The sequence below is a fragment of the Benzoatithermus flavus genome (genome assembly GCF_037908215.1).
In the GTDB taxonomy this organism is placed as follows: domain Bacteria; phylum Pseudomonadota; class Alphaproteobacteria; order Geminicoccales; family Geminicoccaceae; genus Benzoatithermus; species Benzoatithermus flavus.
In genome coordinates, this window is the sequence record NZ_JBBLZC010000003.1 from 1 (window position 1) to 56377 (window position 56377).

The 56377-nt window shown below is 69.4% G+C and carries 48 protein-coding genes, 2 tRNA genes, 3 pseudogenes and 1 riboswitch (1 of these 54 cut by a window edge); of the genes and pseudogenes, 25 read left to right on the forward strand and 28 right to left on the reverse strand.

What is annotated here, in order from left to right:
* Positions 1-74: 74 nt before the first annotated feature.
* The 3 genes and pseudogenes from U1T56_RS03925 to U1T56_RS03935 all read left to right on the forward strand — a co-directional run.
* Positions 75-1531: pseudogene (locus U1T56_RS03925) on the forward strand (thiamine pyrophosphate-dependent enzyme); the annotation flags it as partial.
* A 47-nt stretch (positions 1532-1578) separates the two neighbouring features.
* Entirely contained in the window at positions 1579-2484 is a 906-nt protein-coding gene (gene iolE, locus U1T56_RS03930; protein ID WP_418158141.1) for a myo-inosose-2 dehydratase, read from the forward strand.
* Positions 2481-3299 (forward strand): SDR family oxidoreductase, encoded by an 819-nt coding sequence (locus tag U1T56_RS03935; protein WP_418158142.1) that lies wholly within the window; start codon positions 2481-2483, stop codon positions 3297-3299. Before iolE ends, U1T56_RS03935 begins: the two co-directional genes overlap by 4 nt.
* Positions 3300-3657: 358 nt before the next feature.
* On the opposite strand, the pseudogene U1T56_RS03940 reads toward U1T56_RS03935, so the two are convergent.
* From U1T56_RS03940 to U1T56_RS03975, 8 genes and pseudogenes are all read right to left on the reverse strand, one after another.
* Positions 3658-4322, reverse strand: a pseudogene (locus U1T56_RS03940) (IS5 family transposase); the annotation flags it as partial.
* A 344-nt stretch (positions 4323-4666) separates the two neighbouring features.
* The gene (locus U1T56_RS03945) at positions 4667-4954 is read right to left on the reverse strand and encodes a hypothetical protein (RefSeq protein ID WP_418158143.1); all 288 of its coding nucleotides are present in this window, start codon (positions 4952-4954) and stop codon (positions 4667-4669) included.
* A gap of 107 nt (positions 4955-5061) precedes the next feature.
* A complete protein-coding gene (locus U1T56_RS03950) occupies positions 5062-6033 on the reverse strand; it encodes a DUF808 domain-containing protein (protein ID WP_418158144.1) in 972 nt (323 codons plus the stop codon).
* Positions 6030-6476, reverse strand: coding sequence for a DUF29 family protein (locus U1T56_RS03955; protein WP_418158145.1), 447 nt, complete (start codon positions 6474-6476; stop codon positions 6030-6032). Before U1T56_RS03955 ends, U1T56_RS03950 begins: the two co-directional genes overlap by 4 nt.
* 225 nt (positions 6477-6701) lie before the next feature.
* On the reverse strand, positions 6702-7703 hold the full coding sequence (locus tag U1T56_RS03960; RefSeq protein ID WP_418158146.1) for an ABC transporter permease: 1002 nt from the start codon (positions 7701-7703) through the stop codon (positions 6702-6704).
* A 10-nt stretch (positions 7704-7713) separates the two neighbouring features.
* On the reverse strand, positions 7714-8703 hold the full coding sequence (locus tag U1T56_RS03965) for an ABC transporter permease (RefSeq protein ID WP_418158147.1): 990 nt from the start codon (positions 8701-8703) through the stop codon (positions 7714-7716).
* Positions 8700-10214 carry a sugar ABC transporter ATP-binding protein gene (locus U1T56_RS03970; RefSeq protein WP_418158148.1) on the reverse strand — a complete coding sequence of 505 codons (1515 nt, stop codon included), beginning with the start codon at positions 10212-10214 and terminating at the stop codon, positions 8700-8702. The genes U1T56_RS03965 and U1T56_RS03970 overlap by 4 nt, the downstream gene beginning before the upstream one ends.
* Before the next feature lie 96 nt (positions 10215-10310).
* Positions 10311-11120, reverse strand: a complete 810-nt coding sequence (locus U1T56_RS03975; RefSeq protein WP_418158149.1) for a DeoR/GlpR family DNA-binding transcription regulator — start codon at positions 11118-11120, stop codon at positions 10311-10313.
* A gap of 186 nt (positions 11121-11306) precedes the next feature.
* Here U1T56_RS03975 and U1T56_RS03980 point away from each other — a divergent pair, with 186 nt between their 5' ends.
* From U1T56_RS03980 to U1T56_RS03990, 3 genes are all read left to right on the forward strand, one after another.
* Positions 11307-13382, forward strand: a complete 2076-nt coding sequence (locus tag U1T56_RS03980) for a bifunctional rhamnulose-1-phosphate aldolase/short-chain dehydrogenase (RefSeq protein ID WP_418158150.1) — start codon at positions 11307-11309, stop codon at positions 13380-13382.
* A 16-nt stretch (positions 13383-13398) separates the two neighbouring features.
* On the forward strand, positions 13399-14694 hold the full coding sequence (gene rhaI, locus U1T56_RS03985; protein ID WP_418158151.1) for an L-rhamnose catabolism isomerase: 1296 nt from the start codon (positions 13399-13401) through the stop codon (positions 14692-14694).
* An 86-nt stretch (positions 14695-14780) separates the two neighbouring features.
* Entirely contained in the window at positions 14781-15242 is a 462-nt protein-coding gene (locus U1T56_RS03990) for a hypothetical protein (protein ID WP_418158152.1), read from the forward strand.
* 225 nt (positions 15243-15467) lie between these two features.
* Here U1T56_RS03990 and U1T56_RS03995 read toward each other — a convergent pair whose 3' ends face one another.
* Both U1T56_RS03995 and U1T56_RS04000 read right to left on the reverse strand, forming a co-directional pair.
* A complete protein-coding gene (locus tag U1T56_RS03995; protein ID WP_418158153.1) occupies positions 15468-15734 on the reverse strand; it encodes a hypothetical protein in 267 nt (88 codons plus the stop codon).
* Positions 15735-15789: 55 nt separating this feature from the next.
* Positions 15790-15912, reverse strand: a complete 123-nt coding sequence (locus tag U1T56_RS04000) for a hypothetical protein (protein ID WP_418158154.1) — start codon at positions 15910-15912, stop codon at positions 15790-15792.
* A 120-nt stretch (positions 15913-16032) separates the two neighbouring features.
* Here U1T56_RS04000 and U1T56_RS04005 point away from each other — a divergent pair, with 120 nt between their 5' ends.
* Complete coding sequence (locus tag U1T56_RS04005; RefSeq protein ID WP_418158155.1) at positions 16033-16581, forward strand: hypothetical protein; 549 nt, start codon at positions 16033-16035, stop codon at positions 16579-16581.
* 97 nt (positions 16582-16678) lie between these two features.
* Here the strand turns inward: U1T56_RS04005 and U1T56_RS04010 are convergent, their stop codons facing one another.
* Positions 16679-18490: an ABC-F family ATP-binding cassette domain-containing protein gene (locus U1T56_RS04010; RefSeq protein WP_418158156.1), complete on the reverse strand. Its 1812-nt coding sequence runs from the start codon at positions 18488-18490 to the stop codon at positions 16679-16681.
* An 89-nt stretch (positions 18491-18579) separates the two neighbouring features.
* On the opposite strand from U1T56_RS04010, the gene U1T56_RS04015 reads away from it, so the two are divergent.
* The 5 genes from U1T56_RS04015 to U1T56_RS04035 all read left to right on the forward strand — a co-directional run bounded on the left by U1T56_RS04015 (position 18580) and on the right by U1T56_RS04035 (position 22616).
* Positions 18580-20067: an AMP nucleosidase gene (locus U1T56_RS04015; protein ID WP_418158157.1), complete on the forward strand. Its 1488-nt coding sequence runs from the start codon at positions 18580-18582 to the stop codon at positions 20065-20067.
* 124 nt (positions 20068-20191) lie between these two features.
* Positions 20192-20410: a translation initiation factor IF-1 gene (gene infA / locus U1T56_RS04020; RefSeq protein WP_418158158.1), complete on the forward strand. Its 219-nt coding sequence runs from the start codon at positions 20192-20194 to the stop codon at positions 20408-20410.
* 1 nt (position 20411) lies between these two features.
* On the forward strand, positions 20412-21002 hold the full coding sequence (locus U1T56_RS04025) for a Maf family protein (protein ID WP_418158159.1): 591 nt from the start codon (positions 20412-20414) through the stop codon (positions 21000-21002).
* Complete coding sequence (locus U1T56_RS04030; protein WP_418158160.1) at positions 20999-22414, forward strand: ribonuclease E/G; 1416 nt, start codon at positions 20999-21001, stop codon at positions 22412-22414. The genes U1T56_RS04025 and U1T56_RS04030 overlap by 4 nt, the downstream gene beginning before the upstream one ends.
* The gene (locus tag U1T56_RS04035) at positions 22404-22616 is read left to right on the forward strand and encodes a DNA gyrase inhibitor YacG (RefSeq protein WP_418158161.1); all 213 of its coding nucleotides are present in this window, start codon (positions 22404-22406) and stop codon (positions 22614-22616) included. The genes U1T56_RS04030 and U1T56_RS04035 overlap by 11 nt, the downstream gene beginning before the upstream one ends.
* Here the strand turns inward: U1T56_RS04035 and U1T56_RS04040 are convergent, their stop codons facing one another.
* The 9 genes from U1T56_RS04040 to U1T56_RS04080 all read right to left on the reverse strand — a co-directional run bounded on the left by U1T56_RS04040 (position 22617) and on the right by U1T56_RS04080 (position 31693).
* Complete coding sequence (locus U1T56_RS04040) at positions 22617-23249, reverse strand: hypothetical protein (RefSeq protein WP_418158162.1); 633 nt, start codon at positions 23247-23249, stop codon at positions 22617-22619.
* Positions 23219-23482 (reverse strand): hypothetical protein, encoded by a 264-nt coding sequence (locus U1T56_RS04045; protein WP_418158163.1) that lies wholly within the window; start codon positions 23480-23482, stop codon positions 23219-23221. The genes U1T56_RS04040 and U1T56_RS04045 overlap by 31 nt, the downstream gene beginning before the upstream one ends.
* 159 nt (positions 23483-23641) lie before the next feature.
* On the reverse strand, positions 23642-24136 hold the full coding sequence (locus U1T56_RS04050; RefSeq protein WP_418158164.1) for a hypothetical protein: 495 nt from the start codon (positions 24134-24136) through the stop codon (positions 23642-23644).
* Positions 24137-24218: 82 nt separating this feature from the next.
* The gene (locus U1T56_RS04055) at positions 24219-24656 is read right to left on the reverse strand and encodes an acyl-CoA thioesterase (RefSeq protein ID WP_418158165.1); all 438 of its coding nucleotides are present in this window, start codon (positions 24654-24656) and stop codon (positions 24219-24221) included.
* 32 nt (positions 24657-24688) lie between these two features.
* A complete protein-coding gene (locus U1T56_RS04060) occupies positions 24689-26071 on the reverse strand; it encodes a leucyl aminopeptidase family protein (RefSeq protein ID WP_418158166.1) in 1383 nt (460 codons plus the stop codon).
* 26 nt (positions 26072-26097) lie between these two features.
* Positions 26098-28749 (reverse strand): valine--tRNA ligase, encoded by a 2652-nt coding sequence (locus tag U1T56_RS04065; RefSeq protein ID WP_418158167.1) that lies wholly within the window; start codon positions 28747-28749, stop codon positions 26098-26100.
* Positions 28750-28939: 190 nt separating this feature from the next.
* On the reverse strand, positions 28940-29530 hold the full coding sequence (locus tag U1T56_RS04070) for a DUF2497 domain-containing protein (RefSeq protein ID WP_418158168.1): 591 nt from the start codon (positions 29528-29530) through the stop codon (positions 28940-28942).
* Between the two features lie 87 nt (positions 29531-29617).
* Entirely contained in the window at positions 29618-30967 is a 1350-nt protein-coding gene (locus U1T56_RS04075; protein WP_418158169.1) for a TolC family outer membrane protein, read from the reverse strand.
* A gap of 72 nt (positions 30968-31039) precedes the next feature.
* The gene (locus U1T56_RS04080) at positions 31040-31693 is read right to left on the reverse strand and encodes a protein-L-isoaspartate O-methyltransferase family protein (RefSeq protein ID WP_418158170.1); all 654 of its coding nucleotides are present in this window, start codon (positions 31691-31693) and stop codon (positions 31040-31042) included.
* A 155-nt stretch (positions 31694-31848) separates the two neighbouring features.
* Here U1T56_RS04080 and U1T56_RS04085 point away from each other — a divergent pair.
* Both U1T56_RS04085 and U1T56_RS04090 read left to right on the forward strand, forming a co-directional pair.
* Positions 31849-31922: transfer RNA gene (locus tag U1T56_RS04085), tRNA-Cys, on the forward strand.
* Between the two features lie 65 nt (positions 31923-31987).
* A tRNA-Asn gene (locus tag U1T56_RS04090) sits at positions 31988-32062 on the forward strand.
* A gap of 416 nt (positions 32063-32478) precedes the next feature.
* On the opposite strand, the gene U1T56_RS04095 is transcribed toward U1T56_RS04090, so the two are convergent.
* The gene (locus U1T56_RS04095; protein ID WP_418158171.1) at positions 32479-32736 is read right to left on the reverse strand and encodes a hypothetical protein; all 258 of its coding nucleotides are present in this window, start codon (positions 32734-32736) and stop codon (positions 32479-32481) included.
* A 675-nt stretch (positions 32737-33411) separates the two neighbouring features.
* On the opposite strand from U1T56_RS04095, the gene U1T56_RS04100 reads away from it, so the two are divergent.
* Complete coding sequence (locus tag U1T56_RS04100; RefSeq protein WP_418158172.1) at positions 33412-33639, forward strand: hypothetical protein; 228 nt, start codon at positions 33412-33414, stop codon at positions 33637-33639.
* 3 nt (positions 33640-33642) lie between these two features.
* Here the strand turns inward: U1T56_RS04100 and U1T56_RS04105 are convergent, their stop codons facing one another.
* The 7 genes from U1T56_RS04105 to metK form a co-directional block, all read right to left on the reverse strand.
* Positions 33643-36849, reverse strand: coding sequence for a DEAD/DEAH box helicase (locus tag U1T56_RS04105; protein WP_418158173.1), 3207 nt, complete (start codon positions 36847-36849; stop codon positions 33643-33645).
* A complete protein-coding gene (locus tag U1T56_RS04110; RefSeq protein ID WP_418158174.1) occupies positions 36846-39782 on the reverse strand; it encodes a DUF1156 domain-containing protein in 2937 nt (978 codons plus the stop codon). Before U1T56_RS04110 ends, U1T56_RS04105 begins: the two co-directional genes overlap by 4 nt.
* Before the next feature lie 11 nt (positions 39783-39793).
* A complete protein-coding gene (locus U1T56_RS04115) occupies positions 39794-40279 on the reverse strand; it encodes a DUF7680 family protein (protein WP_418158175.1) in 486 nt (161 codons plus the stop codon).
* Positions 40276-40617 carry a hypothetical protein gene (locus tag U1T56_RS04120; RefSeq protein ID WP_418158176.1) on the reverse strand — a complete coding sequence of 114 codons (342 nt, stop codon included), beginning with the start codon at positions 40615-40617 and terminating at the stop codon, positions 40276-40278. Before U1T56_RS04120 ends, U1T56_RS04115 begins: the two co-directional genes overlap by 4 nt.
* Positions 40553-42931: a DUF499 domain-containing protein gene (locus tag U1T56_RS04125; RefSeq protein WP_418158359.1), complete on the reverse strand. Its 2379-nt coding sequence runs from the start codon at positions 42929-42931 to the stop codon at positions 40553-40555. The genes U1T56_RS04120 and U1T56_RS04125 overlap by 65 nt, the downstream gene beginning before the upstream one ends.
* A 176-nt stretch (positions 42932-43107) precedes the next feature.
* Positions 43108-43707, reverse strand: coding sequence for a hypothetical protein (locus U1T56_RS04130; protein ID WP_418158177.1), 600 nt, complete (start codon positions 43705-43707; stop codon positions 43108-43110).
* A gap of 32 nt (positions 43708-43739) precedes the next feature.
* On the reverse strand, positions 43740-44891 hold the full coding sequence (gene metK / locus U1T56_RS04135; protein WP_418158178.1) for a methionine adenosyltransferase: 1152 nt from the start codon (positions 44889-44891) through the stop codon (positions 43740-43742).
* 47 nt (positions 44892-44938) lie between these two features.
* Positions 44939-45045, reverse strand: a riboswitch (SAM-I-IV-variant riboswitch).
* 1116 nt (positions 45046-46161) lie between these two features.
* Between metK and U1T56_RS04140 the strand changes: the two are divergent.
* From U1T56_RS04140 to U1T56_RS04185, 10 genes and pseudogenes are all read left to right on the forward strand, one after another.
* Positions 46162-46425, forward strand: a pseudogene (locus U1T56_RS04140) (transposase); the annotation flags it as partial.
* A gap of 200 nt (positions 46426-46625) precedes the next feature.
* Complete coding sequence (locus U1T56_RS04145) at positions 46626-46751, forward strand: hypothetical protein (protein ID WP_418158179.1); 126 nt, start codon at positions 46626-46628, stop codon at positions 46749-46751.
* A gap of 59 nt (positions 46752-46810) precedes the next feature.
* A complete protein-coding gene (locus tag U1T56_RS04150) occupies positions 46811-49099 on the forward strand; it encodes a helicase-related protein (RefSeq protein WP_418158180.1) in 2289 nt (762 codons plus the stop codon).
* Between the two features lie 312 nt (positions 49100-49411).
* Entirely contained in the window at positions 49412-50857 is a 1446-nt protein-coding gene (locus U1T56_RS04155) for a helix-turn-helix domain-containing protein (RefSeq protein WP_418158181.1), read from the forward strand.
* Between the two features lie 111 nt (positions 50858-50968).
* On the forward strand, positions 50969-52000 hold the full coding sequence (locus tag U1T56_RS04160) for an LLM class flavin-dependent oxidoreductase (protein ID WP_418158360.1): 1032 nt from the start codon (positions 50969-50971) through the stop codon (positions 51998-52000).
* The gene (locus U1T56_RS04165; RefSeq protein ID WP_418158182.1) at positions 51997-52725 is read left to right on the forward strand and encodes an NAD-dependent deacylase; all 729 of its coding nucleotides are present in this window, start codon (positions 51997-51999) and stop codon (positions 52723-52725) included. The genes U1T56_RS04160 and U1T56_RS04165 overlap by 4 nt, the downstream gene beginning before the upstream one ends.
* A gap of 77 nt (positions 52726-52802) precedes the next feature.
* Entirely contained in the window at positions 52803-53930 is a 1128-nt protein-coding gene (locus tag U1T56_RS04170) for a M20 family metallopeptidase (RefSeq protein WP_418158183.1), read from the forward strand.
* A 75-nt stretch (positions 53931-54005) separates the two neighbouring features.
* The gene (locus U1T56_RS04175) at positions 54006-54647 is read left to right on the forward strand and encodes a glutathione S-transferase family protein (RefSeq protein WP_418158184.1); all 642 of its coding nucleotides are present in this window, start codon (positions 54006-54008) and stop codon (positions 54645-54647) included.
* 237 nt (positions 54648-54884) lie between these two features.
* Positions 54885-55388: a hypothetical protein gene (locus tag U1T56_RS04180; RefSeq protein ID WP_418158185.1), complete on the forward strand. Its 504-nt coding sequence runs from the start codon at positions 54885-54887 to the stop codon at positions 55386-55388.
* Positions 55389-55805: 417 nt separating this feature from the next.
* A protein-coding gene (locus U1T56_RS04185; RefSeq protein WP_418158186.1) for a LuxR C-terminal-related transcriptional regulator crosses the window boundary here: on the forward strand, positions 55806-56377 show its 5' portion. It continues 178 nt past the right edge of the window; 572 of the gene's 750 nt are visible here — the first part of the coding sequence; the start codon lies at positions 55806-55808; its stop codon lies beyond the right edge, outside the window.

Sequence of the window (56377 nt, forward strand, 5' to 3'; positions counted from 1 at the left end):
GGTGGTGGCGAAGGCGTCGGGCTGCAGCCAGCTCATCACCAGGCAGATCGCGACGAGCGCCACCGTGACCCAGAAGGCAGGTCGAGCACTTCGGCGACCCGACCATCAACGTCAACGACGCCTTCAAGGCGGTGACGCGCTACTGGGATCGCATCGTCCATCCCGAGCAGATCTTGTCCTCCTTGCCCCAGGCCGTGGCCACCATGCTCGATCCGGGGGATTGTGGCCCGGCGTTCATCGCCCTGCCACAGGACGTGCAGGGAATGGCCTGGGACTATCCGGCAGCATTCTTCGAGCCGATGCTGCATGCCGTGCCGCGGCCGCGCGCCGATCGCGACCGACTCGATGGGGCGGTGAGGCTGCTCGAGGCGGCGCAGCGGCCGCTCATCGTCTCTGGTGGTGGGGTGCGCTATTCTCCGGTGCTGAGGATACCCTTGCCGCCTTCGCCGCCGAGCACGGCATCCCGGTGGCCGAGACGATCGCCGGCAAGGGTGCGATGACGCACGATCACCCGGCGCATGTCGGACCCATCGGCATTCTGGGATCCAGCTCCGCGAACGCGCTGGCGGCCGAGGCCGACGTCATCGTCGCCGTCGGCACCCGGCTCATGGACTTCGTGACCGGCTCGTGGACCTGCTTTGCCCCGGACGCGAAGTTCATCTCGATCAACGCCGCGCGCTGGGACGCGACCAAGCACAAGGCGCTGGCGATCGTCGGCGACGCCAGGGAGACGATCGACGAGCTGGCCGGCCGGCTCGCCGGCTGGCGGGCGCCGAGCGCCTGGATGGAGAGGGGGCGGGCCCTGTTCGCCGCGTGGAACGCGAAGCTCGACGAGCTGCAGCGCCCGACCAACGCGCCCGTGCCCACCTATGCCCAGGTGGTCGGTGTCGTGAACGCGAAGGCGGGCGAGCGCGACTACCTGATCACGGCGGCCGGGGGCCTTCCCGGCGAGCTGGTGAAGAACTGGCGCGTCAAGCAGCCCAACACCTTCGACTGCGAGTTCGGCTTCTCGTGCATGGGCTACGAGATCGCCGCCGGCTGGGGGAAGGCGATGGCCGACCCGAGCCGCACGCCGATCGTGATGGTCGGCGACGGCACCTACATGATGATGAATTCGGACATCTACTCGTCGGTCCTCGCCGGTCACAAGATGATCGTCATCGTCTGCGACAACGGTGGCTACGCGGTCATCAACCGGCTGCAGAACGCCAAGGGTACCCCTTCGTTCAACAACCTGATCCGGGACTGCCGGGTCAAGGAGCCGTTCGCGGTCGACTTCGCCAAGAACGCCGAATCCATGGGCGCGCTTACCCGCCATGTCGAAAGCCTGGCCGAGCTGGGCGAGGCGCTCGACTGGGCAAAGACGACGGACCGCACGACGGTGATCTCGATCGTCTCCGACGCCTTCACCTGGTCGCCGGGCGATGCGTGGTGGGACGTGGGCGTGCCGGAGGTCAGCGCGCGCGAGAGCGTCCGGGCAGCCTACGAGGCCCAGCGGCAGGGCCGCGCGAAGCAGCGGGTCGGGGTCTAAACGGCAGCCTTGCACCCATCGTGAGCGCGGATTTCTCGGAGAGAACGATGAAAGCGAAACTGGGCATAGCACCGATCGCGTGGTCCAACGACGACCTGCCGGAGCTGGGCGGCGAGACCACGCTCGAGACCTGTCTGAAGGAGGCCGCCGCGGCTGGCTTCTCCGGTGTCGAGACCGGCGGCAAGTTCCCCAAGACCGCAGTCGAGCTCGGGCCGATCCTAAAGGCGCACGGGCTCGAGCTCGCCTCGGGCTGGTACTCCGGCACCGTGCTCGATGCGCCCGACGACCTCGCCGCGGAGAAGGCCAAGGTCGCGGGCCAGCTCGCCCTGTTCCGTGAGCTGGGTGCCGCCTGCCTCGCCTACGGCGAGACCGCGGGCACCATCCAGAACCAGCGGAACGCGCCGCTCGCCACCCGCCGCCGGCTGTCGGAGGACGAGATCAAGGCTTACGGCCGCCGCCTGACCCGCTTCGCCGAGCACTGTGCGGAAGCCGGCGTGCCGCTCGCGTTCCACCACCACATGGCGACCGCGATCGAGACCGAGCAGGATCTCGACCTCCTCATGCAGCACACCGGCGCGGCCGTGGGCCTGCTCTACGATGCCGGCCATCTCCGCTTTGCCGGCGGCGACGTGCTGGGCGTGATCGAGAAGCACGGGCGACGCATCGTCCACGTCCACGCCAAGGACGTGCGCGGGGCTGTCATCGAGGGGCTCGACCGCAGCCGACAGTCCTTCCTCGACGCCGTGCTCTTGGGCGCCTTCACCGTCCCGGGCGACGGCTCGATCGACTTCATGGCCGTGGTGCAACGCCTGGCCGATGTCGGCTACGAGGGCTGGTTCGTGGTCGAGGCCGAGCAGGATCCGGCCAAGGCGCCCCCGGCCGAGTATGCGAGGATCGGCCACCGCGCCCTTACCGCTGCCCTCGCCAACGCCGGCTATCGCGTCGAAGGATGACCGTCATGGCGCAGCTCGAGGAGAAGATCGCCGTCGTCACCGGCGGCACGCAGGGGTTGGGGGCGACGATCGCCCGGCTGTTCGCCGAGCGCGGTGCCGCAGGCATCGTCATCTGTGGCCGCTCCCGCGAAAAAGGCGAAGCCAAGGCATGGGAGATCCAGAACGCGACCGGCGTCAAGGTGGTGTTCGTCCCGGCCGACCTCGGCAGAGTCGAGGACTGCCGTGCCGTCATCGCCAAGGCGGATGAAGTGTTCGGGCGCGTCGACGCCCTGGTCAACGCCGCCGCGATCACGGATCGCGGCACCATCCTCGACACCTCGCCCGAGCTGTTCGACGCGATGTTCGCCGTCAACGTGCGCGGCCCGTTCTTCCTGATGCAGGACGCGATCAAGCTCATGCGCCGGGACAAGGTCGAGGGGACCATCGTCAGCATCTGCTCGATGTCGAGCAAGGCGGGGCAGCCCTTCATCGCGGCCTACTGCGCCTCTAAGGCCGCTCTTGCGACGCTGACCCAGAACACCGCCTATGCCGTTCTGCGTAACCACATCCGGGTCAACGGCCTGAACATCGGCTGGATGGCGAGCGAGGGCGAGGATCGTATCCAGAGGGAGTATCACGGCGCCGACCCGAACTGGCTCGCCGAGGCGGCCGCCCGGCAGCCGTTCGGCCGTCTCGTCGACCCCCACGAGGTCGCGCGCGCCGTGGCCTTTCTGTCGAGCGACGAGTCGGGCCTGATGACCGGGTCCATGGTGAACTACGACCAGTCGATCTGGGGCGCCTACGACGTGCCACCCCAGCCGGCAGCGCCCCTTTGAGCCCCGGCGACCCGCCTGCCAAGCATCTTCGGCCGCAGATGGGCTGCCCCCTCAACCACGATCATGCTCTGTACCCAAGCTGGGAATCGGGTTCGATGTACGAGGATTCCGGCCCGTTCATCGATGGCAGCTGGCGCAGCCATGGCGGCCATGGCACGCCGGCTTATGCCGCCAAGGCGGTGGGCTGGGGGGGGGCGACCTCGTCACCATCTCCAACGACGTGCGCCTCCTCGCCGGGGCGGCGCAGGCGAGCATCGCGGCGGCGCGCAAGCTGATCCGCGAGCAGCCGGCGGCCCCCGCCCCGACCGCCACGGGAGGCTACTGAGATGCCGCACGTCCTAGGGCGTGTCTGCAAAGCTTATAGCCACAGCAGGATCATGCCGATGGTGAGCATGGCCAAGTCGTTGACCGCTCGCTTCTCGTAGCGGGTCGCACTACGTCGGAACTGCTTCAAACGGTCGATCAGCCGTTCGATCCGGTTGCGCTCGCGATAGGCTGCGGGTCGAACCGACGCTGCCGCTGCTGCTTGCGCTTGCTCGGGATCACCCGGCCGATGCCGCGGCGGCGCAGACGGTGCCGAGCGATGGGGCTGCTGTAACCCTTGTCGCCGGCCACCCGCCGCGGGCGCAGCCGCACCCGGCCCCGACCTGGACGGCGGATGGCGCCCTGGTCGAGCAGCGCGTCCAGCGCTATCTGCTCGTGGCGCTCGCCACCGGTCAGCACCGCGGTGATCGGCTTGCCGCCACCTTCGGCGCGCAGATGGATCTTGGTCGGGCAGCCGCCTTGCGAACGGCCCGGCACCTCACCCCCGATCGCGCCGGTCCGGCGGGCGCCGGCGGCGTGCCGATCGGCGCGGACGATGGTGGCATCCACAAAGTGCAGGCCCCAGTCGACCGCACCCCTCGCATCGGCCGCGGCCTGCAGCGCGGCCAGGATCCGCTCCCAGATCGCGGCCGCGCGCCAGCGATGGAACCGGCTCGACACGGTGCCGACCGGGCCAGAGCGCGCCGGCGGCCAAGGGGATGGGCTCGGGCCATCGGCCGCTCGCGCGGCGGCCTTTCCACCGCTGCACGTCGCGGTCGATGCGCTCGGCAACCCTTTGCGCCTTCGGCTGAGCCCCGGCCAACGGCATGAGATGAGGCCGAGGCCCTCGTCGACGGCTTCGCCGCGCGGTGGGTGATCGCCGGTACCGCCTTCGATGCCGACCGCTTCCGGACGGCGCTCGAAGACCAGGGCAGCACGGCGGTGATCCCCTGCCACCGGTCGCGGGCGCGCGCGATCCCCTACGATCCCGACCCGTACGAGGAGCACCATCTGGCCGAGTGCTTTTTCAACGGGATCGAGCAGTTCCGCCGCATCGCCACCCGCTACGAGAAGACCGCCGCCAACTTCCTCGCCACGGCCCACCTCGCCGCCGCTATGGTCTGGCTGCGGTAAATGTCCACAGAGCCTGGCAGGAGCAGGGCGCCGAGGATCACCAGCGCCAGGCCCGGCCAGTTCGCCGCGAGCCCGAAGCCCGCCGCCGGCTTCTCGGGCTCCAGCGTGGCACCCGCCGGTGTCCGCCTCTCGCTGAGCCGCCCGCGCCAGATCGGCTGGGCCGCCATGTAGAGCACCCCGCCCACGACCAGCAGCGCACCGAGCACGATCGCCAGCATGTCCGCGCTCCCTTCGCTTCTCGGCCATCCTCCCGCAGGACCGGAGACGCCACTGTGCTCCGGCAATCCCGCCAAGGCCAGAGCCGAAGAAGGCTCCGGGCGTCCAATCACCCGGCTGCTCGGCCCCGCACCTTCTGCCAGACCGGCTCGGCCACGCGCCGGACCAGCGGGATGAGGGCGGCGCCCAGCAGGAGGCCGAACAGCCCCGCGGCGGCCGCGCTCACCAGCCATGCGATGGCACCGGCGAGAGCCGGAAGCGCGTGGGCCGCGGCCGCGGTCGCGGCGTGGATGGCGTGGCCGAGTGCAGTGTGACCGAAGGCCTCGAGGCCGTGGACGATGATGCCGCCGCCCACCCACAGCATGGCGGCGGTGCCCAGGATCCCCAGGCCCTCAAGGAGGCCGGGCATGAGGCGTACGATCCGGCAGCCGAGCGTGCGGAGCGCGGGCCGGTGGCTGCGGCTGAGGGCGAGGCCGGCGTCGTCGGCCTTCACGATCAGCGCCACCACCCCGTAGACTCCGGCCGTGATGCCAATACCGACCACGGCCAGAACGAAGATCCGGGTCCAGAACGAGGCCTCCGTCACCTCGGCCAGGGCGAGCGCCATGATCTCGGCCGAGAGGATGAGATCGGTCCGGACGGCGCCCTTGACTTTCTGGTTCTCGAGCTCCTCGGCGCTCCGCGCCATCGGCGCGCCACCCGCCGCGTGCGTCTCGTTGTCATGTGGATGGATCGCTTCCCAGACCTTCTCCGCGCCCTCGTAGCAGAGATAGGCGCCGCCCAGCATGAGGAGCGGCGTGATCACCCAAGGTGCGATGAAGCTGAGGAGCAGGGCGCCGGGCAGGAGGATGACGAGCTTGTTCTTGAGCGAGCCCAGCGCGATCTTGCCGATGATGGGCAGCTCGCGCTCGGCGGCGAGGCCGACCACGTAGCGCGGGGTCACGGCGGTATCGTCGATGACGACGCCCGCGGCCTTGGCGCTGGCCCGCGTCGCCTGCGCCGTGGCGTCGTCGAGCGACGCCGCTGCGAGCTTGGCCAGCCCCACCACGTCGTCGAGCAGCGCGATCAGTCCCGTGCTCACCGGTGTCCCCTTGCTCGTTCCTGTGAACCCGACGGGCGGGAGACCCGCCGATCCCTGTTAACGATCGAGCGGCGGGTTCGTTCTGCCCACACCTGTGCCGACCCGACCGCTTGCGCCGCCCATGCCGGCTGCCCGGGCAAGCACGGCCCACCTAGCCTGAACGCCACGAAGAGAGTCGATTTCGCATGGATGCCCCCCGAAGTCCACGAACGGCCTGCTCGGTGGTCTCGATCCGGCAGGAACGCCCGATTCAGCGCCTGCTCCCGTGTCCAGGGACAGGCCTCGGGGAACGTGCCCGGCGGCAGGCCGGTCTCGTCGGCGGCATCCTCGCGGGTATCCGCCCAGGCTTCTGGCTGCATTCCCGGCAGGCGCGCGCGGCTTCGGCACCGGATTCCTGCGCAGGAGGCGTGGCATCTGCTTGCGCTGCTCGCGGGTGTCGGCATGGGCGGATTCTGGCCCGGCCGGCCTATCCTGTGCACGGGCTCGGGCCGCCGCGACCTTGCCGCCTCCGGCCGCTTGTGGCTCGGTATGTTCTAGGATAATATTCCAGATCAGCCGGCCGATAGCGTCAGGCGGGGATACGCGTGCGATGCAAACGAAATTGCACGAACGATTTCAGAAAGTCTTTGTAGAGCAAAGGTTAACACGAAACGTGTTGACGCCTTCCACTACCCCTCCACGCCCTTCCGGCGCTGCAGGAGGTTGGTGATCAGGATCGAGAGGATCAGGACCGTGCCGATCACGACGATGGTGGCGTCACCCTTCACGCCGGTGAGCGCCAGGCCGTTCTTGAGGAGCTGGATCAGGACGACGCCCAAGACCGTGCCCCAGATCGTGCCGACGCCGCCGAAGATCGAGGTGCCGCCCAAGACCACGGCCGCGATCACGTCGAGCTCGATGCCGCTGCCCATGTCCGAGCGCGTGGTGCTGACCCGGCTCACGAAGATGCAGGCGGCGAGTGCCGCGACGAAGCCGGAGAGCGCGTAGATGGCGAGCTTGATGCCATCCACCGGGATGCCCGAGAAGCGGGCCGCGGTCTCGTTGTGGCCGATGGCGTAGAGCGAGCGGCCGAAGCGCGTGCGGGCGAGGACGATGCCGAAGGCGAGGATGGCGAAGGCGAGGAGCCAGAGCTGGCTCGGCACGCCCAGAAGCTCGCCCTGACCCAGCGCGAGGAACCAGTCGGGATAGCCGCGGACCGAGCGCGCCTGGCTGATGCCCTCGGCGAGGCCGCGATAGAGGGCGAGCGTGGCGATGGTGGCGATCAGGGGTGGGACACCCATGCGCGTGACGACGAGCCCGTTGACGAAACCGGCCGCCGTGCCGACGAGAAGAGTGAGGAGGATCGCAAGCTCGAGCGGCAGGCCCAGGTTCTTCCAGCCATAGCCCAGGAGAATGGCGCACAGGCCCATGATCGAGCCCACCGAGAGGTCGATGCCGCCGGTGACGATGATGAAGGTCATCGGCAAGGCGATGAGTCCGACCTCGGTTAGGAGGCGGCCCTGGTTCAGCAGGTTCTCCACCGTGAAGAACCGCTCGCTCGTGAGCGCCAGCACGCCGATGACGACGGTGAGCGCCACGAGCAGGATCAGCTCCTGGCCGATCTCGAGCCTCGGACCTTCCCGCCTCGAGGCGGTCGTGCTGGCAGCGGCTGGCGTGGTCGTGGCGGCCATGGACGCTCCTTCAGCGCACGGCCCGGTGGCGGCGACGGCGCCACAGGTCGGCGAGCACGGTGACGAGGATGAGCACACCCTGGACCGCGCGGATCCAGTAGGGCGAGACGTTGATGAAGATGAGCGAGCTGCCGATGGCGGCGAGCAGGATGGCGGCCAAGGTCGAGCCCACGACCGTGCCGGTGCCGCCCAGGATGCTGACCCCGCCCACGACCGCGGCCGTGATGATGGTGAGCTCCAGGCCGGGCGGCACGGTCGACTGGATGACGCTGAGCTGGGTCGCGAACAGGACGGCGGCGATGCCGACGAAAAGCCCGTGAATCAGGAACACGAGCATGATGGTCCGCCGGCGCGGGATGCCCGAGAGGCGCGCCGCCTCGGGGTTGCCGCCGACGGCGTAGATCGAGCGGCCCAGCGCCGTGTAGCGCATCCAGAGCGCTGCGGCCGCGGTCAGGGCCAGCATGGCCCAGATGGGAACGGGCACGCCCAGAAGCTCCATCTGGGCGAGGCCGTAGCCCTCGGGCAGGTTGCTGATCCAGGCCCCGGCGGTGACGCTGATGAGCCCGCCCTTCAGGATCGAGAGCATGCCGAGCGTCACCACGATCGAGGGGATGTTGAGGTAGGCCGTGAGGAAACCCATGAACGAGGTCGCGGCCATGCCGGCGAGGATCGGGACGAGCCAGCTCGCCCAGACCGGCCAGCCCGCGACCGCGATCGAGCCCGAAAGCGTCGCGAGCACGCCGATGAGCGAGCCCACCGCCACGTCGATGTTGCCCGAGATGATGACGAGCGACATGCCGATGGCGGCGATCGCGATGTAGGCGTTACCGAGAAAGATGGTCTCGAGATTGCGCTCGGCCAGAAAGCGCGGGTTGATCGCGCCGACCACGGCGAAGAGGAGGACGAGGGCGAGGAGAAGAAGGGTCTCCTGGCTGCTCAGCCGGCGGAGGAGGCCCGAAAAGGCCGAGGGTCTGCTCCGGGCGAGGGTGGCGCTCGTCATGCGGCGGCTCCTTCGGGCTCTCGCTGCACCTGCATCATGGCATGGGCGATGGTCTCCTGGTCGGCTTGCCCGCGGACGAACTCGGCCACGATCCGGCCCTCACGCATGACGAGGATGCGATCGCTCATGCCGAGCACCTCGGGAAGCTCGCTCGAGATCATGAGGATGGCGAGCCCCTGTGCTGCGAGCTCGCTCATGAGCTTGTGGATCTCGGCCTTCGCACCGACGTCGATGCCGCGGGTGGGCTCGTCCATGATCAGGAGCTTCGGCCGCGTGGCGAGCCATTTGCCCAGGACGACCTTCTGCTGGTTGCCGCCCGAGAGCTTGCCCACGAGCTGCCGGATGCCCCAGGCCCGGATGTTGAAGCGGGCGATGGCGTCGCGGGCGAGCGCGGCTTCGGCCGCGCGGTCGACGAAGCCTTTGGGCGCTATCCGGTCGAGCACGGCCATGGAGACGTTCTGGTCGATTCGCATCGCCCGGACGATGCCCTGGCTGCCACGATCCTCCGGCACGTAGGCGATCCCGTGCCGCTTCGCCTCCCGTGCCGAGCCGATCCTGACGGGCCTGCCTTCGAGCCGGATCTCGCCCGAATCGGCCGGCGTGATGCCGAAGATCGCTTGCGCGAGCTCGCTGCGACCGGAGCCGATCAGGCCCGCGAGCCCCACGATCTCGCCTGTCCGCACGGTGAGGCTCACACCCTTGACCACGGGTGCGCGGACGAGATCCCGCACCTCGAGCACCGGCGGGCCGATCCTGGCCTCGAGCTTGGGGAAGAGCTGGTCGATGGTGCGGCCCACCATCATGGCGATGAGCTCGCCCTCGCTGGTCTCGGCCGCGGGCCTGGTGCCGACGTAGCGGCCGTCGCGCAGGACCGTCACCCGGTCGGCCAGCGCGAAGATCTCGGCCATGCGGTGGCTGATATAGACCACGCCCACGCCGCGGTCGCGCAGCTTGCGCACGATCCCGAACAGGCGCTCCACGTCGGCCTCGGTGAGCGCCGCCGTGGGCTCGTCCATGACGAGGACGCGGGCATGGAGCGAGAGCGCCTTCGCGATCTCGACCCTCTGCCGGTTCGCGACCGAGAGCGAGCTTACGGGCGCTGTCACGTCGAGATCGTGGATGTCGAGCGAGGCCAGGATCTCGGCTGCGCGCTCGCGCATCGCCTTCCAGCCGATGCCGCCCCAGGCGGTGCGCGGTGCGTGGCCGACGAACACGTTCTCCGCCACGGTGAGCTCGGGGAAGAGCTGCAGCTCCTGATGCACGGTGGCGATTCCGGCGCGCTGCGCGTCCAAGGGCCCCGTGAAGCGGACCTCGCGGCCGTCGACCCGCATGATGCCGGTATCGGGCTCGTAGACCCCCGACATGATCTTGATCAGGGTCGACTTGCCGGCCCCGTTCTCGCCCATGAGGGCGTGGACCTCGCCGGGGCGGACGTCGAAACGCACGCCCGCGAGCGCCTGCACGCCGGGAAAGGACTTGCTCACGTCCTGAAGATCGAGGATCGGCTGCATCTCGTGCTGCGCGGGATCTGCCCGTCGTTTCGGGCAGCGCCACGCCTCCCTGGGTTGTTCGTCGGTTTCGGCTCGCGCGCTTGCGTCGGCTCCTCGTCAGTCGGGCGGCGTGCCGCCATTGCCCGGCGGGACCTCGACCACCTCGACCGGCACGCCCGCGTCGCGCAGCATGGCGAGCGCTTCGGGCGGAGCGGAATCGTCGGTGATCACCCGGCCGATCCGTCGCAGCGGACACAGGATCAGGCTGCCGCGCGGGCCGAACTTGCTGCCGTCGGCGAGAACGATCAGTTCCTCCGCCCGATCGATCAGCTTCTGCTCGGCTTTGATCAGAATGGGATCGCCTTCGATCAGGCCCTGCGGCCGGATCGCAAGGGCACTCGTGAACATGCGTCTCGCGTAGAAATGGTCGATCATCGTGTCGCGCTCGTAGGGGCTGAGCACGATGCTCTGCGCGCGCTGGATCTCTCCACCCGGCAGGAGCACGCGGCAGTTGCCTTCGCTGGCGAGATAGCTGGCGAGCGCGAAGGAGTTGGTGAGCACGTGGAGCTCCCTGCCGGCGATGAACTCGCCCATGCAGTAGGTGGTGGTGCCGCCGTTGACGATGATCGATTCGCCCGGCGCGCAGAGTCGGGCCGCGTGCGCGGCGATGGCACGCTTGCGTGCATGATGGACGCGCCGGGCCTGCTCGAACGCCGGGGCCTCGAGCCCGCGCGGACGCGCCGCCGGCAGGGGCGCCGCTCCGCCGCGCACGCGGCGCAGTCGGCCGGCACGGGCGAGGGCCGTGATGTCGCGACGGATCGTGGCCGGAGACGCGGCGAGCTTTTCGGCCAGCTCCTCCACGGTGACGAGAGCCGTGCCGCCGCCGAGCGTCTCCTCGATCAGCCTGCGTCGCTGGTGCTGGTGCATTCCTGCCTCCCTCGAGCGTCAATAGGCGGTGACGCTGCGCGCGTCAATCATGCCCGCGAGCGATTCGTTTCTGTTGTGGCGCAATATTGATCGTCTGGTGATCGTTTCTGCTCGTTTGTGTTCTTTCCGTTTGACGGCCGTCGCCCGGAGAGCTAGGCATTCGGCCAAACGTCAGGGAGAGCCACCATGGCCGCATCGCGTGCGCCGCTCGAGAATCGCTGGGACGATGCCCGCGCCGCGGGCCTCGACGAGCCCGGCCTTCTGCTCTACCGCTCGAACCTCCTGGGCGCGGACAAGCGCATCACCAATTATGGTGGTGGCAACACCTCGGCCAAGGTGACGATGCCGGACCCGCTCACGGGCGAGCCCGTCGAGGTCTTGTGGGTCAAGGGCTCGGGCGGCGATCTCGGCTCGATGACGCTCGACGGCTTCGCCACGCTCTACATGAAGAAGCTCGCGGCTCTGAAGGGGCTCTATCGCGGGCTCGCGCACGAGGACGCGATGGTGGGGCTCCTGCCGCACTGCACCTTCGGCCTCAACCCGCGTGCCGCCAGCATCGACACGCCGCTGCACGCCTATCTGCCCTACCGCCACGTCGACCACATGCATCCCGACGCCGTGATCGCGATCGCAGCCGCGAAGCGCTCGCGCGAGCTCACCCGCGAGGTGTTCGGCGAGGAGATCGGCTGGCTGCCCTGGCAGCGGCCGGGCTTCGACCTCGGCCTCAAGCTCGAGCGGATCGCGCGCGAGAACCCGCATTACGTCGGCGTCGTGCTCGGCGGGCACGGGCTCTTCACCTGGGCCGACGACGCCAGAAGCTGCTACGAGACCACGCTGCGCATCATCCAGAAGGCGCAGGACTGGCTCGACGCTCGCAACACCGCCCCCGCCTTCGGCGGGCCTGCGGTCGCGACCCTGCCCGAGGCCGAGCGGCGCCGGGCGGTGCTCTCGCTCCTGCCGCGCATCCGCGGGCGGATCGGCAAGGCCGAGAGCAAGGTCGCGCACGTCGACTGGTCGGCGACGGTGCTGGAGTTCGTGAACGGCCGGCGGCTGGAGGAGCTCGCCCCGCTCGGCACCTCCTGCCCGGATCATTTCCTGCGCACCAAGATCCGGCCCCTGATCGTGCCGGCCGACGCCGACGACGCCACGCTCGATCGCCTGCTCGAAGCCTACCGGCAGGATTACGCCGGCTACTACGAGCGCTGCAGGCATCCCGACAGCCCGGCCATGCGCGACCCCAACCCGGTGATCTATCTCGTCCCCGGTGTGGGCATGCTCTCCTTCGCCAGGGACAAGGCGACGGCGCGGATCGCGGGCGAGTTCTACGTCAACGCCATCAACGTGATGCGCGGGGCGACGGGGGTCGACCAGTATGTCGGCCTGCCGGAGCAGGAGGCGTTCGACATCGAGTACTGGCTGCTCGAGGAGGCGAAGCTGCAGCGCCTGCCGAAGCCGAAGCCGCTCACGGGCAAGGTGGCGCTCGTCACGGGCGGGGCCGGTGGCATCGGCAGGACGACCGCGCGCCGGCTGCTCGGCGAGGGAGCATGCGTGGTCGTGACCGACCACGACGCGGAGGCTCTGGCCCAGGCGGAAGCAGGGCTGGTCCAGGCGTTCGGGCGCGACGTGGTGGCGGCCGTCACCGGCGACGTCACGCGCGAGGACGAGATGGCGGAGGTCGTCGCCGCCACGGTCGAGCGCTTCGGCGGCATCGACATCCTGGTCGCCAACGCCGGACTCGCGACGGCGGCCCCCTTCGCCGAGACCAGCCTCGCGGACTGGGAGCGCAACAGCGCCGTGCTCGCGAAGGGCGTGTTCCTCGTCGCGCGCGAGGCGTTCAAGGTGATGCTCACGCAAGGCCTCGGCGGTTCGATCGTCACCATCGGCAGCAAGAACGCGCTCGCGACCTCGGGCGGTGCATCGGCCTACTGCGCCGCCAAGGCGGCGGCACTCCACCTCACCCGCTGCATCGCGCTGGAGGGCGCCCCTTACGGTATTCGCGCCAACGTCGTGAACCCGGATGCGGTCTTACGCGGCTCCAGGATCTGGCAGGGCGAGTGGCGCCATGCGCGGGCGGCATCCTACGGGGTCGGCGACGAGGAGCTCGAGGAGGTCTACCGCCAGCGCTCGCTGCTGAAGCGCAGCGTCTACCCCGAGGACATCGCCGAAGCCGTGTTCTTCTTCGTGAACGAGGCGACCTCCGGCAAGTCGACCGGCAACATCCTGAACGTCGACGCCGGCAACCAGATCGCGTTCACGCGCTGAGCAGGGGGCAGGGAGAATGACCGGCTATCGCATCGACGACGGTCTCGTGGCCGAGCACAATGCGGTGCTCGAGGCCGAGCTCGCCGCCGACTACGAGCATCTCGGAGCGAAGCTCGCCCGCTCCGGGCGGGACATCGAGGCGATCACGGCCGAGGTGCAGCGGTTCAAGGTGGCGGTGCCGACCTGGGGTGTCGGCACGGGTGGCACGCGCTTCGGCCGCTTTCCGGGACCCGGCGAGCCGCGCAACGTGTTCGAGAAGCTCGAGGACTGCGCTACGATCCAACAGCTCGTGCGCTGCGCGCCCACCGTCTCGCCGCACTTTCCCTGGGACAGGGTCGAGGACGTAACGGAGCTCAAGGAGCGGGCGCAAGCGCTGGGTCTGGGCTTCGATGCCGTCAACTCCAACACCTTCCAGGACCAGCGCGGGCAGAAGCTCAGCTACAAGTTCGGTTCGCTCACCCACACCGATCCGGCCGTGCGCGCGCAGGCCGTGCAGCACAACATCGAATGCATCGAGATCGGCCGGAAGCTGGGCTCGAAGGCGCTCACGGTCTGGATCGCCGACGGCGCCAACTTCCCGGGTCAGCAGCACCTGACGAAGGCGTTCGAGCGCTATCTCGACAGCATGCGGCAGATCTATGCCGCCCTGCCCGAGGACTGGAGCGTGTTCCTCGAGCACAAGCTCTACGAGCCCGCCTTCTACACGACCGTGATCGCGGACTGGGGCAGCTCCTATCTCGCCGCCACGGCGCTCGGCCCCAAGGCCTTGTGCCTCGTGGACCTCGGCCACCACGCGCCCAACGTCAACATCGAGCAGATCGTCGCACGGCTGATCCAGTTCGAGAAGCTGGCCGGCTTCCACTTCAACGACAGCAAGTACGGCGACGACGACCTCGACAGCGGCTCGATCGACCCGTTCCGCCTGTTCCTCGTCTTCCACGAGCTGGTCAACGCCGTGGTCGAGCAGCGCCCGGGCTTCGCCCCCGCCTACATGATGGACCAGTCGCACAACGTGACGGACCCGATCGAGAGCCTGATGAGCAGCGCGATTGCCTTGCAGCGCGCCTACGCCAAGGCCCTCCTCGTCGATCGCGACGCGCTCAGCGCTTATCAGGAGTCCAACGACGCCATCATGGCGCTCGAGACCCTGAAGCGCGCCTTCGAGACCGACGTCGGCCCGATCCTCGCCACGGCACGGATGCGGGCAGGGGGCGCGATCGACCCGCTCGCGGTCTATCGGACCAGCGGCTACCGGGCGAGGAAGGACGCCGAGCGGCCGCAGACGCCGAACCTGGGCGGGGGGATCGTGTAGGAGGCTTTTGGCGCCTTGTGGTTTGCGTATTATTGTCTATGATGGTCTCTCGGCTCCATCAATCTCAAGCCGTGGCTGCTTAATCTATGAAAATGCATATCAGAGCTGATATTCTGTATCCGTTATATTTTGCAGAACTTTGCAAAATGCTTCCTAAACGGGCACCTTTTATCTTCAAATCTATTGCAAGAAAGAATCGAGATAACGATCTTGGATGGAAGTGCTTTGGAGAGCCGGCATTTAATCTTTATGCGGCTGCGACCTACAAGAAGCGAGCTATCATGGCAGGAATATTAGCCCCTGCACCGGCAGTGCAAAGATATCACATGATTAGATCTGCTTCACAGAACGATGTTGATCGCTTGCTGTTTGATAAAATTGGTGAGAAGCCATTCTGGGGTTTGCCTCCTGGAGGTAAAGTGGAAGAACAGGTAATTTTCTTGCGCTACCATGTAGATGTTGGTGACAAGTCTGACTGGCCGACTCAGCATGAGTGGCTAAGAGATCGATTGGTTGCACTCTATGATGTTTTTACTGGTTTTCTTTGAGAAAGATATAAACTATCGACATATATAGCTATCTAACATTAAGAGCGCCATGCGAACTCAGCTTTGCTGCCCCGCGCCAGTCCGCGGCCGGCGTGCCTTTGGAGGAGATCCTTCGCAACTACCCGACGCTGGCGCGCAAGGATGCGCTGGCGACCCTGCGCGCCGCCGGGCGGGCGCTCGCTGACCGGGCGGCATGAAGCGGCTCTACCTCGACTACCCGAACCCTCACACCCCCCGCCGCCGCGCTATCATCCGCTTGCGCATCGCCTTGTGGGCCGCGTCCGAGCCGTCGTGGAAGGTGCCGAACCACTTGTCGAGCGGGATGGCGCCGTCGGCGTAGTTGCACTCGAAGTATTTGTGGTGGAGGTAATGGGCGTGGCACGGGACGTCGACCGTGCGGCCATCGCCGAGGACGAGCTTGTCGAAGCCGGCGTGGCCGGGGATTCGGGGACACCATACGAAATCAACCTTTTGGGGATTCGGGGACACCATACGAAATCAACCTTTTCGTCCTGCACCCGCCGAGTCCCTGTCGGGGCGAGCAGCCTCATGCCACCGTGGTCTCGGCGAAGATGATCTCCTCGTCCTCCATCCAGTCGGCGGCGAAAGCGAGGGCAGCCGCGACGGCAGCACGGCCGGCCTCGGGAATGGCTATTCTCACAGACGCCATCAAGAGCTTCCCCCGATACTGCGTCCGCTCGCTCACCTCCGGGTATGACGGGAGAGCGCAGGCGAAAGCTCCGACCGGTGCTCCAGAGGCGAACGGCAGCCATCAACGGGGGAGTTCGTCATGCGATTACGTCGTCTCGCATTGTTCTGGCGGCACGCATTTCTCGGCGCTCTTGCGCTCCTCGCCGTTCTGGTCTCGCTGCCGGGCACATCCCAGGCGCTCTGCATCCTGCCGCAGGAGCAGGGCAACTGGATCAACGCCGACCCGCAGACCAACAGCATCACCCGCATCCAGCTCCGCTTCGTCTGCCAGGACGTGATCCTGAACGGCCAGCCCTGGCCGCCCGGACCGCCCTGGTACGTGCACGTCTACGGGCGGTGCCATCCCACCGACTGCGACTGGGGCGAGGTCGGGGCGCAGCGGCTGAACTCCGGCTTCATCTACGCCTTCTACGACCAGGGTTTCGCCAGACGCTACGTCTACGCGAAGATGTCGGCCTACAGGCCCGGACAGTTGTGGGTCTATATCTGGACCGACTTCGTCGATCCTTCCCGTCCGGACTACGCCTCGAACAATTGGTTCGTGAGAGCCGCCGAGGCGGCAAGCGGGCAACCGGGCACGTCTACCGTACCGAGAGGCGGCCTGCTGCTGGTCGAGCCGAGACGCTAGGAAGGCGAGTCGTGACCGGCCCCGAGGGTTGCGGTGCCGCAGTCCTCGAGGTCGACCGCGCGTCTCGTCTCCTGCGCCAGCGCGCGGGCGGTTCGTCTCAGGCCGGCGGTGCGGCGCTCGCCTCCCGCAGCATCTCCAGCTCGAGCCAGCGCTCCTCGAGCGCCGCGAGGTCGTGCCGCAGCCGCTCGAGCTCCTCGGTGGCACGGGCGAAGCCGGTGGGGTCGCGAGCGTAGAAGCCGGCATCGGCCAAGCGGTCCTCGACCACCGCGATCGCCGCCTCGACCCTGCTCATCCGCTCCGGCAGCCGGTCGAGTTCGCGCTGCAGCTTGGAATCGAAGCCGCGCGGCCGCGACGCCGCAGGTGGCTTCGGCTTCTCCACGGGCCGGGTCGGCCTGGCCGCGACGGCGCTCGCCGGCCGCTGCGCCAGCCAGTCGCTGTAGCCGCCGGCATACTCCACGACCCGACCACCACCCTCGAAGACGATGGTCGAGGTGACGAGGCGGTCGAGGAAGTCGCGGTCGTGGCTCACGAGGAGCAGGGTGCCCTGGTACTCGGCGAGCGTCTCCTCGAGGAGATCGAGCGTGTCCATGTCGAGGTCGTTGGTCGGCTCGTCGAGGATCATCAGGTTGCTGGGCTGGGCCAGGATCTTCGCGAGCAGAAGGCGGTTGCGCTCGCCGCCCGAAAGGGCGCGCACGGGCTGGCGCGCCTGCTCCTCGCGGAAGAGGAAGTCGCGTAAATATCCGACCACGTGCCGCGACTGACCCAGGACCTGCACCCGGTCGCCGCCGGCGGGGCATAAGACCTCCCAGGGGGTCCGGTCGGGGTCGAGCTGGGCGCGGTGCTGGTCGAAGCGGGCGATCTCGAGGTTGGTGCCGAGCCGGACCGTGCCGCTGTCGGGCGCGAGCTCGCTCGTGAGCAGCTTCAGGAGCGTCGACTTGCCGGCCCCGTTGGGGCCGATGATCCCGATCCGGTCGCCGCGCAAGATCCGCGTGCCGAAGTCCTTGACGAGGACGCGTCCGCCGAAGCTCTTCGTGATCCGTTCCGCCTCGATCACGAGTCGGCCGCTGACGCCGGCCGTGGCCGCCTGCAGCTTGACCGAGCCTTGCGGGCCGATCATCTGCCGGCGCTTCGCCCGCAGCTCCTGGAGCTGGCGCAGGCGGCCCATGTTGCGCCGGCGGCGTGCGGTGACGCCGCGATGGAGCCAGTGCGTCTCGGCCTCGAGCCGCTTGTCGAGGCGGGCGAGCTCGGCCTCCTCGGCCGCCAGGATCTGCTCGCTCCACGCCTCGAAGCCGGCATGGCCCGAATCGCTCGTGTGCAGCCGGCCGCGGTCGAGCCACCAGGTCTTGCTCGAGAGCCGGGTCAGGAAGCGGCGGTCGTGGCTGATGACGACGAAGGAGCCGGTGAAGGCCGAAAGCCGCTCCTCGAGCCACTCGATCGTCGGCAGGTCGAGATGGTTGGTGGGCTCGTCGAGCAGCAGCACGTCGGGCTCGCCCACGAGCGCCCGTGCCAGCGAGACGCGGCGGATCTCGCCGCCGGAGAGGCCCGAAGGTGCGCGGGCCGGGTCCATCGCGAGCTCCTGCAGCACGATCTCGGCGCGAAAGCGGGCATCCTCGCTGCGCTCCGTTGCCGGCAGGCCTTCGAGCACGATGTCGGCGAGGGTAGGGGCCGCGGGCAGGATCGGTTCCTGCGGCAGATAGGCGATGCTCGTGCGCGGCTGGACGAAGAGCTCGCCGGCATCGAGCTCGACCAAGCCTGCCAGCACGCGCAGCAGGGTCGACTTGCCGGAGCCGTTGCGGCCGACGAGGCAGATCCGGTCGCCCTTGGCCAGCACGGCGTCGAGGCCGGTAAAGAGCTGCTGCTGCCCGATGCGCAAACGGGCATCCCGCAGGGCGAGGAGCGGTGGGGCCATGGGCGCTCGCTGGTTCCGTGCTCGGTGGGCGTGTGCCGTGCCGCCGTTCGTGCTAGACAGCCGCCGAGGCAGGAAATGGGCCGGCTCGCATGCACGAGGACGACATCATCGAAGCCTTCGCCAGGCTCGGCGTGCGCGATGTAGAGGTAACCGACGACGTCGACAAGGCCGTAGCCCGGATCACGGCCCTCTACGATGCCGCCGTGGGCCGCTTGCGCGCCGCGTTCCAGCGCTTCACCGAGGACGGCACCGCACCGGGGCCTCTCGATGCGTGCTATCCCTTCGTCGGCATCAAGCTGCGGGCGAGCGATCTCAATCTCGACGGGCGGCTCGCCTACGGTGCCCTCCACGATCCCGGCGTCTACGGCACCACGCTGACCAACCCGCATCTCTTCGGCGACTATTACCGCACCCAGCTCGCCCTTCTCGTGCGCAACCACGCCGTGCCGATCGTGACGGGCATCAGCACCCGGCCGATCCCGCTGCCGTTCGTGCTCGAGGAGGTGGGCAGCGGCCTGCCGCAGCAGCGCCTGGTCGAGCTGCAATATCTCTTCCCGATGCCCGACCTCAGCCGCACGGACGACGCGATCGCGAACGGCACCTGGCGGGCGGCGGGACACGAGCCGGCACCTCTGGCGCTGTTCACGGCCGAGCGCGTCGACTACAGCCTGCAGCGGCTCTACCACTATACCGGCACGCATCCCGAGTTCTTCCAGCGCTTCGTGCTGCTCACCAACTACCAGCGCTACGTCGACCATTTCATCGCGTTCGCGCGCGAGCAGATCGCGAGCGGCGAGGAACACGACCGGTTCGTCGAGCCCGGCGACGTGGTGAGCTTCAACCGCCGCTTGCGGCCCGAGCCCGACCGCGGCAGCAACCCGCCGCACCTGCCGCAGATGCCGGCCTATCATCTGACCCGGCCGGACGGGCGCGGGGTCACCATGATCAATATCGGTGTCGGCCCCAGCAACGCGCGGACCATCACCGACCACGTCGCCGTGCTGCGGCCGCATTGCTGGCTGATGCTGGGCCACTGCGCGGGGCTCCGGCGCAGCCAGCAGCTCGGCGACTATGTCCTGGCGCACGGCTACGTGCGCGAGGACGGAGTGCTCGACCAGGAGGTACCGCCGTTCGTGCCGATCCCGCCGATCGCCGAGGTGCAGGTGGCGCTGCAGGAAGCGGTCGTGAACGTCACCGGGCTCAAGGGTCACGACGTGAAGACGCGCATGCGCACCGGCACGGTGATGACCACGGCGAACCGCAACTGGGAGCTGCGTTACGACGAGCTGTTCGCCCGGCTCAACCAGTCGCGCGCGATCGCGGTCGACATGGAGAGTGCCACCATCGCCACCAACGGCTTCCGCTTCCGCGTGCCCTATGGTACGCTCTTATGCGTGTCGGACAAGCCGCTCCACGGCGAGCTCAAGCTGCGGGGGATGGCGAACACGTTCTACCGCGAGCGCATCAACCAGCATCTCCAGATCGGGCTCGAGGCGATCCGCATTCTGCGCGAGCAGGGGGCCGACCGGCTGCATTCGCGGAAATTGCGCAGCTTCGACGAGCCGGCGTTCCGCTGAAGGGATGCAGCACCGGGGCAGGATTTCCGGCCGGAACCATGCTCCTGCCGCCTTGACCAACGGGGTTCGCGACACCATGAACTAGGCGGGCGGCGGCGGCCGCAGGCGCAGCGCAGGAGTGCGAATGGCGAAGGAAGACCTGATCGAGTTCAGCGGCACCGTGACCGAGGTGCTCCCCAACGCGATGTTTCGCGTCAAGCTCGAGAACGAACACGAGATCCTGGCCCATACCTCGGGCCGGATGCGCAAGAACCGGATCCGCGTCCTCGCCGGCGACAAGGTGACGGTGGAGATGACCCCCTACGACCTCACCCGGGGTCGGATCACCTATCGCTTCAAGTAAGTTGGCGACGCGACCGGCGCTCATTCTCGCCTCGACCTCGCCCCGACGCCTCGATCTGCTGCGGCAGGCCGGAATCGAGCCGGACCGGATCGAGGCGCCGGACGTGGACGAGACGGCGGGTCCGCGCGAGCTGCCGCGCGCCCATGCCGTCCGTCTCGCCGTCGACAAGGCCATGGCGGTGGCGGGAAGGATCGGGCGGGAAAGCGGCTTCATCGTCGCGGCCGACACCGTCGTCGCTTGCGGTCGCCGCATCCTGCCCAAGGCCGAGACCGTGGAGGAGGCCGAGGCCTGCTTCGACCTACTGTCGGGGCGGCGGCATCGTGTCCATGGCGGGGTCTGCGTGCTCGCACCCGATGGCCGGCGGAGCGTTCGGGTCGTCACGACCATGGTTCGGTTCAAGCGGCTGACCCGAGCCGAGCGCGAGCTTTATCTCGCGAGCGGCGAGTGGCGCGGCAAGGCCGGGGGCTATGCCATCCAGGGCCGGGCCGCCGCGTTCATCCCGGCCATCAACGGCTCCTACACCAACGTGGTCGGCCTGCCGCTGGTCGAGACGCTCGCCATGCTGGAAGGGTTGGGCTGGAGATGTCATTGACCACCCGGATCGTGCTCGAGGACACCGGCTTCGGTATTCGCGCCGCCGTCCTCGACGGCGACGATCGCCTGATCGAGATCCGCGACGTCGACCGCGACGATCCCAGGGTGACGGATGCGCTGTTCGCGGCCAGGGTGACGGCCGTGGACCCGAAGCTCAACGCCGCCTTTCTCGATTGCGGCCTGCCGCAGCCGGGGCTGATCGTGGCGAAGGACGCGCGGGCGGCCGCCGGCTCCGCCGAGCGGCGGCCGATCAAGGAGCTCCTGCGCGAGGGGCAGCGGCTGATCGTACAGGGTCTGCGCGAGGCGGTCGGGGACAAGGGCCCGCGCTTCACGAGCGACATCCGCCTCTTCGGCTACGCTCTCGTGCACACACCGCTGACGGCGACCGTCGAGGTCTCGCACCAGCTCGGGCGGCGGCAGGCCGACGAGCTGCGCGAGCGCGGCCGGACGCTGTTCCCGGAAGGTCGGTTCGTGCTCCGGCGCCATGCGGCGAGGGTGACGGACGAGGCGCTGATGGTCGAGGCGAAGCGGCTGGCCGACCGCTGGCGGCGGATCGAGGCCGCGGCCAAGACGGCGAAGCCGGGCCGGCTGCCCGAGATGGAGAGCCCGCTCGAGCGGCTCCTGCGCGGGCTGATCGAGCTCGAGCCCGAGGCGGTGGCGGTGGCCGACCGCAATCTCGCCCGCGAACTCGAGCGCCTGCTGGCGACACCCGGCCTGCCGCCGCTCGAGCTGGTCCGGCTCGACCCGGACGAGCCCGCCTTCGCGCAGGCCGGCGTCGATGCCGCGCTGGAGACGGCCCTTTCCACCCTGGTGCCGTTGCCGCGCGGCGGGCGGCTCCTGATCGAGGAGACCGCCGCCTGCGTCGCGATCGACGTGGATGGCGGCGGCCGATCACCGCTCGACGTCGATCTTGAGGCGGCGGGCGAGATCGCGCGGCAGGTGCGCCTGCGCAATCTCGGCGGCACCATCCTGATCGATTTCGTCGACCTGCCGAGCAAGCCCGAGCGGCAGCGGCTGGAGGAGGCTTTACGCAAGGCGTTCCGCCACGATCCGGCGCCGTTCGAGATCCACCCCGTGTCCTCGCTCGGTACCGTGCTCGTGAGCCGTGCCAGGCGCGGGCAGCCGCTCTCGGCACTGCTGCAGGCGGCCTGCACGTCCTGCGGCGGCTCGGGCCGCCGACCGTCGCCGCGGGTCGGCGCCGAACGGCTGCTCGGCGCGCTGGGCCGGCGCCGGCGACCGGCGCGGGTCGTGCGCGTCGCTCGCGATCTCGGCGATTTCCTGGCCGACGGGCAGGGCAGGGCCGCCTGGCGGCATCTCGCCCGGTGCATCGGCTACGAGCCTCCGCTCGTGATCGATCCGTCGCTGGCGCCCGCGAGCTTCGATCTCGATACGAGGAACGATGGCGACTGAGCCCGTCTCCGGCTCCGGCGAGAACCGCCGAGAGCCGCGCTGCCCGATCTGCGGCCGACCTCGCGACCAGCGTTTCCGGCCGTTCTGCTCCGCCCGCTGCCGCGACCAGGATCTCCTGAACTGGCTCGGCGGCCGCTACGCGATCCCGGCGCAGGAGAGCGAGGCCGACGAGGACGACGAGGTGGTCTCGCCGTCGCGCTGATCAGCGCGGCGGCGCGAACGTGTTGGCGATCGCCTCGAAGTGGCGCAGGCGCCGTTCGTTGGCGGCGCGCATGGTCATCGCCCAGCGCCGCTCCCCCTCGGCCACGAGTCGCAGATGCACGAGGAGGCCGAGCCCGGCCGGCGTGAAGCCGCAGCGCATATCCCAGCGGCCGGGCGCCGTCTCGCTCGGCTCGTCGCAGGCACCGAGCGCCAGCCGTCCGATCCCGGTGAGGGCGCTCTTGAGGCGCTCCAGCGCCTGCTCGGCGGCCGGACCGGCGAACGGGCTGTCCGGGTCCTTGGCGAGGCCGCCGAGCAGGTCGGCGTAGCGCGAGGTGTCGAGCGTCATCTGCTGCTGGAGCCAGGCGGCGGGATCGCTCCAGGCGAGCGGGTCCCCGCCACGGTCGAGCGGCCGGACGGTCATGCGGCTGAGCGCGGCGAAAGCGCCGTCCACCGGCTCGACGGCGACGGCCTCGGGTGCGGTATCGGGAGCGGCGACGCAGACGAGCCCGAGCGTGGCCGGGATGGTGAGGCGCGCGCACAGGTCGGCGGCGAAGGACGGCGCTGCCGGGAGCAGGCCCAGGAGGAGGCTGAGGAGCGCCGGCTTCAGGCAGCGGCGCGCCGCTTCTCGGACCACAGCACCTGCACCACGCTGACGATGCGCCCGAGCCGTTTCGCCACCTGCGCCGCCTCGGCCTGGTCCAAGCCCTCGAGCTGGGTGTCGATGACGAGATCCCGCCCGTCGGGGCCGCCGCGCTCGACGTGACAGCGGGCCGGAACATGGCCGTAGAGCGCGAATACCTCCATCACCCGCGGCAGGGCGGAAGGCTCGGCGTCGGTATGGACGGAGAAGCAGAAGGTAGCGGACATCACGGGTCGACCCTGGTCGGATGATCGGCGAATTGGCAGGCCCCGGCCTCACGCAGAGGCCGGGCCCGTAATTCGGATCGTCCGGTGCAGGGTCGTGGCATCCATACCGTCCTGCTTAACCTCGATGACGGCAGCGCGTCAACGGCGCCGTGCGAGCGCTCACTCCGGGATGATCGGGCCGAGGAGCTGGCGCAGATAGGCCCGCCCCGGCTGCGAGACGCGGTAGCGGCCCTTGCTGATCATGAAGACGCGCTTCGCCATCAGCGACTGCTTCACGCACTGCGAGGGATTGCCGAGCTTGATGCCCTGCTCGGTCAGGCGCTTGTTGGCGTCGGCGGTCCCGAACGCGTCGTCGGCGCTCTGCTGCTGGACGAAGTAGCCGGCAGCCAGCATCTTGTCGACGTCGGTGCTGTTCGACGGCAGGCGCATGATGTACTCGCCGAAGCTGCCGAGCGAGGACGCGACATCCGCCGCCCGGCCTTCGGCGGGCGCCGTAGTCGCGACGGCGGACAGGGGCGCCGCGCTCACGTTCTCGAACTCTTCGAGCAGTTCCTGGAAGCGCTCGGCGAAGCCCTGCACGAAGTCTTCGCTGCCCTCGACCTCGAACTCGCGCTGAGTGAGGTTGATCCGCAATCTCGCCCGCGGCTGATCCACCCGACAACCTCCCTATGGCTCGATGGCGGCACCATAGGGAGAGCCCGGACGCGGCGCAACCACGACGATTGATCCTTTCCGATCAGCCGATCATGAGCTGCTTGAGAGCAGCGCGCAGCCGGTCCGGGATCGGCACCGGGCGCTGCGAGGCGCGCTCCACGAACACGTGCACGAAGTGTCCGTCGGCGCAGGCGGCGTTCTCCTCGTTCTTGAAGATACCGATCTCGTACCGCACGCTGCTGTTGCCGAGATGGCCCACGCGCAGGCCGGCATGGACCCTGTCGGGGAAGGCGATCGAGCGGTGGAAGCGGCAGCCGGTCTCGACCGCCATGCCGACGACCGGGTCCGACCAAGGGTCGAGCCCGCCCTCGCGCAGGAGGTAGTGACCGATCAGCGTGTCGAAATAGCTGTAGTAGACCACGTTGTTGACGTGGCCGTAGATGTCGTTGTCCATCCAGCGGGTCTCGATGGCGCTGAAATAGACGTAATCGGCGCGCACCGGCGGGGCAGGGCGGGACATAGAGGCTCCGTTTGGGAGAAACGTGAAGGGGGTCAGCGCGGTCGGCCGAACCGCTCCTCAACCAGGCCCAGAAGGGCCCGAAGCGCCGTGGCTTCGCCGCCGCGCGGCCGGCCGGGCCGGCTGTCGTCGTTCCAGGCGAAGATGTCGAGATGCGCCCAAAGCTTCGTCCTCTTGACGAACTCCTTGAGAAACAGGGCCGCCGTGACGGCGCCGGCGAAGGTCTTGCTGCTGGCGTTGGCGATGTCCGCCACCTGGCTCTTCAAGTACGTAAGATAGGGTGCGTGCAGCGGCAGGCGCCACAAGGGCTCGAACGCGGCCTCGCCCTGGCGCAGGATGGCCTCGGCGAGCGCGTCGTCGGGGGTGAACAGGGCGGGAAGCTCGGGGCCCACGGCGACGCGCGCGGCACCGGTGAGCGTCGCGGCATCGAGCAGGAGCGAAGGCTCCTCGCCGTCGGCCTCGGCGATCGCATCGGCCAGGATCAGCCGGCCCTCGGCATCGGTATTGGTGATCTCGACCGTGGTGCCGCTGCGCATGGTGATGACGTCGCCGGGGCGGAACGCGGCGCCGCCGACGCTGTTCTCGACCGCCGGGATCAGGAGCCGCAGGCGCACTCGAAGCTCCAGCGCCATGACGCACTGGGCCAGCGCCAGCATCAGAGCGGCGCCGCCCATGTCCTTCTTCATGAGCAGCATGTTGCTCGACGGCTTGATGTCGAGCCCGCCCGTGTCGAAGCAGACACCCTTGCCGACGAGGGTGAGCTTCGGGGCCGTGGGATCGCCCCAGGTGAGATCGATAAGGCGCGGCGGCCGTGCGCTGGCACGCCCGACCGCATGGATAGCCGGATAGTTCGCATCCAGCAGCGCATCGCCGACGATCACCTTGCAGGCAGCGTCATGCCGGTGGGCCACGGCCTCGACCGCGGCGGCAAGTTCCGCGGGCCCGAGATCGCTCGCGGGCGTGTTGACGAGATCGCGTGCCTGCCAGGTCGCCTCGGCGAGCACCATGGCGCGCTCGACACCCGCGCCGGTCGGCAGGATCAGCTGCGGCCTTGCGTTTTCGTCGGCGCGATAGCGGGTGAAGCGGTAGGCGGCGAGTGCCCAGCCGAGGACGGCATGGTGCGGCGGCAGGGCATTCGCCCCGTCGGCGAGCGCCCACACGCCGGCAGGAAGAGCGGCCTGCAGGGCGGCGGCGTCCCAGGGCTCGGCGGGCTCGCTCGCGACGAGGAGTGCTCTTGCGACCTTGCCGTGCTCGTCGGGTAGGAGGGCGACGGCACCCCCCTTGGCCTTGAAGCCGGACTCCTCGAGCCAGGCGCGGGTGCGCGGGTCGGTGCTCTCGAGCCAGGTGCCATAGGCGCTGGCGGCGACCACGGTCACGGGCCGCGCGGCGGTACCGGCAGGAGCGAAGCAGGGCAGCATCCTTCGGGTCCTTCCCATCCCGGTCGTCAGTCGATGCGCTTCAGGGCCTGGAGGAGACGATCCAGCGTCGCCCGCAGCTCCTCCAGCCGCTCGCGGAGCTGCTCGACCACCTCGACCGGAGCGCGCGCGACGAAATCAGGGTTCTCGAGCTTCTGGATCCCCTTGTCGTGCTCGGCCCGAACCTTGCCGATCTCCTTCTCGAGCCGTCTCTTCTCGGCCGTGACGTCGATGACGTGGCCCACCGGCAGCGCGAAGCTCGCCTCGTCCACGACGACGACGAGCGACTGCGGCGGCACCGGCCGGTCCTCCATGACGATCGTCTCGAGCCGGGCGAGGCGCAGGATCGCCTCGCGATGCCGCTCGAGCCGGGCCAGCGTCTCGGCCGAAGCCCCGTGCTGGTAGAGCGTGAGCCTGGCACTCGGCGGCACGTTGAGCTCGGTACGGGCGGCGCGGATGGAGCCGATCGTGCGGACGAGCCAGCCGAGCTCGGCTTCGGCCTCGGCGTCGACCAGCTCGGCCCCGAGATGCGGCCAGTCGGCCACGATCAGCATCCCGCCCGGCTGCCCGAACAGCTTGTCCCAGAGCTCCTCGGTCACGAACGGGGCCATGGGATGGAGGAGGTGGAGCGTCTGAGCCAGCACCCAGGCGGCCGTGGCCCGGGTCTCGGCCCGCGCCTCCGCGTCCTCGCCGCCGAGAAGAGGCTTCGCGAGCTCGATGTACCAGTCGCAGTAGGTGTCCCAGACAAAGTGGTAGAGACCGAGTGCCGCGTCGTTGAAGCGGTAGCCCTCGATGGCGCCGGTGACGGCGAGCCCGGCCTTCGCGACCTCGCCCACGATCCAGCGGTTGAGCGGCTCCCTGCAGTGGGCCGGATCGAACGCGGGATCGAGCCGGGCCTCGTTCATCTGCAGGAAGCGGGACGCGTTCCAGAGCTTGGTGACGAAGTTGCGGTAGCTCTCGACGCGCGCGGGCCCGAACTTCACGTCGCGGCCCTGCGAGGTCGAGGCGAGAAGGGCGAGGCGCAGCGCATCCGCACCGTAGTCGTCGATGATCTGCAACGGATCGACGACGTTGCCCTTGGTCTTCGACATCTTGGCCCCGCGCTCGTCGCGCACGAGGCCGTGGATGTAGACGTCCCTGAACGGCACCTCGCCCATGAAGTAGAGGCCCAGCATCATCATCCGGGCGACCCAGAAGAAGATGATGTCGAAGCCCGTGACCAGCACGGTCGTGGGATAGAAGCGCTTCAGCTCCGGGGTCTCGTCGGGCCAGCCGAGCGTGGAGAACGGCCAGAGCCCCGAGGAGAACCAGGTGTCGAGCACGTCCTCGTCGCGCTCGAGGGGGACGTCGTGGCCGTAATGCGCCCTGGCCGCGGCTCGGGCCTCCGTTTCGCTCTCCTCGACGAACACCTGCCCGTCCGGCCCGTACCAGGCCGGGATCTGATGGCCCCACCAGAGCTGGCGCGAGATGCACCAGGGCTGGATGTTGCGCATCCACTCGAAATAGGTGTTCTCCCACTGGCGCGGGATGAAGCGGGTGCGCCCGTCCTCGACCGCGGCGATGGCCTCCTTGGCGAGGGTCTTCGCGTCGCAGTACCACTGGTCGGTGAGGAAGGGCTCGAGCGGCGTGCCGGACCGATCGCCGTGCGGCACCACGTGGCGATATTTCTCGATCCTCTCGACCAGCCCCAGAGCCTCGAGATCGGCCACGATCCGCTTCCTCGCCACGAAGCGGTCGAGACCGCGATAGGCCTCGGGCGCGTTCGCGTTGATCCGGCCGAGCTCGTCGAGCACCGAGATCGCCGCCAGCCCGTGCCGGCGGCCGACCTCGAAATCGTTGAAGTCGTGGGCGGGCGTGATCTTGACCGCACCCGTTCCCTTCTCGGGGTCGGAATATTCGTCGGCCACGATCGGGATGCGGCGGCCGACGAGCGGCAGGATCGCGAACCTGCCGTGGAGATGCCGGTAGCGCTCGTCGTCGGGATGCACGGCGATGCCGGTATCGCCCAGCATGGTCTCGGGCCGGGTGGTCGCGACCGTGATGAACTCACCGTCCGAGCCTTCGATCGGGTACTTCAGATGCCAGAGATGGCCGTCGACCTCGATCTGTTGCACCTCGAGATCGGAAACCGCGGTCTGGAGCTGCGTGTCCCAGTTGACCAGGCGCTTGTCCTTGTAGATCAGCCCGGCCTTGTAGAGGCTCACGAAGGCGCGGAGCACGGCGCGGGACAGGCCCTCGTCCATGGTGAAGCGCTCGCGGCTCCAGTCCGGCGAATCGCCGAGCCGCCGCATCTGGCGGACGATCGTGCCGCCCGACTGCGCCTTCCACTCCCACACCTTGGCGACGAACGCCGCGCGGCCCATCTCGCGCCGGCCGAGGTTCGAGCCCGAAGCCGCGAGCTGGCGCTCGACCACCATCTGGGTCGCGATGCCGGCATGGTCGGTGCCGGGCTGCCACAAGGTTTCACGACCACGCATGCGATGAAAGCGGATCAGCGTGTCCTGGATCGTGTGATCGAGCGCGTGACCCATGTGCAGGCTGCCCGTCACGTTGGGCGGCGGCAGCACGATGCAGTAGGGCGCTCCGCCCCGCTCGGCGCTGGGCGCGAACGCGCCGCTCGCTTCCCAGGCGGCATAGATGCGGGCTTCGACCTCGGCAGGCCGGTAGGTCTTGTCGAGCATGGGCCTCGGAATCCCCGGTCGTGACACGCGGCCCGCGAGAGGCCCTGGCGCCGCACGCGGGGTGGAGCGCTACTTAGGCGAAAGGAGCTGGGGCGGCAAGGCAAGGGCGGCAAAAGGCGCCTTCGACGAGAACGGGCCGGCCCGCGAGGGGTCGGCCCGCCTCATCCGAAGAAGGAGGCTCGAGAGCTGGTCACATCAGCTCGGCGCGGCGGGCGAGCTTCTTGACCTCCTGTTCGACGACGCGCTCGACGATCTCGGGCAGGTTCCTGTCGAGCCACTCGCGCAGCATCGGGGTGAGCAGATCGACCAGCATCTGTTCGACCGTGAGGCTGCCCAGTGGGGAGGCCGGCTTCTTCTCGTCGGTCGTGACGGCCTTGGCGAGGCGTGCCAGCGCCTGGGCGCTGGCGCTGGCGGCGACGGGGGAGATCAGGCTGTCGGCGGCATCGGCGGGCATGGTGGAGGTCTCCTTCGTGGGGGCAGGGGAGCGGAGCGAGGCGACGGTGGTCGATGGTGCCTGCGGCTGGACCGCGCTCACCGGGGGCGGTGCCGTCGGCCTTGCCGGGTCCGTGGCCTTCGTGGCCGGGCCGGACACGACCTGGGTCAGCTCGAGAATGTCGTCGTCCTCGGCCGGCGCCGTCACAGAAGACAGCGCCGCGGGGCCTTTCGCCTGCTGCGGGATCGGCCGCTGGTCGATTGCCGGATCGTCCTCGGCGATGATCCGGCGGATCGAGGAGAGGATCTCCTCCATCGAGGGCTCCTGCCCCGGCTTGCTCTCAGCCATGGTCTCGGTTCCTGCCGGCTGCGTCCGACCGCAATGCGAGAACTCGTTCAGCCGGTTCCTGCTCAGGGTTGCAATCGTTCGACACGCTTAATCGCCTCCTACGTCCTCGCCAAGTCCCCACCAGCGCGCACCCACCTCGCGATAATGGGCCTCAAGATCCTGAAAAGCCACGGGAAGCTTCAGATCGCGGGCGGTGAGGCGACCGATCGCCGCGCGCAGTCGGTAGCTTGCGAGCACGCGCGTCGCCTCGGCGCGCACGAGGTCGGTCTGGGCCTGGTACAGCTCCTGCTCGGCATCGAGCACATCGAGAACGGCGCGGGCACCCACCAGAGCCTCCTGCCTCACGCCTTCGAGGGCGAACTCGGCGGCATCGACCTGGGTCTGGAGCGAGCGGATCACGGCCAGGGCGGTCTGCAGCGCCTCCCAGGCCGCCGTGATGGTTGCCTCGGCAGCGCGCAGCGCGTCGTCGCGACCGTGACGGCGCTGGACCAGAAGCTCCTTGCTCTGTCGCACCCGGGCATGCTCGCCGCCGCCCTGGTAGAGCGGAACGGCCAGCGTGGCGCCGATCACGGCCCCGCTGCGCGGATCGCCGCCGGTGCCGGCATCCTCGGCGTAGCTCAGGGCACCCGTGAGGCTGAGCCGTGGCTTCAGGCCAGCCTCGGCCACGGCGACGTCGTCGTGCGCGGCCTCGACCTCGAACACCGCCGCCTGGTAGGCCCAGTTGTCCTGCGCCAGCGCCTGCGCCTCCTCCGCCGATGCCGGCAATCCTTCGACCGGCGGCGGCAGGGACAGCGAGGCCGGAGGTTCCTCGCCGACGATCCGACGGTAATCGGCCATGGCGGTCTTGAGATCGCCCTCGGCGGTGAGCCGGCCGGCGACGGCGCGGGCGAAGCGGGTCCGGGCCTGGGCGATGTCCGTCCTGGTCACGTCGCCGAAGCGCTCGCGGTCGCGCGTGGCGTCGAGCTGGAGCCGCAGCCGCTCCTCGTTGCCGCGGGCGAGATCGAGCAGAGCCTGCGCCTGCGCCACCGCCACGTAGGCGGCGACCGCATCCAGGAGCACCTCCTGCTCGAGGCCTTGGACGCGGGCGCGCTCGGCCCGCACGCTGTTCTCGGCGCGCGCGATCGCCGCCCGCGTCTCGCCGCCGCTGTAGAGGCTCTGGGTCAGGCTGAGCGACTGGCGCTGGCTCGCGAGCCCGGCGCCGTCGCTGCCGGCCAGCTCTCCCGCGAAGGACGAGGTCGCCGTGAGGAAGGGGCGACCGGCCGCCCGTGCACGCGCTACCGACTCGTCGACCGCGCGCAGGCCGGCGCGTCCGGCCTCGAGCCGCGGGCTGGTGAGATAGACGTGCGCCAGCACGTCCTCGAGTGCCTCGGCGCGAACGCTCGCCGCGCCGACCAGGCACACCGCGCCGACAAGGAAGCCGCCAGCAGCACGCATCATGCCGGCGGCATAGCACGAGATTAGCCTATTGGGCTAGATGAATAAGGATATTTCTATCTTTAGGCGATGGCTTCAGAACTGGAACCCGGCTTCGACCTTGAATCCGGGCAGACGGAAGATCCGGGCGTCGAACGGGGTGAGACGCCCCACGGCACCGTTGACCTTGCGCGCGACCGTCACCTTGCCGCTGCGGCCGTGCTCGACCACCGCGACGAGGCGACCGTTCTCGGCGAGCTGGTCGATGAGGGCGGACGGGATGGACGGCACCGAGCCCGCGAGGAGGATCAGATCGTAGGGTGCCTGGGCCGGATGGCCGGCCATGGCATCGCCCTGCCGCAGCACGACATTGTCGCAGCCGAGCTCGCTCAGGAGCGTTTCCACGGGCTCGGTCGCCACGGCGGGAGGGACCAGCAGGAACACGGTGGCGACGAGGCGCGAGAGGACGGCGGCGGCATAGCCCGTGACGTCGCCCACGACCAGCGCCACGTCCTCGCTGCGGGGCGATGCGGCCTGGATCAGCTTGGCGAGAGCCAGAGGTTCGATGAGGAAGCGGCCCTGGCCGAGATCGAGGTCCTCGTCGCTGTAGGCCACGCCGCGCAGCGCCTTCGGCACGAACAGCTCGCGGGGGATCTCGCCCATCGCGTCGAGCACGCGCGGATCGTCGATCTGGTTCGGCCGGAGCTGGTTCTCCACCATGTTGTGGCGGGCGACGGCGTAGTCGATCATGTCGGCTCCCGGAAGAGGCTCGCAAGCGCAACGGCCAAGGCGCGGCGGCCTCATAGCAGGCGGGCCGGACCGCGGCAACGGGACCTGCCGTCGCGTGCATCCTTGTTCTGGCCATTGACCGGGCCGTTCGGCGTTCTTATAGAAGGCGCGCCATCGGCCCGGTGGCAGAGTGGTCATGCAGAGGACTGCAAATCCTTGTACGTCGGTTCGATTCCGGCCCGGGCCTCCAAGGCGAAAAAGGGCTGGCGCGCCGAGCAGGCTTCTGCTAGTGACCGCCCGCCCGAAGGCGAGTGATCCGGCGTGGCGCAGCGGTAGCGCAGCGGACTGTTAATCCGTTGGTCGTTGGTTCGAATCCAACCGCCGGAGCCATCCTTCTCAATGAGTTAGCAGAAAAATACTCGGTACTGGTTGGCTTCGGGTAACCACCGCAGCGGATTTGGGCTGCTGAGGCTGTCCTTGCTGTGAAGTAGCGCTCTGGCCAGAGAAGCCCGATCTGCGCTTCAGAGCAGCAGGGTCTTCGCCTGCTGGCACCCCGAACCGCTCGGCTGCCAACACGCGCGAAGCGCGGGTGCGGCACTCCGCCTCACTCTCTGCAGTTTCTCGTAGGTCCGCCACCGCGTCCGCTTGGGCCTGGGTGGGTCCGCGTACGTGCTGCCGCCGAGCCGCTCGCGAATGTCCTGCGTCGACTCTTCAGGGGATCGTGTGGGACCTGGTACTGCGAGGCGTAGGGCAGACCGGCGCAGCGGCGGCAGCGGAAGCGGTGCAATGGGGCCAAAGAGCAGGGCCTAGCCCTCGCTCGGCCGCATCCCCGGGACGCACGTGATGAAGGCCGGCTGCGTGCCGTTGATCTCGGCCTTGCCGTCGCTCTGGAGCTTGTCGCCCCACGTCTCGCGCCGGCGGCCCTCGAGCAGGAACACGAGCAGGCTGTCGCTGCCGCTCTTCGCCCGCTCGACGGCGACATCCTCCAGGATGTCCGTGCCTGCCTCGACCGCCCGATCCCAATCGCGGGCGAACTGCTCGTCCTGCTTGCGCAGCAGGTACATCTACCTGCGCGACATGCCGATGGCTCGGGCGCGGCAGCCACGCAGCATCACGAAAGAGATCGAGGCTCTTGTCACGGAGAGGGCGAAAGCCCTCGGCCTGCTGCCGCAGGGCTGGCAGCCAGCAGCGGGGGCGGCGACCACGTCAGCGTGGGGAGGGGGAAAGAGGCCGTGATCGCAAAGACCTCGCCCCTGACCTGTCGCGCGGCAGACGCCCCCTGGCTGATCGAGGAAAGCGGCCAGGACATGTGGTGGTTCGCCCGCCCCCCGAGCGTCAGTTCCGCCTGCGCCCAATCCGGAAGTGCTGGCCGATAGACGCGCCGCATGCGACGCACGTCATCGTCGAGACCTTGGGGTCGTGGATGCCCGTGGTCTACTGGCCCGTCGTCTGGATCGGCCCCGACCCGGACAGCGACCACGTGCTGCGGGCCGTCGTCTGCGGCTCGACCTTCATCGCACGAGGCGGGAGCGCCTGATGACCGAGATCGAGCGGCTGCGAGCCGAGGTCGCCGAGCTACGCGACGAGCTTTCCCGGCTCACCGTGCACCCCGAGGTCACGCCGTCGAGGACGGACCTTGAGATGGCCGAACGGCTGCTGGCCTACATCGGCAAGGCCAGCCCCGAAAGGCCAGAGATGCCATCGCACGGGCGCTGGCCGGCGCACGCGGCACCGGCCACATGGCGGCGCAGCAGTGCTTGGAGGCCGAGATACGGGAAGGGTACGAGCGCGACAGGCGGGTGCGGGAGGTGCTGGAGTGGGGGCGCTCGGCAAAGCCGCCGATGCTCGCCGACAGCGACCGCGCGCACAGCGACGGCGCGTTCGGCTATCGCACGGTCCTGGAAGACGTCGCGATCGCCTTGGAGAGAGCCCTGGAGAGAGGGGGAGGCGAGGTGGTATCAATCTGACGGTCAGGTTTCGACCTGCAGCTTGCCGAGCAGAGTCGCCAGGCTCTGCTCCGTCACCGGCGGCTCCCCTTTCGGCAGATCATCCGCTACCGGAAACGCCGGGTTGCCCGGCGACCAAAGCTCGACCGTGTCCGCGTTCTGCTCGTAGTAGGCGGGATCGGTGGTCACCCGGATTGCACCCCTCAGGCCCGGCTGGCTGAACTTGTACGCGCGCGGGTCGAGCGGCTGCGCCTCGATGCCCGGCGGCAGCAGCGCGTGCGTGCGGATCACCCGGTCGAGGTCGTCCATGGTCACCGCGGGCTCCGGGCGCTTGGGTTCGACGAGATCGGCCTCGGTGACCGCGTCGAGGTCGAAGCCATGAGCCTGGACCTCGGCCGTCTCCGCCTCGATCTCCCGGACCGCATCTGCGCGGGCCTCGTAGGGCCGTGTCCGGCCCGCCAGCACGCGGCTCGTGATCAGGGTCGGCAGCCGGGCGAGGATCGGCTGGAGCTTGCCGACGACGCTCTCGAACAGGTTGATCCTGTCGCGCAGCGCCCGGTACACGTCCGTCTCGACCGTGTCGGCGTAGTGCAGGTTGAAGATGCGGATGACCTCGTGCTTCTGCCCGAGGCGGTCGATGCGCCCGATCCGCTGCTCGACCCGCATCGGGTTCCAGGGCATGTCGTAGTTGATCAGGGCTCCGCAGAACTGGAAATTGAGCCCCTCGGCGGCGGCATCGGTGCAGAGCAGCACGTCGGCCTGTCCCCCGCGGAACCGCCGCTTCACCTCGTCGCGCGAGATGGTGCGCCACGTCCCGTCCGGGTTCTGGACCTCGCCGCCGCGGCCCGAGAAGCACATGATCCGCAGCTCAGTGTCGCGGCCGATCTCGCGGCGCAGGAAGTCCATCGTGTCGGTGAACTGGGTGAAGACCATCGCCTGCGCGTAGCCGCGATGGCGCAGCTCGGCGATGGCCTCCTTCAGGCGCGCGAGCTTGGTATCGGGCGGCAGTCGCCGGATCATGCCGAGCAGGCGCTCGATGTCCGATCTCTCCTCCAGCGCCAGCGCCTGCCGTTCCAGCGCCGCCGCCTCGTCGAGGTCGGGATCGTCGTCCTCGCCCTCGCCCAAGGTCTCCTCCAGGAGGTCGAGCGGGCGCGACCCGGCCTCGTGCTGCCTGATCGCGTCCAGGTGCCCCTGCAGCGTCCGTTCGAGCGCGAAGAAGCTGCTGGCCAGCCGCCGACGGTAGATCGTCATGACGAAGCCGACGGCGTTCCGGTCCTTGGCCGTCGCCTGATTGTACGTCGTCGAGATGTAGTCCTCGACGGCCTCGTACACCGCCCGCTCGTCCGGGGAGAGATCGATGAACCGGTCCTCGACCCGCCGGTCGGCGATGCGCGTCGAGAGCTTGCCCGCCTTGTAGTATTTCCGCAGCAGCTCGCGCGTGTGGCGCGACACCAGCCGGTTGATCGGCGTGTGCAGGCGCATCAGGCGGAGCGCCGCCTTGCGCTCGGGCGTCTCTAGCTGGCGGCGGGGGATGCTGGCCTGGTCGCGCAGCGCGGCCAGGATTTTCTTGGCCTTGAGGTTGCTCGTGATGCCGACCTGCTGCAGCTCCGAGGCATCGACAGGCCCGTGGTAGCACTCCACGGCGCGGAACAGGGCCGCGAGCCGGTCGAACGCCTCGTGGCTCGGGCTGTCCTGCATGACCTCCTCGAAGAAGCGCAAGAACGCGTCCTGCGTCCACTCCGGCGGCAGCCCGAGCAGGCTCAAGAGGTCGTAAACCTCGACGGGATGGACCTGCATCGGCGTCGCCGTCAGCAGCACCAGCCCCTGCGTGCGGCTCTTCAACCCGCGCATGAGGGCGAGCAGGGCGTTCGGGCCGCCCTCGTTGGCGGTCCCGGCCCCCTTGCGCCGCGCATGGTGGGCCTCGTCGAGGACCACGAGGTCCCACGGCTCCGCTGCTTCCAGCAGCTCGGGCTGGCGGTCGGACCGCCGCACGAGGTGGCTGGAGACGATCACGACCGGCTCCTTGTGCCAATCCTCGCGGGCGACCACGCGCTCGCTACGGCCCTCCAGGGCAGGCGACGGGTACCACGTCAGCTTCTGGCCGTCGTAGATCGGCCAGTTGAGGTTGAACTTCTCGCGCAGCTCGATCTGCCACTGGCGACAGACGTTCTTGGGGGCGAGGATCAGGATGCGCTTGGCGTGGCCCGCGAGCCATGCCTGCCGGAGCAGCAGCCCTGCCTGGATGGTCTTGCCGAGCCCGACCTCGTCGGCGATCAGGAGCTTGGGCGGCTTCGGCGGAGTCAGCGTCCAGCCGTCGTAGAGCCGCTGGAAGGCGCGGACCTGATGCGGCCACGGCGTCACCGCCGAGGTCGCCTCGCCGACGCGGCTGCCACCGCCCGGCAGCCTCGCCGCCACGGCGATGAAGCCCCACACGGCCCGGCGCAGATCGAGCAGATCGATGACCGGCGCGGGTGGGGTGGCATCGTGGGCAGGCGGCTCGGGCTCCGGGGCGACGACGTCGAGCCGCCTGATCCGCGCCGGTCGGTCCTCGTGCGGCAGGAAGCGCAGCAGGTCCTCGCGGACGGCCGACGGCACGTCGACGGTGACGGCGTGCTTGGCCTGATTGGCCCACAGGCGCGCGAAGTTCTGGTCCTCCTCGTCGACCCGCTCGGGGTCGCGCCAGGAGGTGAAGACGTTCAGGCTCTCCCAGTTCTTCGTCCACCCGGCGGCGGTCTCGTTGAGCGAGCCGTTGAAGGCGATACGATCACCGGTCTTGTCCTCGACGACCCCGGCCTTCTCGTGGAACAGGCCATCGGCCGGAACGGGCCTGCGGTGCTCGTCGCAGGGCACGGCGATGCGGATGTCGAGCCGCCCCTGCTCCACGAGCCACGCCAGCAGCTCCAGCGCGTCGATGGCGTGCTGGTCCTGTGGCACGAGCGGGTTGGCCCGGATGTGCCGCTCGACCTGGGCCTTGAGCGCCTCGCCCTTCTCGATGGCCTCGATCTCCGGCAGGTCGAGGGTGCAGCCCACGATCAGCCGCATCCGGCCGCCGTTCGCCACCAGCCACTCGACCCCGCGTGCCGCGAGCGCCAGCGCCGAGGCGCTGAAGAAGCCGGTCAGCCGGTCGTAGCGAACGGCGCAGGTCAGGAGCGGGACATAGAGCAGCTTCACCAGATCGCCGTGATCCGGCGTGTACTTCAGCCTCCAGTCCCGATCCTGCAGACGCGTCATGCCGCCTTGGCCTCCCGCCAGAGGTCGAGCTGCTCGGGCTCGTCGAGCTTGTCGGCGAAAGCGAGCTTGCGCAGGTTCTCCAGGGCCTCGAAGTCGCTCCCGGCCGCCGCGAGGTCGCCATCGAGCTTCACGCCGCTGTAGGCTTGCGAGACCGGCAGGACCTCCAGCACCGCTTCCAGGGCCGACAGGAACGTCGGCTCGCCGTCGACGCCGGACTTGGCCAGCATCTCGCGGGCGACCTGCAGGTTGCGGGTCCGGCCGAGATGCGCCGCGTGGTGGATGGCGTCGAGCATCGAGCGCGAGCCGTCGGGCGAGCCCAGGGCGCCCTTGGCCGCACGCCGGGCGCTGTCCCAGAGCACGAGATCGCTGCCCTTCTTCTCGGCCAGGACGCCCACCACCTGCGTGTCGAGATCGACGCCGACGGCGCGGGCGAGCCGCAGGGCCTCGTCGTAGGGGAAGACCGGGGCGCGGAACGCGTCCCACGCCAGCACGAAGAACGAGGTCAGCGGATCCAGCTCCTCGTTGGGCTTGAGGTGGGTGAGCTGTTCGAGCCGCCAGCGCTTCACCTCGCGGCGGGCGGCGTCGAGCGCATCCTCGGGCGTCACGGCATAGGGGTCCCATTCCTCGGCGAGGATTTCGGCCTGCCGCTTGCGCTTGAGCGCCTCGGGCTTGGGCCGGGGCGTGCCGCGCTTCACCGGCCAATGGCGCGAGAACTCCTCCAGCGCCGGGCCGAAGCTCGCGAGGTAGAGGTCGACACCCGTGATTCCGCCCTTTTGGAACTCCTTCACGCGGGCGCGGACGGCGCGGGCGACCTCGGGCTCGATGTCCTCCCAATAGGCCGAGCCGCTTCCGGCCGCTGCCGGATCGCGCGGGCGGCAGACGAGGAAGATCGTGCTGTTGGCGGCCGACTTGTCCTTGATGTGCAGCGAGCCTTCGGCCTCGGTGTTGATCGGCCACGAGGCGGTAATAACAAAGCCCGCCTCGATGAGCCCCTTGGTCAGCGCATCCCAGGCTCCCGTGGCCTTGTGCGTGAACATCAGGGTCATGATGCCGTCGGGCTTCAGCACGCGGCGGCATTCCTCGAAGATGCGCCGCATCCGCTCCTGATAGTCGCGGCCCGCCAGCGCCTTGGCACCCTTCTGGCCCGCGAACTTCGCCGGGTTGGCGACGGCCTCGTTCTCCTTGTCGGTGAGCTGCCGGGTGAACAGGTCCGGCACGACGTAGCCCGCGGTCCGCTTCAGCCAGACGTAGAAGAAGTCGGACAGCTCGGCGTACATGACGTTGTCGTAGTAGGGCGGGTCCATGACGACGACGTCGACGGAGCCGTCCTCGATATGATCGAGCAGATCGCCGGACTTGCAGGTGATCGTGACCGGCGGGGGCGTGAAGGTCGTGGCCGAAGCGCGTGCGAGGAGATCGTGGCCGTGCTGTGCATCGGGCCGGACCAACTCCACCAGCTCCCCGATGCACTTGGCCGTCTGCTCGATGGCCCAATCGTAGCCGAGGCCCACGATGAGCGGAGCCATCTCCGCACTTGTCCACGTCACGGAGAAATCATGTCGCTCGAATATCTGCGCCATAACCTCCCGACCTGGATGCCAACGTGACCTACGACAGTTGTAGGTTAGAAGCTTGTCGAGACTCAGCGCCAGATACACGAACGCGGCGCGCGTCAGGTCCGTCAGGCCGCGCTGCTCCTCCTCGGCCAGCAGCTCGCGGTAGACCTCGACGGCCGTGCCGTGGCCGAGAAGCTGGCGGGGATTGAAGAGGTCCTGCCAGCGTAGCATCCCGTACCGATGAGGCTCGCTGGTCTTCAGTCCATCGGGAATCGGCTCGCCAGGAATGATGTCCAGCGCCTCCCATTCCGGCAGCTTCTCGTCGAGCGCGGCGCGGACGGCGGCGCTGTTGTCGTCCTCGGGACGGGGTGCGCGATAGCCGCGCTCCCATTTGTCCTTGCCGCGCTTGCCGGTCTTGGTGCGGGTCTCGATCCGGCGCTTGAACACCACGGCGAACAACTGCTCGCCCATGCCGCCCGCCTGCGCCTGCCGCTTGATCTCGCCGCCGTCGATCACCCGCCCGCAATCGGGGAACGGGCAGGTCGCGTCGCCATCGGAGACCGTGCCCGCCGACTGCTCCTTGACCGAGCGCACGATCTCGAACTCGCAGCGCCGCTTCGGATCACCGGGGCCGCCCTCGCACCGCGGGCGCAGGCGCACGCCCGTACCGTCGGGAGCCAGCCGCCAGTTCGGCGATAGGGGGACGAGCCCCTCGCAATAAGGACAGCGGATCGTGCGCGCCCAGAGATAGGTAAGATCGTACTGGTCGGGTGCGCCGGGCTGCGGGAAAAATGTCGCCAGCCGGTCGTCAATACGCTTCCGAAACTCGGACGCGAGCGCCTCAAACTGGCTCTTGAGGATCATGCCGAAGCGAACGGGCCACTCGACCGTGGCTTTCTCGATCAACGCTGCAACAGGATTGAGATCATTGGACAGCACTCCGAGCCCGAGGCGCACAGCCTCGAATGGGATGCTCCCACCGCCTGCTGTCGGGTCGAGCACGCTGATGCTGCGCTTGCAAAGGTGGCGTTCGAGCCATGCGCGATCCACCGCATCCGGCACATACGAGAATGCGCGATCATAACCATAAGGGTCATCGACGCGGATGCCGGTCCGTCGGGCCTTATCGATCTTGCGCCTTGCCGCCACAGGGTCACCGTGGATGCCCAGGATGCGCATGAACTGCTTATGATCCGCATCCGTCGGGAGCAGCGACGCCAGCACGGCCGCACGCGAAGCCACGAGCGGGCGGCGCGCCCACCACACGTGCAGGTAATACGTAGGCGGCAGCGCCGTCATGGACCGGCGCTCGCGGACGCTCTCTTCGCCAAGGGCAGCAATCGGCAGCCACCGCTCGATCAGGCGGGTATCGGTCATGACGGGACGTCTCAGGAGTGCTTGGGACCGGTCAGCAGGTAGCGCAGCGCCGTGAGCACGCGGCGGGGGTTCTTGCGGTGCATCGCCATGCCGAGCCAGTAGGCCGCCTCCTCGCGGCCCATGGCCTCGATGCCTTCGGCCACCGCGCGCATGTTCTCGCGGCTGCGCATCGGGGCGAGCACCCTGAACAGCAGGCCGAGCATGAGGGCCACGTCCTCGTCGATGCGGTGGCCCTCCTTGCGGTCGGCCTCCCGTCCGCTGAACCTGATCCCGGCCTGCGACAGGCGGCGCAGCACGCGATGCTCGACGAGGTCGAGATTGCGACCGCGCAGGCCCGCGATCCGGGTCGGCGCGGTCAGGTGCGGCGATGCTGGCGAGGGGAGCTGCCAGACCTCGATCTCGGTGTCCCCCGGGCCGTGACGGCGTGTGCGCACCTCGTAGGCCGGGGCGGACAAGGGGGGCTCGATGCCGCGCATGCGGATGATTCTCGCGCTCACGCTTTCACCTCCGCCGTCGCTTCGACGTAGGCCGCGCCGGTCGCAAATCGGGTCAGTTGCTCGTTGAGCTTCTCGGGGGCGTCGGAGCCGAGATCGAGCCCTTGGGCGAAGGCGATCTCGAACCGCGCCTTGAGGTCCTTGTCCTTGGCGGCGCGGAGCTGCGGCTCCAGGAACTCCTTGAGCGGCTGCGCTTCGCTCGGCGCACCCTTGAAGGAAATGCCGACCTCGCTGCCGCCGCCGGTCTCGTAGGCACCCTCGAACTCGACCCGCTTGCTATCCGCGCCGCGGACGGCGGCGACGACGCCCAGGAGCTTGAAGGCGTCGCTCGCGTCGAACATGCGGATGCCGATGGCACCGATCTTGGCGACCTTCTTGGCGCGCGCCTGTTCCCAGAGGCGGACGAGCGCCTCCTTCAGGAGGCCTTCGGCGGAGAAGCGGGTCGGCTCCGCGGGGCCGTCCGCGACGGTCCCGCCGTTCGTGCCCGTGATGGCGGGCTGGTCGCCGCCGGAGCCGTTGCTCGTGAGTGTCGGGCCGCCGATTCCCTCGAATGGCAAGCCCGCACCGCCCGTCCCGCCGGTCGCACCCGTGCCCGGCGGCACGGGTGCGACCGGCGGGCACGACGACGGGCTCGCTCTTCGGTGCTGGCCGGGGCCAGATGCCGTGGTCCCTGGCGAACCCCATGGTGAAGACCACGGCCTGCTCGTCGATGGCGATGGTGGTGAAGGGGTCGCCGGGGCCGTAGACGAGATCGCCGCGTTTGTAGACGTACTCGCCCTGCTCGACGCCCTTGCGGATGCCTTTGATGAACACCTCGTCGCCGATCAGGATCGGCAGCGACGGGTCGCGGCGGAACTCCTCGCGCAGCGACTGGGTGGTGATCTGGCCGCGCTTGAGCGGCGTCCGGTCGCGGACATAGGCCGGGGCGTCCGGCTCGTCCTCGGGCGTGCGCAGCTTGCGGAAGTCCCGCAAGGCTCGGACCACCTGCGGCTGGCCCAAGCCGGGCTTCTCGGACGCCGAGTGAATGTCGAGGGCGCTGTGCGCCAGGGTCAGCTCGCTGCCACCGACCCGGCTGCGGGTATCCGGGTAGAACAGGTGCCGGTATGCCTGCTGGATGGCGATGGCGACCTCGCTCTCGGAGCGGGCTTCGAGTTCGCGCACCTTGGCCTGCTGGTGCTCGTCCAGCTCCTTCAGACGCTCGGGGGCCTTCAGCTCGCGAAGCGCCAGCCGCCGGGCCATCTTGTGCCGCATCTCCTCGATGCGGCTGTCCTCGGCCACGACGAAGACGAGGTTGTTGCGGAGTATGCGCAGGCTGCCGCCTTCGGCACCCTTGCGCTCGTAGATGCGCGCGATCAGGTCCGGCACTGCCTCGACGCTCGCGCCGACGCTGCACGCGTCGGCGGACAGCACGACCAGCAGCGGGCGGCCGTTCCCCACCTCGTCGGGCACGTCCCATGGGCCAGCAGGAAACGGGACCGCCTCGAAGGTCTGGCCGCTGAAAATGTCCCTGATCCGGTCGCGCAACTCGGCGCGCAGCTCGTTCGGGTCGACGTGCGCCTCTTCCTTGCGGATCAACTGGGTCAGGTTCGCCTGCGCGCGAAAGCGCATCGGGGCACTGGGCCGGTCGTCGAGGTAGGCGGACCGGGCGAGGAACTTCTTGCGCGCCGCCTCGATGAAGGCGATGTCGGTCTGCGGCCCGAGGATCGAGAAGCGCAGGTGGTCGGCGGACACGCCCTGGAGCTGGTCGTTGAACGCCAGCGTGTGCATGAACACCGTGCGCGCCACGTAGGTCGCATAGGGCGGCAGCCCGCGATGGCTCTCCTCGTCGATCTCCTGCGCCAGCGCCTTCTTGCCGCCGTCGCCCGCGATGTCGCTGCGGATCGCGGACACGTAGAGCGATTGGCCGAGGCGGGTGACGATCTCCTGCATCACCGGCCCGTAGCCGGGGTCGACGTGATGCAGGTGGATGGCGGTCGCATCGGCGGGCTTGAGTTCCCACAGCCGGGCGATCGTGCGCCCCAGGATGCGCAACATGCCGCGTACGCGCTGGAAGTTGGCGAGCGTCGCCGTCTTGCTGGTGAAGGTCTCCAGCACGTCGGGATGGAAGGGATAGCTGGCGCGGAACTCGTCGGCGGTCTCTGCCTTGCTGGCGGCGGGCGGCAGGGCGTCGCGCTGGCCTTGCCAGACGACGCGATACGCTTCGATCACCTCGGCAGCAGCCGCGTCGTCGATCCGTTCGAACAGACGACGGCGGAGGACCTGCACGGTCTCGTCGTCCTCGGTGGGGTTCAGGATCGTCGCCTTGCGAGCCGAGACGCTATCCGCCTCGGCCATCTTGTCCGCCACGAACTGGTTCTCGTCGGAATAGGCGTCCGTGCCCTTGCCGTCCTTGCCGACGGCGAGGGTGTAGACCAGCGCGGCACGCGGCGAGGACTCGACGGCCTTGAACAGGCTGGTCAGGAAGGCCGTCAACTGATCGCGTGCGCCGGGCCTGTTCTTGATCTTCCGCAGATAGATCGACAGCTCGTCGAGCAGGATCAGGGCAGGCTCGCCGCCGAACAGCTCGGCGATGGTCTGCGCGCCGGGCGCGATCCCTTCCTCGTCGGAGCGGCGCACCCGCTCGTAGCCCGCCCGCCCGGCCAGAGCGTAGGCGATCTCGCCTCAGGGCGTGTAGGCGAGCACGCCATCGCCCATCGAGCGCCCATTGGCCGGGTCGGCATTCTCGCCATTAGCACACCGGTATGGGTAGGGTGGATCGGCTGATGGCTGATGGCCGCCCGATCCCGATCTGCCCGCAGCGGGCGAGTCAGGTTGGCGCGTCTCGGGTTCCGTCAATCCCATTGCCCGACCTCGACCCTGATCGGCACGTTCAGCTCGACGAAGCGAGCCTGCAGGAGCGAGATCGTGAGCTGATTCCTGGCCTCGACCCATTGGTCGCTGCTGCACGGGTGATACCCGTACTCGATGAAATCGAGTTCGCCGGGACCCGCACCATGCCGTTCGAGCCAGGGGCCGATCTCCAGCTCCTGGAGCAGGCGAAAGGCCCTGGCGCAGGGGCTCCACCGCAGATCCCACATCATGAGCCATGTTCTCTCGTTCATGGGCCGGTCGAGGTCGTGGGCGGTCAGCCGCCACTCCTGCCGGATGTAGCGGAAGTCCGACAGCTTGGTCATGTCGCGGCCCTGGCGGCGGAAGAACTCGCGCCAGGTGATCGTATAGGACGGCTCGTACTCGAAAGGCCCGAGCGTCAGTATCCAGCCGTTGCCCATCTCGGGGATAGGAGGATAGGCGAACAGCGTCTCCTCGGCCTTCGCCGGTGCCACCAGCAGCGGGCCGCGTCGGGCGCGGATGTGCGCCTTGGCGCGGCCGACGAACGCGCTCGTGATCAGGCCGCCCATGCCGATCAGGAACCCGCGTCGCTTGAGGTCCATGTTCTTTCTCCTTGTCGTGTCTGCAGGACTGGTCAGCCCGCCAAGGCCTCGTTCTCCCAGGGCATGTCGGCGCGCCCGAAATGCCCGAAGGTAGCCGTCTTGCGGTAGATCGGGCGGCCCAGCCTGAGGCGCTGGATGATCGAAGCCGTCCGCAGCAGCGCCGGAGCGTTGGGCACGGCCTCGGCCAGAAGTTCGCCGTCTGGCAGCCGGCCGGTGCCGAAGGTCTCGACGCCGATCGCCACTGGCTCCGCCCTGCCGATCGCATACGCGACCCGCACCTCGCACGCCCTGGCCCAGCCCGCGGCGACGAGGTGCTTCGCGAGCTGCCGTGCGCCATAGGCCGCCGAGCGATCGACCTTGGTCGGGTCCTTGCCCGAGAACGCGCCACCGCCGTGCCGGGCGTAGCCGCCATAGGTGTCGACGATGATCTTGCGGCCGGTAAGGCCGGCGTCGGCCACCGGCCCGCCGAGGACGAACGAGCCCGCCGGGTTGATCAGGAGCCGCATCGGCCCCGGCAGCCCCTCGGGCAACACGGGGAGGATGATCCGCTCCTCGACCAGGCGGCGCAGCCTGCCCAGGCCCAGCCCGGCCACGTGCTGGGTCGAGAGCGCGACGGTGTCGATCGCCACCGGCCGGCCCTCTTCGTAGCGTACCGTGACCTGCGCCTTGGCGTCGGGCCCGAGAACGGCACCTTCCTCGGTCAGGCGCACCGTGCGCTGCCGGCGCATGAGCGCCTGGGCGAGGCTGATCGGCAGCGGCATCAGCTCCGGCGTCTCGTCGCAGGCAAAGCCGTACATCAGCCCCTGGTCACCCGCGCCGGTGTCCGCGCCGTCCACACCCTGGGCGATCTCGGGCGACTGGCGGGTGAGCGCCGTCAGGACCTGGAGTCCGTCGAGGTCGAGGCCCCAGCGCCCGTCGCCGTGGCCGATGTCGCGCAGGACCTCGCGGGCCAGCGCTATAGGATCGATCGTGGCGTTCGTGGTGATCTCGCCGACGATGGCGAGCAGGCTGCCCTTGATCGCGCACTCGACCGCGACCCGGCTCTGCGGGTCCTCGGCGAGGCAGGCGTCGAGGATGGCATCACTGATCTGGTCGCAGATTTTGTCGGGGTGGCCGTCCGAGACCGCCTCGGCCGTCATGAGCCCGTCCACGGCCCAGCGGCCGTGCTCGACAGATGCGGACATGAAAAAACCCTCCTTCGGCTCGCACCGAGGAGGGCTGACGCGTGGTGCAGGTCCCGCTTGGTTGCCGGTTCCGGCCACATCCCGCTTGCGCGGCTCCACCTTGCCTGGGACGGGCAGGTTGGCGAGGGCGTCAGCCCAACTCTTGATGCTGCAGAGAGGATGCTCGATCACGCCGTTTCCGTCAAGAGCCGGCCCGAGGCCAGGAGCATACCCGGATGGCGATGCCCGGCGTGTCATCCGGCGGCGCTGGACGAGGCAGGTCATGCGAGGGGCGCCGGGCAGGAGGATCAATGAGGAAGCTCCTGAACGCCCGGCTTGGCCGCGCCGCCGGAGCTTAGGGTCTGGCAGAGGCTGGCGAGGTCTGTCGCAAGCGGTCGATCTCCGCCGCTCGGGAGTGTACCAGGGCTTCGAGCCGGCGCTCCCTGGAGGACGGCTAGCCGCAGTTCCCGAGGCATCCTACGGGCTCTGGCGCACGTTCCGGCGTAGCTCGCTGCGGGTCTCGAAGAACTGCTCCGGGTCCCGCCAGTACGGCCGGAGCCGCGCCACGCGCCATGCCACGGCCTACGGCGCTTCCGCGGCGCTGGCCGCCGACGGCCTCACGGGCGGCGCTCATTGCACCGCCTCCCGCACCGGCACCCTCAGCTGGCGGCAGAAGCGGATGAGCTCGGCACGGGCCATGCCCGGCTGCAGCTTAGGCAGCCGAGCCATCGTGCCGCCTTCCACCACTACGAACTGGCCGCCGGCCATCTCGACCCACTGCTGCAGCCGTGCCAGGCGTTCTTCGTGCGAACGGCACGCCGGGAACCCCGACGCCCACCAACGGTCGTCCGTCCATGGAGCGGCAAAAGCCGCCGCCGCCCGGCGGCGGAAGGCCGCGAAGACCCTCAGTAGCTCGCATAAGGCCACCACGCTGGAGAGAGGGCTGCCGGCGGCGGCGGACAGGAGGGCCGTTGCATCGGGGGCAGGGCGCAGAAGGACCGCCCAGCCAGCGCAGCGGCGCTGCCGGGCAGCAGCGGCGGCTTGCAGGCCGAGCAGCGCCAGCCCCTTCCAGGGGGGGCGATGGAAGGAGCGCCCATTGCAGGACATGCAGGGTGCGCAGGGGTCGCCGGCATGGTCGAGAGGAACCCCTCCGCCGCTCTCCGCAAGGGTACGTGCTACCCGTGCTACCTGGCATGGCCGGTGTTTGTGCGGCTTTAGAGGCCGAGGCGGTCACCGCCGGTCTTCGGTGTAGGATCGAGTTGCTGAGGCACGAACCTGCACGGAGACGACGATGACCACCGACAGAATGACCCTTCTCGCGCTGATCGAGAAGCGGGCCGATGGCGACCTGGTCCGCGAACTGCTGGCCTACGCCGCCGAGCGGCTGATGGCGGCCGAGGTTGAGAGCTCGTGTGGCGCCGGCCATGGCGAGCGCCGCCTCGACCGCACCAACCAGCGCAACGGCTACCGCGAGCGGCCCTGGGACACCCGCGCCGGCCGGATCGAGCTCAAGATCCCCAAGCTCCGCAAGGGCTCGTACTTCCCAGCCTTTCTCGGTTGACGGCGCCGCCGTCGACCGGCGCACGACGGAGCGGGCCTTGCGGCAGGGCGATGTCGGGCTGATCCGCGTCGCGGAGGCCGGCATGGAGACGTTGTGCGTCGTCACCAGCCGCGGCCTCGCCGCCAAGACCGCGCGCGGCGTCGCGTACCTGCCGCGGACGCTCCTGGTGACGAGCTGGCCCGTCGGAGAAGACCATGGGTAAGGTCGGCCCCCAGATCGCGATCGGCGCGGCCCTGGTCGGGGCGTCGTTCCTGCTGCCGAAGGCGCCCGGACCATTGAATTCGGGCGCGGGCACCCGACATGTGCCCTATACCTCATGATCCCGATGACTCCCGAACAAACCCGAAGCCTTCTCCGCGCAGCGAGGCGCCATGCCTCCTTGCACGGCATCGTCGCCACGCCCGCCGACTGGCGCGCCCTCGCCGAGCGGATCGGCCGGGACGGCCTCGCCGACAAGCTCTCGGTCCGTGCAGCGGTCGAGCGGCTCGGTCCGCCGCGCACGGCCTTTCTCGATCGCCTGCTCGCGGGCGATCCCGCCCTGGCACGGCGCACGCCGGCCGAGCTGTGGGACGAGCTGAAGCACCTCCCCGAGCGCTTCGACCTGCCGCGGCGCGACCGTCCGGCCCAGGTCCGGCGCGTCCTTTCGGCCTACGCCCGGCATCACGGCTTTTCCGGGATCGGGCCGCTGGCCGAGGCGGCGCTCGCCCACGCTGCCGACGAGCGGGCAGGGCGCGCTGCGGCACGGCGCCAGCGTGCCGAGGTGCCTGCCCCTGCGGCCGTGCCGCAGCTCGTGGATGCGATCTGGCTCGCGCAGCGCGTCGGCGCCGATGTCGGTCAGGTGCTCGCGATTCTCAGGCGCTGCGGCGTCGAGCGCGATGCCAGCCTCACCCGCCGGCTGCCGGGGCGCGCGCAGCGCATCCCGGCGTTCCGGGAGGAGCGCGTGCGCGAGATCGAGGCCCTGCTCCGGCGCGAGCTCGCGGCCGATCGCGCCCGGATCGAGGCGGCACGCCGCGAGGAGGAGCGCCGACGCGAGCAGCAGCGGCACGAGCGCGCGGCGCGGGCGGCGCGGCTGCGCGCCGCGAGCGGCCTCGGCGACTATCCCGCCCTGTTCCCGGAAGCCCGCTCGCTCGGCCGCCGCTGGATCGCCTTTCTCGGCCCCACCAACAGCGGCAAGACCTATGCCGCCATGCAGGCGCTCATGACGGCCCGCACCGGCGTCTATCTGGCGCCGCTCCGGCTGCTCGCGCTCGAGGGCTACGAGATCCTGCAGGAAGGCGGAATGAAGGCCGCCATGCTCACGGGCGAGGAGACCCTGGGCGATCTCGACGCCGCGACCCACGTCGCCTCCACGATCGAGATGCTGAGCACGCGCCGCGTGGTCGACGCCGCCGTGATCGACGAGGTCCAGATGCTGGGCGATCCCCAGCGCGGCCATGCCTGGACCCAGGCCCTGGTCGGGGCTCCGGCGCGCACGCTCCTGATCTGCGGCTCGCCCGCGGCCGAGCCGGCGCTGCGCCGCCTCTCGGCGCTCTTGGGCGAGCCGCTCGAGATCCGCCGCTTCCAGCGCAAGGCGCCGCTCGAGCTCCTGTCCCGGCCGGTCCATATCGGAGCCCTTCGGGAGGGCGATGCGGTCGTGGTGTTCAGCCGCCGTCAGGCGCACGATCTGCGCCAGGCTCTGGGCCGGCAGGGGCGGCGCACCGCCATGATCTACGGCTCCTTGAGCCCGCAGGTGCGGCGGACCGAGGCCGCGCGCTTCAACAGCGGCGAGGCCGAGATCCTGATCGCGACCGATGCGATCGGGATGGGGCTCAACCTCAACATCCGCCGCATCCTGTTCGGGGCGCTGAAGAAGTTCACCGGCACCACGGCCGGCTGGCTCGAGCCCGAGGCGATGCGCCAGATCGCGGGCCGGGCGGGGCGCTACGGCAAGCACGAGGTGGGCGAGGTCGGGGTGCTCTTGGGTGTCGAGGGCTTCGACCGCCTCGCCACCGCGCTGCGCCAGGCACCGGCGCCGCTCGATCCGCCGAGCTTCCGCTTCTTCCCGCCGGCCGAGGCCACGACCGCCGTGGCCGAGGGGCTGGGTGTCGACCGGCTGCTGCCGACCCTCGACTACATCGCGGGCTCGGTGGCGCGCCGCGGCGAGTTCGTGCTGCGGCTCGAGGACGAGCAGCGGGAGCTCGCCGGGCTGGTCGACCTCTGGGCGCGACGGCTGCCGCTGGAGCAGCGCCACCGCCTGCTCGGCTCGCCCATTCCGCTCGCGATCGGCCGTGTCGTGGACTTCGCGCAGTCGGCGATCGAGGCCCTGGCGCAGGGCCGCGAGCGCAGCCTCGAGCCCGAGCTCGAGGAGGTGCACCGGCTGCACGGCTACGGCCGGCTGCAGGGCCTCGAGGATCTCGCGCGCATCGCGACGCTGGCCCGCTGGCTGGGCCGCCGCTGGCCGGGCACGCTCGACCTTCAGCTCGCCGACGCGCTCGCCGAGGAGGCCGACCGCAAGATCGCCGCGGCACTCGCGAGCCGCCCGCGCGAGCGGCAGGTCGTGGGCCCGGAGCGGCACCGGCCGGCGAAGGGAAAGGGACGGGGCCACGGCAAGCGGCGCCTCGCCCGTACGGGCGGAGCGCGCGAGCGGCAGGAAGCGATGAAGCGCGACGCCGGGCGTCGGCATCTCTGAATGTGGCCGCTTTGTGCATACCTGAGTGGTGCTTTCTCCCCATGACGTAGGCGGGTGTGGCTCGACGGCCATGCAAGGTCCGGGGAGAGGGCGCCGTAATCGTGTGATGATGACAACTCAACCGGCATAATCGACACCAAGTCCAGGTCATCGCCGGTTAGCTTCCGATGCATCCTGGGTTATAGGAAAGCCCTTGGACCGCGGAGGTCCTCGTCCGGAGGGCGGACCGGCCATGAAAGGCCGTTCATGCTTGCCATGGTACGACGGGTCCGCCCTTCGCTCACGCACGACGGCTCGCGCCGAGGGAGTTCCATGCTCGAGACCAACCCACCTTCACCGGCGGACCAGCCGATCCGGATCGAGGAAGCGGGGCAGGAGATCCCCCGCCTGTTGCAGCGAACGCGGCTCGCACGGGGCGAGGATCTCGCCGAGATCGCGCGCGTGCTGCGGATTCGCGAAGCCTATCTCGCGGCCCTGGAGCAAGGCCAGTTCGAGCTGATCGTGGGCCGCCCCTATCTCCTGGGATTCTTGCGCAGCTACGCCAGCCATCTCGGTCTCGACGGCGAGGAGCTGGCCGGAACGCTCAAGGCCTGGCTCGATCGGAACGATCCGCCGCCCGCGGCCGACGAACGCAAGCCCGCCACGAGCCCGGGACGGGTGATGGCGCTGTCGGCCGCGGGCGCGCTCCTGCTCGTCGCCGCGGTCTATGTCGGCAGCCAAGGCATCCTCTCCGGCGGGGAGCAGCTCCCCGGAACCGAGTCCGCCCGAACACCGGCCGATGTGGCGGGGACAGCGCCAGCACCGGCCGAGCCGCCGATGGCGGCGGGGGGAACGACCCGGCCCGGCGCGGCGGAGCAGCCGCCCTCGGATGAGAACGTCGCCGCCGCCCCGGTACCGGCGAGCTCTGCGGAGCCGGCGTCTCCCGCCGCGGAAGCGACGGGTCCCGACCCGGCCGGGCCGGCGACCGGCACCGCCATGGCATCCGGCGAATCGACGGCTACGGGCCAAGCCGGCGCGGCACCTCCGGAAGCTGCGCCGCCTTCGCGGCCGCCGGCGAGCGCGGACGTGGCCGCCACCTCCGACGGTGCGCAGCAGGAGGCGGCGCCCGAGCCTCCGTCCGGCATCGCCGCGAGCGAGCCCGCTACGCCTCCGGCCGCCCCGGGCGAGCCGCCGCCGGCCAGCGACAGCATCGCGGCGGCCCCTCCGTCCATGCCGCCAGCAGCCGACGTCACGCCTACCCCTTCGGCTGCTCCGCCGGCGGCCGACATGGCGGCGGCTCCTTCGGCCACCCCGCCGGCGACCGACGCAACGCCGGCTCCGGCGAGCGTCGAGCCGGCAGCCGCACCGACCGAACCTCCGCCGCCGGCGGAGACGACCACGGCCGCCGCGACGGCGGCGCCGGAGAAGGCCCCGGCCTTGCCGTCGGACAGCGGCCAGGCGGCGGCTCCCTCGTCCACGCCGCCATCGGCCACGGCGACGCCCGCGCCGCCGACGCCGGCACCGCGGGGCGGCCAGTTCGCGCTCCACCTCGCTTCCGTGCGCGATCCGGCCGTCGTGGCCGGAGAGTGGCAGCGGGTCGTCAAGCATCACCCGAGCCTCGCCGGCCTCGAGCCGCTGCCGCCCATGGCGGTGAGCATTCCCGGCAAGGGCACGTACTACCGCGTCGTCGCCGGCTCGTTCGCGACCAGGGCCGAGGCGCGGGCGGAGTGCGAGCGGCTCCGTGCCGAGAACCAGTACTGCATGGTCGTGACGCCCTGAGGCCGATCCGGCGCGGGCGGGCACGGCCGGTGCCGCCTGTGCCGGGCGCCCGGCGAGCCGGACCCGATGCGCGGCCTTGCCGTGGGCCTGCCCCGCGCCCAGATCTGCGCCATGCTGCCTCTGTCCGTGCTCGACCTTTCCTTCACCACCACGGCCACGTCCGGCGCGCAGGCGCTGCGGAACAGCCTCGATCTCGCCCGCCTCGCCGATCGCCTCGGCTACCGGCGCTACTGGGTGGCGGAGCACCACAACCTGCCCTCGGTCGCGAGCGGTGCTCCGGAGATCATGATCGGCGCCATCGCCGCCGCCACACATCACATCCGGGTCGGTGCCGGCGGGGTCATGCTGCCGAACCATGCGCCGCTCATGGTGGCCGAGCGCTTCAAGGTGCTGGAAGCCCTATATCCCGGTCGGATCGATCTCGGCATCGGCCGCGCACCCGGCACGGACCCGCTCACCACCCTGGCGCTGCGCCGGCGGCAGGACGGCCGGGGGGAGGACGATTTCCTGGAGCGCTTCCAGGAGCTCATGCTCTGGAAGAGCGGGGCTTTCCCCGAGAATCATCCCTTCCGCAAGATCCGGGTGATGCCCGAGGACGTGCCGGTACCGCCGGTCTGGCTCCTGGGCTCGGGCGAGTACAGCGCCCGGCTCGCGGGCGAGGTCGGCCTCGGCTTCGCCTTCGCGCACCATTTCGCGAGCCTCGAGGCCGAGGAGGCGATGGAGCTCTACCGGGAGAGCTTCCGGCCCTCGACCTGGCTCGAGCGGCCGTACGCCATCCTCGCCACGGCCGTGGTCTGTGCCGACAGCGACGAGGCGGCCGAACGGCTCGCCGCGACGGCCGATCACGCCTATATCCGCCGGTGGCGTGGCGACTACGGTCCCCTGGTGAGCCCGGAGGAGGCCCTGGCCTACCGCTACACGCCGAGCGAGGAGGAGGCGCGCCGCGCGAACCGGCGCCGCCTCTTCGTCGGCAGCCCGGACACGGTCGCGCGGCACCTCGGCGCGTTCGCGCGAGCGGTGCGGGCGGACGAGATCATGGTCACGACCGCGATCTTCGACCACGCCGCGCGCAAGCGCTCGTACGAGCTCTTCGCCCGGGCCTTCGGGCTCGTTCCTCCTGCTACCTCCCAGGGCACGCCATGAAGCGCTACCCGACCGACGGGCTGATCGTCGTCCTGACCGGTGCCGGCATCTCGGCCGAATCCGGGCTCGCCACCTTCCGGGGTGCCGGCGGCCTGTGGGAAGGGCACCGGGTCGAGGACGTGGCGACACCCGAGGCGTTCGCCCGTAATCCCGCCCTCGTCCAGCGCTTCTACAATCTGCGCCGGGCACAGCTCCGCGATCCCGCCGTCCGCCCCAACGCGGCGCACCGGGCCTTGGCCCGCCTCGAGCGGGAATGGCCCGGCGAGGTGCTCGTCGTCACCCAGAACGTGGACGACCTCCACGAGCGCGCCGGCACCAGGAACCTGATCCACATGCACGGCGAGCTCCTGCGGGCCTTGTGCCTCGCCTGCAACGACTCCATGCCCTGGAGCGAGGATCTCTCGCCGGAAGCCGTCTGCCCGAGCTGCGGCGGCAAGGGCGGGCTGCGGCCCGACATCGTCTGGTTCGGCGAGATGCCCTACCGCATGGACGAGATCTACGATGCGCTGACGCGCTGCGCCCTGTTCCTCTCGATCGGCACCTCGGGCCAGGTCTATCCGGCGGCGGGCTTCGTCGAGGTGGTGCGCGAGAGCGGCGAAGCACCCACGATCGAGATCAACCTCGAGCCCTCGGCCACGCGCTCGCGCTTTTCGGAGCATCGCTCGGGAGCGGCGGGCGAGCTCGTACCGGCGCTCGTCGACGAGCTGCTGGCGCAGGCCTCCTGATCGGGTGTGACGCTGGACAAGACGGGCGCGGGCGCCCACGATCCGGGCTCGCGCCCTCTCGGTGCTGAGGAGCCGGCATGTCCTTGAGCACGGATGCGATCGACCTGACCCGACGGCTGCTGCGCCTCGACACCATCAACCCGCCGGGTGGCGAGGAGGCAGCGATCGCGCTTTTGGGTGGCCTTCTGGAGGCGGCCGGGTTCACGACCCGCCGCGTCGATCTCGCTCCCGGCCGGCCCAACCTGATCGCCCGCCTGTCCGGCAGCGATCCGGACGCGCCGGCACTTGGCCTCACCGGCCATGTCGACATCGTGCCCCTGGGCGAAGCTCCCTGGCGGCACGACCCGTTCGCCGGCGAGACCGACGGCGACCGCCTCTACGGCCGCGGCTCGGCCGACATGAAGAGCGGTGTCGCGGCCATGGTGGTGGCGGCGCTCGCGGTGGCGCGCGAGAAGGGACGCCGTGCCGGGCTCGAGCTCGTCCTGACCGCGGGCGAAGAGACCGGCTGTGCCGGAGCGAAGCGCATCGTCGAGACGCCACGGACGCTCGGCCGGGTAGGGGCGCTCGTCGTGGGCGAGCCCACGGGGCTCTCGCCCGGGCTCGGCCATCGCGGGGTGATCTGGCTGCGGTTCCACTTCAAGGGCCGGAGCGCGCACGCCTCCATGCCGCACGAAGGCGACAATGCCGTGCTCAAGGCGGCCCGGGCCGCCGTGCGGCTCGCTCACCACGATTTCGGCGGCGCCTGCCATCATGCGCTGGGCCGCCCGACTCTCAATCTCGGCCGGATCGAAGGCGGCTGCAACCTGAACTCGGTGCCGGACAGGGCCGTGCTCGGCATCGACATCCGGCCGATCCCGGGTCAGACCAGCGCTGCCATCGTGGCCGAGCTCTCGGCCTTGTGCCCGGAAGCCGAGATCGAGATCCTGAGCGACTGCCCGCCTTTGTGGAGCGCGGGCCGGGACGACTGGCTCGCCCAGGTGATGGAGCGCACCCGCGCGGTGACGGGAAGGGCGGTCGATCCGGCACCCGTTCCGTTCGCGACCGATGCGGGCTTTCTGGCCCCCGCCTATGGCGGCGTGCCGACCGTGATCCTCGGCCCCGGCGAGACCGAGCAGGCGCACAAGACCGACGAGTGGTGCTCGCTGACCCGGATCGGGCAGGCGGCCGAGCTCTATCGCGATCTTGCCGCTGCCTGGTGCCGCTGACGGGCCCTGCACGGAGGCCGGGCCCGGATCGAAGGTGACACGATGACGATCTGAGACATCCCGAGGAGGCATCGCATGGCAGCGCCCGTCGTCTACGGCCCCGGTGTGAGCACCTATGTCCGCACGGTCCGCCTCACGCTCGAGGAGAAGGCGCTCGAGTACCGGCTCGTCGAGGTCGACCTCCTGAAGGGCGAGCACCAGGAGCCGGCGCATCGAGCCCGCCATCCGTTCGGCAAGGTGCCGGTGCTCGAGCACGACGGCTACAGCCTCTACGAGACCAGCGCCATCACGCGCTACCTTGACGCGGCCTTCCCCGAGGTATCGCTGACCCCGACCGATCCGCGCCAGATCGGCCGGATGCAGCAGGCCATCGCCGTCGTCGACGCCTATGTCTACAAGGCTCTCGTCACCGACATCGTGATCCCGCGCGTGCTCGTGCCGATGACGGGCGGCACTCCCGACGAGGCCGCCATCCAGGGCGCGCTGCCGATGGCGGAGCTGTGCTTACGCGTTCTCGACGAGCTGCTGGAGGGCGTCTCCTATCTCTCCGGCGGCGGGCTCGGCCTCGCCGATCTCCATCTCGCACCGATTCTCGCCTATTTCAGCCGCACCCCGGAGGGCGGGCGCCTGCTTCCCTCGTATCCGAACCTGCAGCGCTGGTGGGGCGGCATCGCCTCGCGCGAGAGCATGGCGCGCACCCAGCCCGGCCTCGGCTGAGACGGGGCGGCCGTCCGACGGCTTCACGGCCGCATCCATCGCGCTCGACCTCTTCGACGGCCGCACGCACCACACGTCCGCACCATCCGACACTCCCGATTTCTGCCGCGTCGTGTTGCTGTCGGAGAACGCGACCGGATGGGCCGGACTGGCATCGTGCCCGGCATCGTGCTAGGATTCACCGATTGGATTAGACGATAGAATGATCGGGAATCTTGGGGAGACATCAGGAGGCGAATGGTGAATAGAAGGGATCTTTTTTCTACCGTTCTGGCCGCTATCGGTTCTGCGACCATGGCGGATGGTGCCAAGGCAGGCAATCCACAAGACATTGCTCTCAATCTCTATTGGAGCGCGCCGAGCAATGACTATGCCACGGTGACCCCACAACAGAGTAATCTTGGCCCGGATTATCAGCCCATCAGCGTGGAGGGCTATATCTGGCTGGTCCAGAGGCCTGACACGCTGCCGCTCAGGCTCTACTGGAGCGCGGCGCGCGGCGACTATGCCACCGTGGCATCGCCGCAGAGCAGCCTTACCCTGCAGAACGCGGGTTACCAGCTGCTTAGCATAATGGGCTACATCTACGCGACCCAGAGGCCCGGCACGGTGCCGCTCAGGCTCTACTGGAGCGCGGCGCGCGGCGACTATGCCACCGTGGCATCGCCGCAGAACGGCCTCAACCTGCAGAACGCGGGCTACAGACCTCTTCGGAGAGAGGGCTACGTCTTTCCACCTTGAGCGCGATCAAAGCCGGGCGCCTCTGCTGATCTGGAGCGCACCACGGCATCGTCGCCGTAGCGCAGGCGGGCGGTAGCAAAGCAGGTCGATGGTACCGCTGCCGGTATTTTTCCCCCTTTTCCCTCTCTTCAAGTCCTTCTTGTGACTCGACTCACAGCTTGGAGCGCTCTTTTGCGGCAAGCTGGCGGGATGTGTTCGGGATAGCCCGGAACCCGCCTCTGAAGGGCGCCACGAGTGAGCCGGGCTCGGGTCCGAGGAGGAGTGCCCATGCCTGCAGAAGACGATGAACCGCTCGGAGCCGGGAATAATCCGGCGGGCGAGGTGTTATCCATGTGCCTGCAGGAGCGGACACCCCTTTCCGTCATCGTCCCGATCCGCGCGCAAGCGCGAAAGCCGAGCCCGTTCGGGAGAAGCACGATGCTGCCTTCTCGCCAGCAGAGCCGTTCCCGCACCGGCGTGGCGGTCGTCGCCGAGCTGCCGCTGCGGCGGGCCGGCACGCTCGATTTTGTACGCCTGCATGCCCATGCGCCGGCGCGTGCCTTCGACGGTGCCGCCGACCTGCTGGCCCAGGGACCCGCGGTCCTGAGCAGGCTGTTCTGCGTCATTCTCAACGTCGGCAGCCGCTCGGTCGCCGGAGCTGCGAACGGCGGTCCGATCGGGCAGCTACGCCGCGCTCTGCCCGACGGTGTGGCGATCGTCGTCCTGTCGGACCGCGAGGAGATCGAGGAGATCGTCGCCGCGTTCCATTATGGCGCTCGAGGATTCATTCCGTCCAGCTTCGAGCCCGAGGTCGCGAGCGAAGCTCTAGGCATCGTGCTCGCCGGCGGCACCTTCTTCCCGGCCTCCGCCCTGCTGCGCCTGCGCCGCGCCGAACCCCGCCTCGCGGTCGACCGACAGAAGCCCGAGACGTGTCGGAAGGGCGATCATTGGCCGCCTCGTCAGCTTGCCGTCCTGAAGCTGCTGGTCCAGGGCAAGGTCAACAAGGAGAT

What these genes read in the sequence shown, in the direction of transcription:
- iolE (WP_418158141.1), top strand. Translation starts at nt 1,579, where the DNA reads ATGAAAGCGAAACTGGGCATAGCACCGATCGCGTGGTCCAACGACGAC.
- U1T56_RS03935 (WP_418158142.1), top strand. Translation starts at nt 2,481, where the DNA reads ATGACCGTCATGGCGCAGCTCGAGGAGAAGATCGCCGTCGTCACCGGC.
- U1T56_RS03945 (WP_418158143.1), bottom strand. Translation starts at nt 4,954, where the DNA reads ATGCTGGCGATCGTGCTCGGTGCGCTGCTGGTCGTGGGCGGGGTGCTC.
- U1T56_RS03955 (WP_418158145.1), bottom strand. Translation starts at nt 6,476, where the DNA reads ATGCCGACACCCGCGAGCAGCGCAAGCAGATGCCACGCCTCCTGCGCA.
- U1T56_RS03960 (WP_418158146.1), bottom strand. Translation starts at nt 7,703, where the DNA reads ATGGCCGCCACGACCACGCCAGCCGCTGCCAGCACGACCGCCTCGAGG.
- U1T56_RS03965 (WP_418158147.1), bottom strand. Translation starts at nt 8,703, where the DNA reads ATGACGAGCGCCACCCTCGCCCGGAGCAGACCCTCGGCCTTTTCGGGC.
- U1T56_RS03970 (WP_418158148.1), bottom strand. Translation starts at nt 10,214, where the DNA reads ATGCAGCCGATCCTCGATCTTCAGGACGTGAGCAAGTCCTTTCCCGGC.
- U1T56_RS03975 (WP_418158149.1), bottom strand. Translation starts at nt 11,120, where the DNA reads ATGCACCAGCACCAGCGACGCAGGCTGATCGAGGAGACGCTCGGCGGC.
- U1T56_RS03980 (WP_418158150.1), top strand. Translation starts at nt 11,307, where the DNA reads ATGGCCGCATCGCGTGCGCCGCTCGAGAATCGCTGGGACGATGCCCGC.
- rhaI (WP_418158151.1), top strand. Translation starts at nt 13,399, where the DNA reads ATGACCGGCTATCGCATCGACGACGGTCTCGTGGCCGAGCACAATGCG.
- U1T56_RS03990 (WP_418158152.1), top strand. Translation starts at nt 14,781, where the DNA reads ATGAAAATGCATATCAGAGCTGATATTCTGTATCCGTTATATTTTGCA.
- U1T56_RS03995 (WP_418158153.1), bottom strand. Translation starts at nt 15,734, where the DNA reads ATGGTGTCCCCGAATCCCCAAAAGGTTGATTTCGTATGGTGTCCCCGA.
- U1T56_RS04000 (WP_418158154.1), bottom strand. Translation starts at nt 15,912, where the DNA reads ATGGCGTCTGTGAGAATAGCCATTCCCGAGGCCGGCCGTGCTGCCGTC.
- U1T56_RS04005 (WP_418158155.1), top strand. Translation starts at nt 16,033, where the DNA reads ATGCGATTACGTCGTCTCGCATTGTTCTGGCGGCACGCATTTCTCGGC.
- U1T56_RS04010 (WP_418158156.1), bottom strand. Translation starts at nt 18,490, where the DNA reads ATGGCCCCACCGCTCCTCGCCCTGCGGGATGCCCGTTTGCGCATCGGG.
- U1T56_RS04015 (WP_418158157.1), top strand. Translation starts at nt 18,580, where the DNA reads ATGCACGAGGACGACATCATCGAAGCCTTCGCCAGGCTCGGCGTGCGC.
- infA (WP_418158158.1), top strand. Translation starts at nt 20,192, where the DNA reads ATGGCGAAGGAAGACCTGATCGAGTTCAGCGGCACCGTGACCGAGGTG.
- U1T56_RS04035 (WP_418158161.1), top strand. Translation starts at nt 22,404, where the DNA reads ATGGCGACTGAGCCCGTCTCCGGCTCCGGCGAGAACCGCCGAGAGCCG.
- U1T56_RS04045 (WP_418158163.1), bottom strand. Translation starts at nt 23,482, where the DNA reads ATGTCCGCTACCTTCTGCTTCTCCGTCCATACCGACGCCGAGCCTTCC.
- U1T56_RS04055 (WP_418158165.1), bottom strand. Translation starts at nt 24,656, where the DNA reads ATGTCCCGCCCTGCCCCGCCGGTGCGCGCCGATTACGTCTATTTCAGC.
- U1T56_RS04060 (WP_418158166.1), bottom strand. Translation starts at nt 26,071, where the DNA reads ATGCTGCCCTGCTTCGCTCCTGCCGGTACCGCCGCGCGGCCCGTGACC.
- U1T56_RS04065 (WP_418158167.1), bottom strand. Translation starts at nt 28,749, where the DNA reads ATGCTCGACAAGACCTACCGGCCTGCCGAGGTCGAAGCCCGCATCTAT.
- U1T56_RS04070 (WP_418158168.1), bottom strand. Translation starts at nt 29,530, where the DNA reads ATGGCTGAGAGCAAGCCGGGGCAGGAGCCCTCGATGGAGGAGATCCTC.
- U1T56_RS04075 (WP_418158169.1), bottom strand. Translation starts at nt 30,967, where the DNA reads ATGATGCGTGCTGCTGGCGGCTTCCTTGTCGGCGCGGTGTGCCTGGTC.
- U1T56_RS04080 (WP_418158170.1), bottom strand. Translation starts at nt 31,693, where the DNA reads ATGATCGACTACGCCGTCGCCCGCCACAACATGGTGGAGAACCAGCTC.
- U1T56_RS04095 (WP_418158171.1), bottom strand. Translation starts at nt 32,736, where the DNA reads ATGTACCTGCTGCGCAAGCAGGACGAGCAGTTCGCCCGCGATTGGGAT.
- U1T56_RS04100 (WP_418158172.1), top strand. Translation starts at nt 33,412, where the DNA reads ATGGCGGCGCAGCAGTGCTTGGAGGCCGAGATACGGGAAGGGTACGAG.
- U1T56_RS04105 (WP_418158173.1), bottom strand. Translation starts at nt 36,849, where the DNA reads ATGACGCGTCTGCAGGATCGGGACTGGAGGCTGAAGTACACGCCGGAT.
- U1T56_RS04110 (WP_418158174.1), bottom strand. Translation starts at nt 39,782, where the DNA reads ATGACCGATACCCGCCTGATCGAGCGGTGGCTGCCGATTGCTGCCCTT.
- U1T56_RS04120 (WP_418158176.1), bottom strand. Translation starts at nt 40,617, where the DNA reads ATGTTCGACGCGAGCGACGCCTTCAAGCTCCTGGGCGTCGTCGCCGCC.
- U1T56_RS04130 (WP_418158177.1), bottom strand. Translation starts at nt 43,707, where the DNA reads ATGGACCTCAAGCGACGCGGGTTCCTGATCGGCATGGGCGGCCTGATC.
- metK (WP_418158178.1), bottom strand. Translation starts at nt 44,891, where the DNA reads ATGTCCGCATCTGTCGAGCACGGCCGCTGGGCCGTGGACGGGCTCATG.
- U1T56_RS04145 (WP_418158179.1), top strand. Translation starts at nt 46,626, where the DNA reads ATGGGTAAGGTCGGCCCCCAGATCGCGATCGGCGCGGCCCTGGTCGGG.
- U1T56_RS04155 (WP_418158181.1), top strand. Translation starts at nt 49,412, where the DNA reads ATGCTCGAGACCAACCCACCTTCACCGGCGGACCAGCCGATCCGGATC.
- U1T56_RS04160 (WP_418158360.1), top strand. Translation starts at nt 50,969, where the DNA reads ATGCTGCCTCTGTCCGTGCTCGACCTTTCCTTCACCACCACGGCCACG.
- U1T56_RS04165 (WP_418158182.1), top strand. Translation starts at nt 51,997, where the DNA reads ATGAAGCGCTACCCGACCGACGGGCTGATCGTCGTCCTGACCGGTGCC.
- U1T56_RS04170 (WP_418158183.1), top strand. Translation starts at nt 52,803, where the DNA reads ATGTCCTTGAGCACGGATGCGATCGACCTGACCCGACGGCTGCTGCGC.
- U1T56_RS04175 (WP_418158184.1), top strand. Translation starts at nt 54,006, where the DNA reads ATGGCAGCGCCCGTCGTCTACGGCCCCGGTGTGAGCACCTATGTCCGC.
- U1T56_RS04180 (WP_418158185.1), top strand. Translation starts at nt 54,885, where the DNA reads ATGGTGAATAGAAGGGATCTTTTTTCTACCGTTCTGGCCGCTATCGGT.